General features: G+C 66.1%; 49 protein-coding genes (1 of these 49 cut by a window edge). 28 read left to right on the top strand and 21 right to left on the bottom strand.

Annotated features, from left to right (window positions below; genetic code table 11):
* The 6 genes in view from ACY34H_RS16645 to ACY34H_RS16620 are tightly spaced (at most 44 nt apart) and all read left to right on the top strand, a layout consistent with a single transcriptional unit that may run on beyond the window.
* Positions 1 to 50, top strand: the final stretch of a protein-coding gene (locus tag ACY34H_RS16645) for a hypothetical protein (protein ID WP_464978581.1). 1,360 nt of this gene lie to the left of the window's left edge; only the last 50 of its 1,410 coding nucleotides appear in the window; its start codon lies beyond the left edge, outside the window; it ends in the stop codon at positions 48 to 50.
* Between the two features lie 9 nt (positions 51 to 59).
* The gene (locus ACY34H_RS16640; protein WP_464978580.1) at positions 60 to 2,273 is read left to right on the top strand and encodes a hypothetical protein; all 2,214 of its coding nucleotides are present in this window, start codon (positions 60 to 62) and stop codon (positions 2,271 to 2,273) included.
* Complete coding sequence (locus ACY34H_RS16635; RefSeq protein WP_464978579.1) at positions 2,270 to 3,343, top strand: PLP-dependent aminotransferase family protein; 1,074 nt, start codon at positions 2,270 to 2,272, stop codon at positions 3,341 to 3,343. The genes ACY34H_RS16640 and ACY34H_RS16635 overlap by 4 nt, the downstream gene beginning before the upstream one ends.
* Entirely contained in the window at positions 3,340 to 4,197 is an 858-nt protein-coding gene (locus ACY34H_RS16630) for a hypothetical protein (protein WP_464978578.1), read from the top strand. Before ACY34H_RS16635 ends, ACY34H_RS16630 begins: the two co-directional genes overlap by 4 nt.
* A 44-nt stretch (positions 4,198 to 4,241) precedes the next feature.
* Positions 4,242 to 4,853: a hypothetical protein gene (locus ACY34H_RS16625; protein WP_464978577.1), complete on the top strand. Its 612-nt coding sequence runs from the start codon at positions 4,242 to 4,244 to the stop codon at positions 4,851 to 4,853.
* 15 nt (positions 4,854 to 4,868) lie between these two features.
* Entirely contained in the window at positions 4,869 to 5,600 is a 732-nt protein-coding gene (locus ACY34H_RS16620; protein WP_464978576.1) for an amidohydrolase family protein, read from the top strand.
* A gap of 9 nt (positions 5,601 to 5,609) precedes the next feature.
* On the opposite strand, the gene ACY34H_RS16615 is transcribed toward ACY34H_RS16620, so the two are convergent.
* The 4 genes from ACY34H_RS16615 to ACY34H_RS16600 all read right to left on the bottom strand — a co-directional run bounded on the left by ACY34H_RS16615 (position 5,610) and on the right by ACY34H_RS16600 (position 10,707).
* On the bottom strand, positions 5,610 to 7,025 hold the full coding sequence (locus tag ACY34H_RS16615; RefSeq protein WP_464978575.1) for a sigma-54-dependent transcriptional regulator: 1,416 nt from the start codon (positions 7,023 to 7,025) through the stop codon (positions 5,610 to 5,612).
* A 213-nt stretch (positions 7,026 to 7,238) separates the two neighbouring features.
* Positions 7,239 to 9,494, bottom strand: a complete 2,256-nt coding sequence (locus ACY34H_RS16610) for an Orn/Lys/Arg family decarboxylase (protein WP_464978574.1) — start codon at positions 9,492 to 9,494, stop codon at positions 7,239 to 7,241.
* 165 nt (positions 9,495 to 9,659) lie between these two features.
* Positions 9,660 to 10,145 carry a dihydrofolate reductase gene (locus tag ACY34H_RS16605; protein WP_464978573.1) on the bottom strand — a complete coding sequence of 162 codons (486 nt, stop codon included), beginning with the start codon at positions 10,143 to 10,145 and terminating at the stop codon, positions 9,660 to 9,662.
* 118 nt (positions 10,146 to 10,263) lie between these two features.
* On the bottom strand, positions 10,264 to 10,707 hold the full coding sequence (locus tag ACY34H_RS16600; RefSeq protein ID WP_464978572.1) for a MarR family winged helix-turn-helix transcriptional regulator: 444 nt from the start codon (positions 10,705 to 10,707) through the stop codon (positions 10,264 to 10,266).
* Between the two features lie 176 nt (positions 10,708 to 10,883).
* Between ACY34H_RS16600 and ACY34H_RS16595 the strand changes: the two genes are divergently transcribed.
* The 14 genes from ACY34H_RS16595 to ACY34H_RS16530 all read left to right on the top strand — a co-directional run bounded on the left by ACY34H_RS16595 (position 10,884) and on the right by ACY34H_RS16530 (position 27,801).
* Positions 10,884 to 12,662 carry a tannase/feruloyl esterase family alpha/beta hydrolase gene (locus ACY34H_RS16595; RefSeq protein ID WP_464978571.1) on the top strand — a complete coding sequence of 593 codons (1,779 nt, stop codon included), beginning with the start codon at positions 10,884 to 10,886 and terminating at the stop codon, positions 12,660 to 12,662.
* Positions 12,663 to 12,757: 95 nt separating this feature from the next.
* Positions 12,758 to 13,591, top strand: a complete 834-nt coding sequence (locus ACY34H_RS16590; protein WP_464978570.1) for a p-hydroxycinnamoyl CoA hydratase/lyase — start codon at positions 12,758 to 12,760, stop codon at positions 13,589 to 13,591.
* A 90-nt stretch (positions 13,592 to 13,681) separates the two neighbouring features.
* Complete coding sequence (locus ACY34H_RS16585; protein ID WP_464978569.1) at positions 13,682 to 15,127, top strand: aldehyde dehydrogenase; 1,446 nt, start codon at positions 13,682 to 13,684, stop codon at positions 15,125 to 15,127.
* 9 nt (positions 15,128 to 15,136) lie between these two features.
* Entirely contained in the window at positions 15,137 to 16,984 is a 1,848-nt protein-coding gene (locus ACY34H_RS16580; protein WP_464978568.1) for a feruloyl-CoA synthase, read from the top strand.
* Between the two features lie 22 nt (positions 16,985 to 17,006).
* Entirely contained in the window at positions 17,007 to 18,185 is a 1,179-nt protein-coding gene (locus ACY34H_RS16575) for an ABC transporter substrate-binding protein (protein WP_464978567.1), read from the top strand.
* 112 nt (positions 18,186 to 18,297) lie between these two features.
* Complete coding sequence (locus tag ACY34H_RS16570) at positions 18,298 to 19,881, top strand: M48 family metalloprotease (protein WP_464978566.1); 1,584 nt, start codon at positions 18,298 to 18,300, stop codon at positions 19,879 to 19,881.
* A gap of 36 nt (positions 19,882 to 19,917) precedes the next feature.
* Positions 19,918 to 20,550: a DJ-1/PfpI family protein gene (locus ACY34H_RS16565; RefSeq protein ID WP_464978565.1), complete on the top strand. Its 633-nt coding sequence runs from the start codon at positions 19,918 to 19,920 to the stop codon at positions 20,548 to 20,550.
* A gap of 129 nt (positions 20,551 to 20,679) precedes the next feature.
* Positions 20,680 to 23,556 carry a carbohydrate-binding protein gene (locus tag ACY34H_RS16560; protein ID WP_464978564.1) on the top strand — a complete coding sequence of 959 codons (2,877 nt, stop codon included), beginning with the start codon at positions 20,680 to 20,682 and terminating at the stop codon, positions 23,554 to 23,556.
* Positions 23,557 to 23,777: 221 nt separating this feature from the next.
* A complete protein-coding gene (locus ACY34H_RS16555; protein WP_464978563.1) occupies positions 23,778 to 24,605 on the top strand; it encodes a hypothetical protein in 828 nt (275 codons plus the stop codon).
* Positions 24,606 to 24,723: 118 nt separating this feature from the next.
* Positions 24,724 to 25,152: a hypothetical protein gene (locus ACY34H_RS16550; protein WP_464978562.1), complete on the top strand. Its 429-nt coding sequence runs from the start codon at positions 24,724 to 24,726 to the stop codon at positions 25,150 to 25,152.
* Between the two features lie 127 nt (positions 25,153 to 25,279).
* A complete protein-coding gene (locus tag ACY34H_RS16545; protein WP_464978561.1) occupies positions 25,280 to 26,350 on the top strand; it encodes a M4 family metallopeptidase in 1,071 nt (356 codons plus the stop codon).
* A 66-nt stretch (positions 26,351 to 26,416) separates the two neighbouring features.
* Entirely contained in the window at positions 26,417 to 26,722 is a 306-nt protein-coding gene (locus ACY34H_RS16540; RefSeq protein WP_464978560.1) for a protealysin inhibitor emfourin, read from the top strand.
* A 65-nt stretch (positions 26,723 to 26,787) separates the two neighbouring features.
* Positions 26,788 to 26,985: a hypothetical protein gene (locus ACY34H_RS16535; RefSeq protein WP_464978559.1), complete on the top strand. Its 198-nt coding sequence runs from the start codon at positions 26,788 to 26,790 to the stop codon at positions 26,983 to 26,985.
* Between the two features lie 33 nt (positions 26,986 to 27,018).
* Complete coding sequence (locus ACY34H_RS16530; RefSeq protein ID WP_464978558.1) at positions 27,019 to 27,801, top strand: MerR family transcriptional regulator; 783 nt, start codon at positions 27,019 to 27,021, stop codon at positions 27,799 to 27,801.
* A gap of 663 nt (positions 27,802 to 28,464) precedes the next feature.
* Here ACY34H_RS16530 and ACY34H_RS16525 read toward each other — a convergent pair.
* On the bottom strand, positions 28,465 to 28,668 hold the full coding sequence (locus ACY34H_RS16525; protein WP_464978557.1) for a hypothetical protein: 204 nt from the start codon (positions 28,666 to 28,668) through the stop codon (positions 28,465 to 28,467).
* 679 nt (positions 28,669 to 29,347) lie between these two features.
* On the opposite strand from ACY34H_RS16525, the gene ACY34H_RS16520 reads away from it, so the two are divergent.
* A complete protein-coding gene (locus ACY34H_RS16520) occupies positions 29,348 to 30,034 on the top strand; it encodes a PEP-CTERM sorting domain-containing protein (protein WP_464978556.1) in 687 nt (228 codons plus the stop codon).
* Positions 30,035 to 30,474: 440 nt separating this feature from the next.
* Here ACY34H_RS16520 and ACY34H_RS16515 read toward each other — a convergent pair whose 3' ends face one another.
* From ACY34H_RS16515 to wrbA, 13 genes are all read right to left on the bottom strand, one after another.
* Positions 30,475 to 30,642: a DUF6624 domain-containing protein gene (locus tag ACY34H_RS16515; RefSeq protein WP_464978555.1), complete on the bottom strand. Its 168-nt coding sequence runs from the start codon at positions 30,640 to 30,642 to the stop codon at positions 30,475 to 30,477.
* The gene (locus tag ACY34H_RS16510) at positions 30,612 to 31,097 is read right to left on the bottom strand and encodes a hypothetical protein (protein WP_464978554.1); all 486 of its coding nucleotides are present in this window, start codon (positions 31,095 to 31,097) and stop codon (positions 30,612 to 30,614) included. Before ACY34H_RS16510 ends, ACY34H_RS16515 begins: the two co-directional genes overlap by 31 nt.
* Before the next feature lie 185 nt (positions 31,098 to 31,282).
* Complete coding sequence (locus tag ACY34H_RS16505) at positions 31,283 to 32,341, bottom strand: hypothetical protein (RefSeq protein ID WP_464978553.1); 1,059 nt, start codon at positions 32,339 to 32,341, stop codon at positions 31,283 to 31,285.
* Between the two features lie 442 nt (positions 32,342 to 32,783).
* Positions 32,784 to 33,755, bottom strand: coding sequence for a thymidylate synthase (locus ACY34H_RS16500; protein WP_464978552.1), 972 nt, complete (start codon positions 33,753 to 33,755; stop codon positions 32,784 to 32,786).
* 31 nt (positions 33,756 to 33,786) lie between these two features.
* Entirely contained in the window at positions 33,787 to 35,247 is a 1,461-nt protein-coding gene (locus ACY34H_RS16495) for a DEAD/DEAH box helicase (protein ID WP_464978551.1), read from the bottom strand.
* Positions 35,244 to 36,347 (bottom strand): threonine aldolase family protein, encoded by a 1,104-nt coding sequence (locus ACY34H_RS16490; protein ID WP_464978550.1) that lies wholly within the window; start codon positions 36,345 to 36,347, stop codon positions 35,244 to 35,246. The genes ACY34H_RS16495 and ACY34H_RS16490 overlap by 4 nt, the downstream gene beginning before the upstream one ends.
* On the bottom strand, positions 36,340 to 38,199 hold the full coding sequence (locus tag ACY34H_RS16485; RefSeq protein ID WP_464978549.1) for an ABC transporter transmembrane domain-containing protein: 1,860 nt from the start codon (positions 38,197 to 38,199) through the stop codon (positions 36,340 to 36,342). The genes ACY34H_RS16490 and ACY34H_RS16485 overlap by 8 nt, the downstream gene beginning before the upstream one ends.
* A gap of 17 nt (positions 38,200 to 38,216) precedes the next feature.
* On the bottom strand, positions 38,217 to 39,296 hold the full coding sequence (locus tag ACY34H_RS16480) for a lipocalin-like domain-containing protein (RefSeq protein WP_464978548.1): 1,080 nt from the start codon (positions 39,294 to 39,296) through the stop codon (positions 38,217 to 38,219).
* Positions 39,293 to 41,887, bottom strand: a complete 2,595-nt coding sequence (locus ACY34H_RS16475) for an FtsX-like permease family protein (RefSeq protein WP_464978547.1) — start codon at positions 41,885 to 41,887, stop codon at positions 39,293 to 39,295. The genes ACY34H_RS16480 and ACY34H_RS16475 overlap by 4 nt, the downstream gene beginning before the upstream one ends.
* Positions 41,878 to 42,285, bottom strand: coding sequence for a DUF4124 domain-containing protein (locus ACY34H_RS16470; protein ID WP_464978546.1), 408 nt, complete (start codon positions 42,283 to 42,285; stop codon positions 41,878 to 41,880). The genes ACY34H_RS16475 and ACY34H_RS16470 overlap by 10 nt, the downstream gene beginning before the upstream one ends.
* Before the next feature lie 20 nt (positions 42,286 to 42,305).
* Positions 42,306 to 43,712, bottom strand: coding sequence for an FAD-binding oxidoreductase (locus tag ACY34H_RS16465; protein ID WP_464978545.1), 1,407 nt, complete (start codon positions 43,710 to 43,712; stop codon positions 42,306 to 42,308).
* 37 nt (positions 43,713 to 43,749) lie between these two features.
* Positions 43,750 to 44,157: a DUF2069 domain-containing protein gene (locus ACY34H_RS16460; protein WP_464978544.1), complete on the bottom strand. Its 408-nt coding sequence runs from the start codon at positions 44,155 to 44,157 to the stop codon at positions 43,750 to 43,752.
* Entirely contained in the window at positions 44,157 to 44,765 is a 609-nt protein-coding gene (gene wrbA, locus ACY34H_RS16455; protein WP_464978543.1) for an NAD(P)H:quinone oxidoreductase, read from the bottom strand. The genes ACY34H_RS16460 and wrbA overlap by 1 nt, the downstream gene beginning before the upstream one ends.
* A gap of 81 nt (positions 44,766 to 44,846) precedes the next feature.
* Here wrbA and ACY34H_RS16450 point away from each other — a divergent pair, with 81 nt between their 5' ends.
* Complete coding sequence (locus ACY34H_RS16450; protein ID WP_464978542.1) at positions 44,847 to 46,205, top strand: YihY family inner membrane protein; 1,359 nt, start codon at positions 44,847 to 44,849, stop codon at positions 46,203 to 46,205.
* A gap of 135 nt (positions 46,206 to 46,340) precedes the next feature.
* Positions 46,341 to 46,796, top strand: a complete 456-nt coding sequence (locus ACY34H_RS16445) for a CBS domain-containing protein (protein WP_464978541.1) — start codon at positions 46,341 to 46,343, stop codon at positions 46,794 to 46,796.
* Positions 46,797 to 46,913: 117 nt separating this feature from the next.
* Here ACY34H_RS16445 and ACY34H_RS16440 read toward each other — a convergent pair whose 3' ends face one another.
* Positions 46,914 to 49,148 (bottom strand): putative bifunctional diguanylate cyclase/phosphodiesterase, encoded by a 2,235-nt coding sequence (locus tag ACY34H_RS16440; RefSeq protein WP_464978540.1) that lies wholly within the window; start codon positions 49,146 to 49,148, stop codon positions 46,914 to 46,916.
* A 208-nt stretch (positions 49,149 to 49,356) separates the two neighbouring features.
* Here ACY34H_RS16440 and aroC point away from each other — a divergent pair, with 208 nt between their 5' ends.
* A complete protein-coding gene (aroC, locus tag ACY34H_RS16435) occupies positions 49,357 to 50,460 on the top strand; it encodes a chorismate synthase (protein WP_464978539.1) in 1,104 nt (367 codons plus the stop codon).
* Between the two features lie 115 nt (positions 50,461 to 50,575).
* Here aroC and ACY34H_RS16430 read toward each other — a convergent pair whose 3' ends face one another.
* Positions 50,576 to 52,063, bottom strand: a complete 1,488-nt coding sequence (locus tag ACY34H_RS16430) for an HDOD domain-containing protein (RefSeq protein WP_464978538.1) — start codon at positions 52,061 to 52,063, stop codon at positions 50,576 to 50,578.
* A complete protein-coding gene (locus ACY34H_RS16425; protein WP_464978537.1) occupies positions 52,060 to 53,790 on the bottom strand; it encodes a putative bifunctional diguanylate cyclase/phosphodiesterase in 1,731 nt (576 codons plus the stop codon). The genes ACY34H_RS16430 and ACY34H_RS16425 overlap by 4 nt, the downstream gene beginning before the upstream one ends.
* Before the next feature lie 323 nt (positions 53,791 to 54,113).
* Between ACY34H_RS16425 and ACY34H_RS16420 the strand changes: the two genes are divergently transcribed.
* From ACY34H_RS16420 to ACY34H_RS16405, 4 genes are all read left to right on the top strand, one after another.
* Positions 54,114 to 55,796 carry an isovaleryl-CoA dehydrogenase gene (locus tag ACY34H_RS16420; protein ID WP_464978536.1) on the top strand — a complete coding sequence of 561 codons (1,683 nt, stop codon included), beginning with the start codon at positions 54,114 to 54,116 and terminating at the stop codon, positions 55,794 to 55,796.
* Between the two features lie 90 nt (positions 55,797 to 55,886).
* Positions 55,887 to 56,537 (top strand): uracil phosphoribosyltransferase, encoded by a 651-nt coding sequence (gene upp, locus ACY34H_RS16415; RefSeq protein WP_464978535.1) that lies wholly within the window; start codon positions 55,887 to 55,889, stop codon positions 56,535 to 56,537.
* A 17-nt stretch (positions 56,538 to 56,554) separates the two neighbouring features.
* Positions 56,555 to 56,908 carry an Hpt domain-containing protein gene (locus ACY34H_RS16410; RefSeq protein WP_464978534.1) on the top strand — a complete coding sequence of 118 codons (354 nt, stop codon included), beginning with the start codon at positions 56,555 to 56,557 and terminating at the stop codon, positions 56,906 to 56,908.
* 531 nt (positions 56,909 to 57,439) lie between these two features.
* Positions 57,440 to 57,643 (top strand): cold-shock protein, encoded by a 204-nt coding sequence (locus ACY34H_RS16405; protein WP_137312785.1) that lies wholly within the window; start codon positions 57,440 to 57,442, stop codon positions 57,641 to 57,643.
* The last annotated feature ends 28 nt before the right edge of the window (positions 57,644 to 57,671 follow it).

Below are 57,671 nucleotides of genomic sequence, written 5' to 3'. Positions count from 1 at the left end.
AAATAGCGGGCAGCGCGGCGGCACTGACGACAGGTAAATCACGTTTCTAGGAGAGTGACATGAGTACGAGGAAATTGACGAAGGGTGCCCCTGCCGCAGTGGCCGCCGTGACGGTGGTGGCGCTGGTGGAGGGCAGTGGCACGATTGAAGTGAAGGTAACGGACCAGGCCACCGGCCGGCCGCTGGTGGGCGCCACGGTGCGGCTGTACCGCGCGCTGAACCTGGATGCCGGCACGTTCCGGTCCTGGACGCGCAACGACTACGACAACTGGCAGCCCCGCGACCATGAGGAAATGCTGGCCGAGCCAACGGGGCCGCAGGGCATCATCACGTTCGAGGGGCTCGAACCCGGCGTGTACTTCGCGCTGTACGATCACGTGACCCCCATCGACGGACCGGACGTCTACCGCTTCGATTGCGGCGAGGTCGGCGTGGACGAGGTGCTGAAGCTGGCGATCCGGCTGCCGATCAACCCCGTGGTGACGTTCGAGTTCGAACCGTCGGCCGGCGGCGTGCGCAGCAGGGATGCCATCGTCGGCAGCCGCGCCGTCGCCGTCGTCGGTTTCCAGGGCAGCGCCGGTACCACGGGCGACAGGGTCGGGCTGGAAGCCGACGGCCTGTGGCAGCCGCAGGACGGCACCGCCTATGCCGCCGGGCAGCTGATCCGCAAGCCGGGGCGCCATGACTTCACGGGGCGGCTGGTGTTCGCCCGGCGCGCCGGCAACGTGACCGGCACGCCGCATGTGCTGCCGGCCGGTATCGTCAACGGCGCCCGGCTGGCCGTGAACGGCGTGTTCGAGGCGGAAGAGCGGCCGGCCCAGCCGATCACCGGCAATATCGGCGTGGCGCTGTCGCGCACCGAGACGGAGGCCACGCCGGACCTGGCGCTGTGGACCCTGATCCGCAACAGCACCGAGGCGCTGTCGTTCAACAACTACATGGATTTCCTCGACCAGCTGTTCTGCGTACCGGCGGCCGACCCGGCCAGCGGGCCGTTCGAACGCACGCGCTTCGGCAAGAAGACTTCCGTGTTCCAGTCGCTGAAGCAGCGGCGCGCGCTGCCGTTCACCGATTCGGAAGCGTACCGCGTGCTGAAGGCGGCCACCGAGGCGTTCGTGATGGTCAATTGCGGCGTGCTGCGCGAACCGTTCGCGTTCGATCCCGTCAACGACAATGCCTACCTGGACCGGCGCGACATCCCGGCCGGCGGCAACCTGCAGGACACGCTGGTGCAGGACTACCTCGAATCGGTGGGCGGCGCGGAAATGCTGCCCTACCTGGCGGTGATCCGGCGCAAGCTGCCGGACGTGCCGGTGATCCCTTCCGGATCCGGCCATAGCGACGAGGCCGAACTGTGCTTCGGCATCATCCAGGACCGGCTGACGAATCCCTGCCTGATCGAACTGATCTGGAGCTACTGGCAGGAAGAAGGCATGCTGGTGCAGACCATGAACGTGATCACGCAGCGCTTCCAGAACCTGCGCTCGCCGCTGGTGTCGGACCCGCTGGCCAACACCGAGATCGACATGCTGCGTCCGCTGAACAACCTGCTGTGGGGCTACACGCAGGACGAGCAGCACCGCCTTACCGTGGTGCGCCGCAATTACGAGTACGACCATCACTACGGCGTGCGCCTCGATGGCAAGGCGGTGCGCAACATGCGCCCGGCCGACAGCCGCTCGAAGTTCCTGGAAGCGTTCCACCACCTGCTGCGGCTGCTGACCGGCTTCTATCGGCAGGACGACGACACCACCGTCAAGGCCGACGCCTTCCCGATCCTGAACGCGCTGAAGGAAGTGCACCTGATCCTGTCACAGGGGGCGCACAACCAGTATGGCGACCTGCCGTCGACGGCGCGCATCGAGATGCTGATGCAGCAATGGCTGCTGGCGCGGCCGGAGTTCCGCGAATTCCTGCCCACGCGCGTCATGGTGGCGTATCCGGAGCCGTGGATGGACCGGGTCGACGCGATGAAGAAGCTGCAGCTGTGGAGCGATACCAGCGTGATGCACTTCCGTAACCTGGCGATCTTCGGCGAGCAGCTGCTGCTGTCGATCCGCTTCGGCCACTGGAGCGACGTCTACGAAGCCACGCAGGCGTTCAACTGGGCGCGCTTCTGGCGCCCGCAGGCGCAGGGCTACATCCACGCCTACCGCGCCGCCACCGGTGTCGACCTGTCGGTCGACGCGGCCAATCCGGCCGAGGAAGCGACCTTGCCATCGGTGCTGCTGCGCCAGCGCCTCGCCCGGCAGCAACAGCGTTCGGCCGTGTGAGTGCCGGATGCGCGCAGGTCGGGGCGGCCGCGGACTTCACCAGCGCCCTGTACCTGGGCCTGCGGCATGGCCGCGCCGCGCTGGACGACTGGCCGGCGCTCACGCTGGGCAAGCCGGCGGCGCTGGCCGAAGTGCCGGGCGCGCGCGTGGTGGCGCGCGAGCTGGCGGCCTTGCAGGGTTGCGCGGCGGCGACGCTGCTGCCGTCCACGCTGCACCTGTTCTGGGACCTGTTCGGCATGCTGGGCCGTGAGCGGGAGGGCAAGCCCTACATGGTGCTGGTGGATGGCGCGGCATATCCGGTGGCACGCTGGGGAGCCGAGCGCGCCGCCTGCATGGGGCTGCCGCTGCGCGTATTCCGTAGCGGCGAGCTGCCCGAGCTCGCGGTGCTGGTATCGCAGGCACGCAAGCTGGGCCGCCGGCCGCTGATCCTGGCCGACGGCTACTACCCCGGCCACGGCGCTGCGCCGCCGCTGGCCGGCTACGCGGCGCTGGCGGCCGGGGCGGACGGCCTGCTGCTGCTGGACGATACGCAGCCGCTGGGCGTGCTGGGCCGGCACGGCGGAGGTTCGATCCTTGCCCACGGCCTGGCTGGGGCTCCGGTGCTGGTCGGGGCCTCGCTGGCCAAGGGTTTTGGCGTGCCGCTGGCGGTACTGGCCGGCAGCGCGGCGCTGGTACGGCGCTTCGAGGCGGTCAGCGACACGCGCCTGCACGCCAGCCCGCCGCCGGTGGCCACCATCGCCGCGGCCCGCCATGCACTGGCGCTGAACGCGGCCTGCGGCGGGGCCTTGCGCGCCGCGTTGCGGCAGCGGATCGGCCAGTTTCGCGCGGCGCTGGCGGAGCAGGGCATCGCCGCGGCGGGCGGTGCATTCCCGGTGCAGGCAGTGCGGCTGCCGCGCCGGATGGACCTGGCGGCGGCGCATGCGGCTTTGCTGCGCGACGGCGTCATGGCGGTACCGCAGTGCAGGGGCGGCGTGGCGCTGCTGGCGTTCCTGCTGCGCGCGGAACACACGAAGGCGGACATCGCACGGGCGGCTTGCGCCCTGCGGCATCACGTGAAGGAGCTGGCATGAACGAGGAATTCGAAACGCTGCCGTTCGCGGCAGGCGAGATGGAAGCCACGGCCGACGAGTGGAGCGGCGAGGACGAGATGGAAGATGAGCGGGGCCGCATGTCGGCGGGCGGCAGGGGCGGTGGCAGAGGCGGAATCGGGCGGGGCAGTTCCCGGCCGGTCTATCGTGCCGGCGCCCGGCCGGGGCGGAGGCCGGTGGCGCGCCCATCCAGCCCGCAGGGCAAGCCCGGGCCGTATCCGGGCCCGCGTCCCGGCCCACGTCCCGGCCCACGTCCCGGACGCGGGCCGCGCGGGCCTTACTGGGGCCCGTTCTACGGCGGCTGGCCCGGTGGCGTGATGGTCAGCGAGCCGATGGGGTACCCGCTGCCCGTGCAGGATGGCGACGAGCCGGCACCGCCGATCGAACCGATCGACCTGCCGGCCGCGGATGACGGCGACGACGCCGGATCGCAGCAGGAAATGCCGGCGACGCTGCGGGCCGTGATCCGCTCGCTGGCGACGGCGGCACCCGCGTTCGAGTACAAGGGCCGCCTCGACAACGTGCGCAACCTGGGGCTGCCGAAGAAAGCCGGTTTCTACCTGATCACCTTCAGGAAAGGCAATGCCTGGAAAGCCTACAGCGGCCAGACCGGCAACCTGCATGAGCGGCTCGTCAAGCATCGCCTCGGGGCGACGGTACTGGGCTTTCCGGTCGGCGGGCACCACGTCTACATCGCGGAGAGCGGCCGGCCGGAGCCGGCACGGCGCAACATCGAAATGGCGATCAACCGGGCGATGCTCAATAACCACCCGGGCGTGCTGACGAACCAGAACGCGGAACTGGAGCTGGAAATGGAATTGCTGGGATGGGCATAGGCCCGGCCGGCAAATGCGTAATGACAGGGACGATGGGGGCGATCATGAATGGATCACAGTGCAGTTGCGGCACGTGCGGCAAATGCCGTTCGCAAGGGGAGTTCGAAGTGTTGCCGTTCTCGGGCGGCTTCAGCGCGCAGTTCAATGGCGAATTCGAGGAGGAATCCGGTGGCTTCGGCGAGTTCGAAGGACCGTTCTCGGAGGTGGAAGAAATGGAGCTGGCGATGGAGCTGCTGTCCGTCGCCAGCGAGGAAGAGCTCGACCAGTTCCTCGGCGGCCTGTTCAAGAAGGCGTGGAAGGGCATCAAGAAAGTGGGCTCGGTGGTCGGCAAGGTGGTCAAGCCATTGGGCGGCGTGCTGAAAGGGATCGCCAAGACGGCGCTGCCCTTCGTCGGCGGCGCGCTGGGCTCGATGATCCCGATTCCCGGCGTGGGCACCATGATCGGCAAGGCGGCCGGCTCGGCGCTGGCCAGTGCGCTCGAGATGGAAGCGGAAGGCATGGACCCCGAGCAGGCGGAACTGGAAATGGCGCGCCGTTTCGTGCGCATTGCCGGCAGCGCGGCGCAGAACGCCGTCGAAGGCGATGGCAGTCCGGCCGCCGTGCGCGATGCCCTGATGACGGCGATGCGGCAGCACGTGCCGTCGGTGCGGCTGTAGCGGGCGTGGTGCGCGATGATCATCGACTGCCACTGCCACGCCGGCCCTGGCGACGGCCTCACCGGTCCGTGGGACAGCGACCTGGCCATGGCGCGCTATGGCCGCCGGGCCAGGACGGCCGGCATCGACCGCACCGTGCTGCTGGCCGCATTCCACTCGGATTACGCGCGCGCCAACGCCGCCGTCGCGGAGCTCGTGGCGGCGCAGCCGGAGCGCTACTACGGCCTGGCCTTCGTCCACGCGGCGCGCGACCGGGGCCGCATCGGCATGATGGTGCGCACGGCCGTGGAAAAGTACGGCTTCGTCGGCATCAAGGTGCACCGGCACGATGCCCCGATCAGCGGCGAGATCTGCGATGCCGCGCGCACCTTCGGCATTCCCGTGCTGTACGACCCGATGGGCGATGTGCACGTGGCCGAACTGTTGGCCACGCAGTATCCGGACGTGGATTTCATCCTGCCGCACCTGGGCAGCTTCGGCGACCAGTGGTCGGCCCAGCTGGCGCTGATCGACCACCTGGTGCGGCACCCGAACATCCATACCGACACCTCCGGCATCCGGCGCTTCGACCTGCTGTGCGACGCCGTGCGCCGCGCCGGGCCGCACAAGGTGCTGTTCGGCTCGGACGGGCCATGGCTGCACCCGGGCCTGGAGTTGCACAAGGTCCGGCTGCTGGGCCTGAAGAAAGAGGACGAGGCGCTGATCACCGGGCTGAACTTCCTGCGGCTGATCGGCAAGCGTCGCTGACAGCCTCCTTCAGTGCCGCGTTTCCGGCTCGCCATCCCGCGCCGCCTTGCGCCGGATCTGCAGCGCCCGGTCCGTGACGCCGAGCCGCTGGGCGGCGCGCTGGTTATTGTCGCCCTCCTGCTCGAGCACGAGCCGGATGGCGGTATCGGCGGCGGCTTGCCCGATGCGCGCCAGTGACATGCCGCGATCGACGGCGTGGCGGATGGCGTCGCGGAACGGTGCGTCGGGCCAGGCGGGGGCGTGTTGCAGCCGTTCGTCCGGCGGCACATCGCCGATGGTGATCGGGCCGGGGCCGGTGTGGCGGTACCAGATGCGCGCCACCGTCTGGCGCAGGTCGCGCACATTGCCCTTGTAGTCGCGTGTCAGCAGATAGTCGCGCACTGCGCCGTCGAGCTGGCAGCCGGCCCCTTTCGGGTCGAGCTGGCGCAGGAAGTGATCGACCAGCGGCAGGATGTCGGCCTGGCGCTCGCGCAGCGGTGGCGGGCGGCAGCGCCATGCCGCGATGCGGTAGTACAGGTCGGCGCGGAAAGCGCCGGTGGCGATGTCCGCCTCCAGGTCGCGGTTGGTCGCGCACACCAGGCGGAAACGGCTCGGCTGCCACTGGTTGCTGCCCACCCGCTTGTATTTTCCTTCCTGGATCACGCGCAACAGCTGTGCCTGCAGTGGCAATGGCAGTTCGCCGACCTCGTCCAGGAACAGGATGCCGCCGTCGGCCAGCGCGAAGGCGCCGTCGCGGGCATTGACGGCGCCGGTAAACGCGCCACGCTCGTGGCCGAACAGCTCGGAGCCCGCCAGTTCGGGCGACAGCGTGGTGCAGTCGAGCACGGTCAGTTCGCCGGTGGCGCCGGATAGACGGTGGATCAGCTGGGCGATCAGGTCCTTGCCGGTGCCCGTTTCGCCGGTGATCAGCACGGGCGATTGCGTGAACGCTGCCACCTCGACCACGTCCCGCACCAAGCCCCGCCACGCGGTGCTGCCGCCCACCAGGCAGCCCTGCACGGCGTGCGATGCCATCAGCTTCTGCAAGGCATCCCAGCGCTGCAGGCGCGCGGCGACCTGCTGCGCGCACAGCTCGGCGCCAGACCATGGCAGGAGGTCGGTGGCACCCGCTTCGAGCAGCGCCCACATCGTGTCCGGCGGCAGCGGTTCGGTGGCGCAGTCGATGGCCAGCACGGCGGCGTTCATCGTGAGGCCCTGGATGGTTTGCAGCAATGCGCCGTCGCAGGCACCGCACAGCACGACGCCGAAGCCGGCGGACGGTGCCGAGGCGGTTGCCGAGGTGCTTGCCGAGGTGCTTGCCGAGGTGGTAGCCGAGGTCGCGAAATCCCGCACGGTCACGCCGGCATTGCCGAGCGCAGCACGCAGCGCGGAGGCGGCTTTCGCGGCGCCCGTTCCCACTGCCTGCATCCAGATCGACAACGCCATGGCTACCTCGTGCGCGAAGACCGTAGCCGCAGGTTTTCGTTGCGGCGCATCAGTCAATATAGCAGTGCAAGGTACATGCCGGTTTAACTTAATAAAACCTTGACGGGGAACTGTCGGTCGCCGGACGACTCGACAAAAATAGTGGCGGAAAGCAAAAAAAGCGGCCCGCAGGCCGCTTCATTGCCCGGCTAGCCGGGCCGTAGCGCGTTCAAGTTACTCTCTCACGCAATCGACGAAGTAATCGCGCTTGCCGTTCACTTCGCGCTTGACCAGGCCGTGCACATCCGTTTCGAAGCCCGGGAAGCGCTCGTTGAAGTCGCGCGCGAAGCGCAGGTAGTCGACGATCGTGCGGTTGAACTGCTCGCCAGGGATCAGCAGCGGAATGCCCGGCGGGTACGGCGTCAGCAGGATCGACGTGATGCGCCCTTCCAGTTCGTCGATCGCCACGCGCTCGATCTCGCGGTGCGCCATCTTGGCGAACGCGTCGGACGGCTTCATCGCCGGCACCATGCTCGACGTGTACATCTCCGTCGTCAGGCGCGCCACGTCGTAGGCCTTGTAGAAATCGTGGATCTGCTGGCACAGGTCGCGCAGGCCCATCTTTTCATAGCGCTGGTTGTTCGCCGAGAACTCCGGCAGGATGCGCCACAGCGGGGCGTTCTTGTCGTAGTCGTCCTTGAACTGCTGCAGCGCGGTCAGCAGCGTGTTCCAGCGGCCCTTCGTGATGCCGATCGTGAACATGATGAAGAACGAGTACAGGCCGCACTTCTCGACGATCACGCCGTGCTCGGCCAGGTACTTGGTGACGATCGAGGCCGGGATGCCGGAGTCGGCGAACTGGCCGTCCAGCGACAGGCCAGGATTGACGATCGTCGCCTTGATCGGGTCGAGCATGTTGAAGCCCGGCGCCAGGTCGCCGAAGCCGTGCCATTCCTTGCTCTCGGCCTTGAAGATCCAGTCCTCGCGCGTGCCGATGCCTTCCTCGGCGAACGTGTCCGGGCCCCAAACCTTGAACCACCAGTCGCTGCCCCATTCCTCGTCGACCTTCTTCATGGCGCGGCGGAAGTCCAGCGCTTCCAGGATCGATTCCTCGACCAGCGCGGTGCCGCCCGGCGCTTCCATCATGGCGGCGGCCACGTCGCACGACGCGATGATCGAGTATTGCGGCGACGTCGACGTGTGCATCAGGTACGCCTCGTTGAACATGTCCTTGTCCAGCTTGACGGTCTCGGAATCGCGCACCAGCACCTGCGAAGCCTGCGACAGGCCGGCCAGCAGCTTGTGGGTCGACTGCGTGGAGAAGATCAGCGATTCCTTGGCGCGCGGACGGTCCTTGCCGATCGCGTGCATGTCCTTGTAGAAGTCGTGGAAGGTGGCGTGCGGCAGCCAGGCTTCGTCGAAGTGCAGCGTGTCGATCTTCCCGTCCAGCAGTTCGCGCAGCACTTCCACGTTGTACACCACGCCGTCGTAGGTCGACTGCGTGATCGTCAGGATGCGCGGCTTCTTGTTCTTCGCGTCACGCGCGAACGGGTTGTTGTCGATCTTCTTCTGGATCGACTCCATCGAGAATTCTTCCAGCGGGATCGGGCCGATGATGCCGAGGTGGTTCCGGGTCGGCATCAGGAACACGGGGATCGCGCCGCACATGATGATCGAGTGCAGGATCGACTTGTGGCAGTTGCGGTCGACGACGACGATGTCGCCCGGCGCCACGGTCGAGTGCCACACCATCTTGTTCGACGTCGAGGTGCCGTTGGTGACGAAGTAGCAGTGGTCGGCATTGTAGATGCGTGCCGCGTTGCGCTCGGAAGCGGCGACCGGGCCGGTGTGGTCCAGCAGCTGGCCCAGTTCCTCGACGGCGTTGCAGACGTCGGCGCGCAGCATGTTCTCGCCGAAGAACTGGTGGAACATCTGGCCGATCGGCGATTTCAGGAACGCCACGCCGCCCGAGTGGCCCGGGCAGTGCCACGAGTACGAACCGTCGTTCGCGTAGTGCACCAGCGCGCGGAAGAACGGCGGCGACAGGCCGTCCAGGTAGCTCTTGGCTTCGCGGATGATGTGGCGCGCCACGAATTCCGGCGTGTCCTCGAACATGTGGATGAAGCCGTGCAGTTCGCGCAGGATGTCGTTCGGGATATGGCGCGAGGTGCGCGTTTCGCCGTACAGGTAGATCGGGATGTCGGCGTTCTTGTAGCGGATCTCTTCGACGAAGGCGCGCAGCGAGCGCAGGGCGTGGTCGGTCTCTTCCTTCGAGCCGGCGCCGAATTCCTCGTCGTCGATCGACAGGATGAAGGCCGAGGCGCGCGACTGCTGCTGGGCGAACTGCGACAGGTCGCCGTAGCTGGTCACACCCAGCACTTCCATGCCTTCCTTCTCCATCGCCGCGGCGAGGGCGCGGATGCCCAGGCCGGAAGAGTTCTCGGAACGGAAGTCCTCGTCGATGATGACGATGGGGAAACGAAATTTCATGATGTCTCCAAAAAGAAGAACCGCCCGGGATCGTTCATGACCGGGGCGGGCTGGGTGCTAGTAAACAAAAGTCCGCGATTCTCGCAGAATTCGCACCGCTCAGGTAGAAAAATATTACTCAATGCGCATGGGTGGCGGCGCCACCCTGAGGGTGCAGGGAAGTGCTCACCCGGCAACGCGCCGGTACAGCACGATATCGAACGCCAGGCCGTTTGCGGACTGGTGCTGCGTGCGCTCCGCTTCGCGCCATATCGACGGGTCGATCGCAGGGAAGAACGTGTCGCATTCGAACTCGCCGTCGATCTCGGTCACGATCAGCTGGTCCGCGATGGCGAGCGCCGCGTCGAATACCTGGGCGCCGCCGATGATGAACGCCGGCGCGTCGCCCACGAGCGACACCGCTTCATCGAGCGAATGCACGGCGTCGACGCCGTCGCGCCGCCATTGCGCGTCGCGCGTGATGACGATGCTGCGGCGGTTCGGCAGCGGCCGGCCGATCGAATCGAAGGTCTTGCGGCCCATGATGATCGGATGGCCGGTCGTGAGGCGCTTGAAGTGGGCCAGGTCCTCGGGCAGGTGCCAGGGCAGCTGGTTGCGTACGCCGATGCCGCGCTGGCGGTCGATGGCCACGATGATGGATAGTTGCGTCATATTGTACGTTCTGAAAGTGCGCCATTATCGGTGATTTTTGCTTCAGCCGTGTGACGCGCGCACCCGATGCCCAGGACGCGTTTCCTGGCTCCGCCCCGGTTTTGCCCCGGTTCCTGCGTCAGCTCCCGCTCAGTGCCCGTACCGCACCGCGCAGCGCGCCGTGCAGCGCCATTTTTTCGTCCAGCTCCAGGCCGGCGAACATCTGCGCCTCCACTTTCACCACCTCGGCATCGCAGCGTTCCATCACGGCATGGCCGGCGATCGTCAGGCTGATCTGGATGATGCGGCCGTGCGAAGGGTCCGGGCGGCGCTCGATCCAGCCCTGCGCCTCCATCGTCTTGACCATCTCGTTGGCCGACTGCGGCGACACCATCGTGCGTTCGGCCAGCTGCGCGTTCGACAGCGAGCCCTGGGCGCGAAACACCGACAGGGCGGTGTACTGGGTGACGGTGAGGCCGAGCGGTGCGAGGCTCTCGCGCAGGCGGCGGCTCAGCACGTGGTCGAGGCGGCCCACGAGGTAGGCGAGGCCGGAGGGCCTGGAATGGTCGGCGTGTTTAAACATCGGCAATCTGCTTGTCAACTCAGGATGATTGAAGTTAGTATGAATTAGATATCAGGACGCCTGATATTCGAGGATACGACAGCTACCGCGAGGTAGCGTACCGCACCGCGGCCGCCATTGTAAGGCGGATCATATTGCCGGCGCCGCGCCGTCCATTCAATACGAGGAGACATGCAATGCAACAATCCGCTTCCGGTCCCGCTTTCCACCGCCCCGTGCTGACGGCCCTGGCGCTAGCCGCACTGACCGCCTGCGGCGGCAGCGGCACCCCGAACGCTGTGTCCACCCACCTCGCGCCCGCCAGCGGCGCCAGGCTTGCCAGCTGCAGCGAGCTGGCCACCGGCACGGCGTTCGCCAACACCTCGATCAGTTCGGCCACGCTGGCGCCGGCCGGCAGCGTGACGCAGATGCTGAATGGCGTGGCGACGCCGATGCCCGAACATTGCGTAGTGCTCGGCAAGATGAACGAGCGTACCGGCGTCGATGGCCGGCCCTATGCGATCGGTTTTGAAATGCGCCTGCCGCGCGACTGGAACGGCCGCTTCTTCTACCAGGCCAATGGTGGCAACGATGGCAGCATCAGCGGCGGCAATGCGGCGTTCGGCAACCTGCCGGGCGGCGGGCCGGTCAGCAACGCGCTGGTGCAGGGCTATGCGGTGATCAGCTCCGATGCCGGCCACGTGCCGGATGCCACGCAGCCCGGCGCGGTCGCCGGCCAGGTGTACGGGCTCGATCCGCAGGCGCGGCTCGATTACGGCTACAACGCCGTTGGCCAGCTGACGCCGATGGCGAAGAACCTGATCAAGGCCGCCTACGGCAAGTTGCCGGACCGCTCGTACATCGTCGGCTGTTCGAACGGCGGCCGGCACGGCCTGGTTGCCGCCAGCCGCTTCGGCGACCAGTACGACGGCGTGCTGGCCGGCGCGCCCGGCTACAACCTGCCGCAGGCGGCGGTCACGCAGATGTGGGATGCCCAGGCGCTGGCGGGCGCCGCGCCGCGTGGTGCCGATGGCCGCCCGAACATCGGCGCCGGCTTCTCCGACCTCGACCTGCGCCTGGTCGCAAACAGGATCATCGAGCGCTGCGATGCGCTCGATGGCGCTGCCGACGGCATGGTCGCGGACACCGCGCGCTGCCAGGCCACGTTCTCGCTGGCGAAGGATGTGCCCACGTGCACCGCGTCGGCGGACGGCACGTGCCTGACGGCCGCGCAGAAGTCGGCCCTGCAGAAAGTCTACGACGGCCCGAGGAATACGGCCGGTAGCGCGCTTTATACGCGCTGGTCGTGGGACCCGGGCCTGGCGGCTGGAGGCTGGCGCGTGTGGAAGCTCGGTTCCGCGACCGCGCCCGGCCTGACGGCGACGCTGGGTGCGCCGTCGATGGCGCTGATCTTTTCCACGCCGCCCGCCGACCCGGCCGCGCTGGCGGCCAGCGGCACGGCGCTGCTCGACTACGCACTGAATTTCAACTTCGACACGGATGCCGCGAAAATATACGCCACGACGGAACGGTTCAGGGAATCGTCGATGTCGTTCATGACGCCGGCCACGCCCGGCCGGCTCGACACGCTGCGTGGCCGCGGCGGCAAGGTGCTGGTGTTCCACGGCGTCAGCGACCCGGTGTTCTCGTTCGACGACACGGTGAAATGGCTCGACGCGCTGAAGGCGAACCATGCCGACACATCGTCGTTCGTCCGCGTGTTCGCCGTGCCCGGCATGAATCACTGCTCCGGCGGCCCTGCGACCGACCAGTTCGACATGCTGACGCCGCTGGTGGACTGGGTGGAGAAGGGCGTCGCACCGGAGGCCATCCGCGCCACTGCGCGCACCGCCAGCGCCAATCCGGGGCTCGGCGCGATTCCCGCCGGCCGCACGCGGCCACTATGCAGCTGGCCGAAAGTGGCGACCTACACGGGCGGCAATGTCGACGACGCCGCCAGTTTCATGTGCCGCTGAAAAATCCGCTTGTCAGGATGCCTGATATGGTCTAGTATGAACTTAATATCAGGCTGCCTGATACGAGCACAGACAATGAACCCGAGGAGACAAGCATGAGCAATTACGAAGGACGCTGGCAAACCGTGAAAGTGGACGTGGCGGACGGCATCGGCTGGATCACGCTGAACCGCCCCGAGAAGCGCAACGCCATGAGCCCCACGCTGAACCGCGAGATGATCGACGTGCTGGAAACACTGGAACTGGACGATGCCGCGCAGGTGATCGTGCTGACCGGTGCCGGCGAATCCTGGTCCGCCGGCATGGACCTGAAGGAGTACTTCCGCGAAACGGACGGCAAGCCCGAAATCACGCAGGAGCGCATTCGCCGCGATTGTTCGCAATGGCAGTGGAAGCTGCTGCGCATGTACAGCAAGGCCACGATCGCGATGGTCAACGGCTGGTGCTTCGGCGGCGCGTTCTCGCCACTGGTGGCATGCGACCTGGCCATCGCGGCCGACGACGCCGTGTTCGGCCTCTCGGAAGTGAACTGGGGCATTCCGCCGGGGAACCTGGTCAGCAAGGCCGTTGCGGACACGATGGGCCACCGCCAGGCGCTGCACTACATCATGACCGGCGAAACCTTCACCGGCAAGCAGGCGGCGGAGATGGGCCTGGTCAACCGCAGCGTGCCGAAGGAAGAACTGCGCGACGCCGTGATCGCGCTGGCGCGCAACCTGCTGGAAAAAAATCCGGTGGTGCTGCGCTACGCCAAGCAGGGCTTCAAGCGCGCCCGCGAGCTGACCTGGGAGCAGGGCGAGGACTACCTGTACGCGAAGACCGACCAGTCGAACTACCGCGACCCGGAGAAGGGCCGCAAGGAAGGCCTGAAGCAGTTCCTGGACGACAAGACGATCAAGCCGGGCCTGCAGGCCTACAAGCGCGGCTGATCCGTTCGCCCATCCTTCCTTTATAGTACGGGCCGGCGCCAGAGCGACAATAACAAAGCCGCCGGCCCCCGAGAACGCAGAGGAGACACCATGTTCGACACCGATTTGCTGGTGGACGGCTCGCCGTCCGCCGCTTCGAACGGCGCCGTATTCGAGCGCCGCAATCCCGCCACCGGCGATATCGCCACCCGCGCCGCCGCGGCATCCGTCGACGATGCGCGGCGCGCCGCCGATGCCGCGCAGCGCGCATTCCCGGCCTGGTCGGCCATGGCGCCGGCCGAGCGCCGCGGCCTGCTGCTGAAGGCGGCCGACACGATGGAAAAGTACCGCGCCGACTTCGTGGCGCGCGGCGCGGCCGAAGCAGGCGGCAGCCCGATGTGGTACGGCTTCAACGTCACGCTGGCAGCCAACATGCTGCGCGAGGCGGCCGGCATGACCACCCAGATCGCCGGCGAGGTGATTCCGTCCGACGTGCCCGGTTCGCTGGCAATGGGCGTGCGCCAGCCTTGCGGCGTGGTGCTCGGCATCGCGCCGTGGAATGCGCCGGTGATCCTGGCAACGCGCGCCGTGGCAATGCCGCTGGCCTGCGGCAATACCGTGATCCTGAAGGCGTCCGAACAGTGCCCCGCGCTGCACCGCCTGATCGGCACCGTGTTCGAGGAGGCGGGCTTCCCGGCCGGCGTCGTCAACGTTCTGACGAACGCGCCGCAGGATGCCGCCGCCGTGGTGGACGCGCTGGTCGCGCACCCGGCGGTCCGGCGCATCAACTTCACCGGTTCGACGCACGTGGGCCGCATCATCGCGCAGCAGGCGGCAAAGTACCTGAAGCCGGTGCTGCTGGAACTGGGCGGCAAGAACCCGCTGGTGGTGCTCGACGATGCGGACATCGATGCCGCCGTCGAGGCAGCGGCGTTCTCGTCGTTCTTCAACCAGGGGCAGATCTGCATGTCGGCCGACCGCATCCTGGTCGACCGCAAGATCGCCCCGGCCTTCCTGGAGAAATTCGCCGCGAAGACGGCGACGCTGAAGGCAGCCCATGCCGATGCGCCGCTGGCCGGCATGGTCGACCCGGCCGCCGCGCAGCGCGTCGAGGCACTGGTGCGCGACGCGGTGGAACGCGGTGCCACGGTTCTGCCGGCGGTGCCCAGCGCCAATGGCAACCTGCTGCAGCCGGCGATCATCGATGGCGTGACGCCGGAGATGGCCGCGTACCGTGAAGAGGCGTTTGGTCCCGTGGTGTCGATCGTGCGCTTCGATGGCGACGAGGAAGGTATCCGGCTGGCCAACGACAGCGAGTATGGCCTGTCCGCCGCGGTGTTCAGCCGCGATATCGGCCGCGCGATGGCGGTGGCGCGCCGCATCGAATCGGGGATCTGCCACATCAACGGCCCCACCGTGCACGACGAGGCGCAGATGCCGTTCGGCGGCGTGAAGGCCAGCGGCCATGGGCGCTTCGGCGGCAAGGCCGCGATCGCCGAGTTCACGGACCTGCGCTGGATCACGGTGCAGACCACGCCGCGCCACTACCCGATCTGAGGAGGGCACATGTCCCTATCGCAGATACCGGGGCGGTGCCGCCCCGTGGCCATTGGCCGCCCGCGCGTTTCGGTGCGGCGCGAAGGTGAAGCCTGGTACGTGGATGCGGAAACGCCGCTGGGCGACGTGCCGCGCCGCTTCACGGATTGCCTGGTGCGCGGCGCGCGCGCGTGGCCGGAGCGCACGCTGGTGGCGCGCCGCGGGCCGGACGGAGAATGGATCCGGATCGCGTATGCCGACATGCTAGACCGTGCGCGCCGCATCGGCCAGGCGCTGCTGGACCGCGGCCTGTCCGCCGAACGGCCGCTGGTCATCCTGTCCGGGAACGACCTGCAGCACTACCAGCTGGCGCTGGGCGCCATGTACGCTGGCGTGCCCTACGTGCCGGTGTCGCCCGCCTATTCGCTGGTGGCCACCGACTACGGCCGGCTCGACGAACTGGTGGCGCATCTGACGCCGGGAGCGGTCTACGCATCCGATGGCGGCGCGTTCGGCAAGGCAATCGCCGCCGTTCTTCCGCCGGGAACGGAACTGATCCTGGATGCGGGCGACGTGCCGGGCGTCGAGGCCACGCGCTTCGCCGCGCTGCTGGAGGCGGTGCCGTCGTCCGTCGACGCGGCGAACGCCGCGGTCGGGCCGGAGACGATCGCGAAATTCCTGTTTACCTCGGGTTCGACGAAGAAGCCGAAAGCGGTCGTCACCACGCATGGCATGTGGAGCAGCAACCAGCAGATGCTGCTGCAGACGTTCCCCTTCTTCGGCGAGGAACCGCCGGTACTGGTGGACTGGCTGCCGTGGAACCACACGTTCGGCGGCAGCCACAACGTGGGCATCGCGCTGTACAACGGCGGCACGCTGTATCTCGACGATGGCCGGCCCACCCCGGCCGATATCGGACGCACGCTGGCCAACCTGAAGGAAATCGCGCCGACCGTGTACTTCAACATCCCGAAGGGCTGGGAAATGCTGACGGATGCGCTGGAGGCCGATCCCGAGCTGCGCGATTCGTTCTTCTCGCGTGTAAAGCTGTTCTTCTGCGCGGGGGCCGGGCTGTCGCAGGCGGCCTGGGACCGGCTCGACGATATCGCGGCGCGCCATTGCGGCGAGTCGATCCGCATCATGACCGGACTGGGCATGACGGAGACCTCGCCTTCGTGCACCTTCGGCACCGGTCCGATCGTGCGTGCCGGCTACGTGGGCGTGCCGGCGCCGGGCTGCAGGGTAAAGCTTGTGCCGGTCGGCGGCAAGCTCGAAGCGCGCTTCAAGGGGCCGCACGTGATGCCGGGCTACTGGCGCATGCCGGCGCTGACCGCCGAGGCATTCGATGACGAAGGCTATTACTGCACCGGCGATGCGCTGCGCTTCGCCGATCCCGCGCAGCCCGAGCTGGGCTTCATGTTCGACGGCCGCATCGCCGAGGACTTCAAGCTGGCCACCGGCACCTTCGTCAGCGTGGGGCCGCTGCGCGCGAAGGTGATCAGCATGGGCGCGCCATATGTCCTCGACACGGTGGTGACCGGCATCGACCGCAACGCGGTGGGGCTGCTGGTGTTTCCGCGCATGGAGCACTGCCAGGTGCTGTCGGGGCTGAATTCGAATGCCAGCCCGGCGCAGGTGCTGGCCAGCGCACCGGTCGTGGAGTTCTTTGCCGGGCTGCTGCGGAGGCTGAATGCCGGTTCGACCGGTTCGTCGAATGCCGTGGCGATGCTGCGCCTGCAGGACGAGCCGCCATCGATCGATCACCGCGAACTGACAGACAAGGGCTCCGTCAACCAGGCGGCGGTGCTGGCGCGGCGCGCGGCGCAGGTGGAAGCGATGTACGAAGGCCGCGACGACGGCACCATCCGGATGCAATGACAAGATCAATGGAGGAGACACCATGAAAAAACGCTTAGTTGCCCGCGCCATCGCCGGCGCCGTTGCCATCGCCTTCCTGCCGCTGGCAGGCCACGCGCAGGCCCAGGACACGATCAAGGTCGGCGTGATCGCCGCGCTGACCGGACCGTTCGCCAATATCGGCAAGCCGTTCGAGGACGGCATCCGCACTTACCTGCACCAGCATGGCGACAAGGTAGCCGGCAAGAAGATCGAGGTGATCTACCGCGACGACGGCGGCTCGAATGCCGACCACTCGAAGCGTGCCGCGCAGGAACTGATCGCCCGCGAGAAGGTCGACTTCCTGATCGGCTTCTCGCTGACGCCGAGCGCACTGGCGGTGGCGCCGCTGGCGACCCGCGCAAAAACGCCGATGATCGTGATGAACGCCGTCACGACCGGGATCACCGACAAGTCGCCGTACATGGTGCGCACGTCGATGACGATGCACCAGATGACGGAACCGTTCGGCACCTGGACAGGCAAGAGCAAGGTCGGAAAAGTCTACACCCTGGTCAGCGACTACAGCACGGGTGCCGATGCCGAGGCCAAGTTCATCAAGGGCTTCAGCGAGGCGGGCGGCAAGGTAGTGGGTTCGGCGCGCGTGCCGCTCGCCAATCCCGACTATTCGCCATTCGTGCAGCGCGCCAAGGACCAGAAGCCCGATGCGCTGTTCTTCTTTGCTCCCGGCGCGGAAGACGGCACGGCGCTGCTGAAGGCATTCACCGACAAGGGCCTTGACAAGGCCGGCATCAAGTTCCTGGGCGTGGGCGACATGACCAGCGATACGCCGACGCTGGCGGCACTGGGCGAACGCGCGCTGGGCGCCGTGACGGTGCTGAACTATTCGACGGCGCTCGACAACGACGCCAACCGGGCATTCCTGAAAGCGTATGCGGCGGCCAATCCGCAACGGCCGGCGGCCACCTTCGTCACCGTGGCGGCCTACGACACGATGGGCATGATCGCCGAAACGGTGCGCAGGCTGGACGGCAAGGTGAGCGGCGACGCCGCGATCAAGGTCCTGGCCGGCATGAAGTGGAACAGCCCGCGCGGGCCGATCAGCATCGATCCCGCCACCCGCGACATCGTGCAGAACATGTACATCCGCGAAGTGAAGAAGGTCGACGGCAAGCTCGTCAACGCGCCGATCGGCGTGCTGGAGAACGTCCCGCCGCGGTGACCCCGCTGCTGGAATGAAAATATAGTTGTGAAATGTGAGCTTTGGAGAGTTTTCCGAAGCTCGCTTTCTCTTATCGTAACGGGCTTTGCAACGCCACGACAGGAGAGACCGGTTGGACACGCAGGACAGGATGGAAGCGCACCCCGGGAAGGACGCGCAGCTCTACACCCGCCTGGTGCGGCGCCTGGAACTCGACTCGCACGCGGATCCGGTGGCATTCCGCCGGCGCGTGAGCCTGATCGGTGCCGCGGCCATCGCCGCCATCGCCATCGTGCCGGCGCTGCTCGTGCTGCTGTCGGTGCTGGCCGCGCGCTACGCGCTTGCCGCCCACATCGGCGCGGCCGCCATCAAGCTGGCCTTGCTGGCCCTGCTGCCTCTGGCTGCGCTGCTGCTCATACTGCGCACGCTGCTGGTCCGCATTCCGCCGCCGGCAGGGCGCCGCCTGACGCGCGTCGAGGCACCGGCACTGTTCGACATGCTTGAAAAAATCCGCATGAAGCTGGGTGGTCCGCGCATCGACCATGTGCTGGTCGACGACCGCTACAACGCGGCGATCGCACAGCGCGCATGGTTCGGCCTGGCCGGGCTGCCGGGCCTGCTGGGCCTGTCCCGCGGCGGCACCAGTTACCTGATGCTGGGGCTGCCGTACATGCTGGGTGTGCCCACCAGGGAAATTGCGGCGACGGTGGCCCACGAGCTTGGCCACCTTTGCGGCAATCATGGCAGGTCCGCCGCCCGCGTCTACCGCCAGCGGCTGGTGTTCGGCGCACTGCACGGGCATGTGCGGGCGCTGGCCGCGGACAGCATGTTCCACCGCGGCGTCGCGGCCGTGCTGGACCGCCTGATGCCTTACTACAATGCGTACACCTTCGTGCTGGCCCGGCAGAACGAATACGATGCCGACCGCGCGGCCAGCGACGTGGCGGGCAGCGTGGCCAATGCCCAGGGGCTGGTGCGCGACACGCTGCAGGCACGCTGGATCGCGGACGCATTCTGGCCAACGCTGCTGCGCCAGGCGGACCATGCGGCGCGCCCGGCTTTCATGCCATTCGCGGCAATGGGGACGGCACTGAAGGCGGGCTACGCGCAGTGGGCGCAGCCGGCCGCGCTGGCCGCGGCGCTGGCCGAGCGGTCCGGCGTGCACGACACCCATCCCTGCCTGCGCGAGCGGGTCGATGCCATCGGCGAGCGGCCCGCTCTGCCGCGGCCGGTGGAGCGCAGCGCGGCCGACGTGCTGCTGCCGGCGGAGACCCTGCGCACGCTGGTGCGCGAATTCGACGACGCGTGGTGGGCGCACGCCGGGAGGCACTGGCAGGCACGGCACCGCGAAGCGAGCCGCGACCGGCTGCGGCTGGCCGAACTCGCGGCGCAGCCGCTGGCGGCACTGTCGCCGGCCAGCCTGTACGAACTGGCCTTGCTGCGCGCGGAACTGGAATCGCCCGCGGCGGCGCGCGACGTGCTGGTTCACCTTCTGGCGCAGCCCGGCGGCCCGTTCCCGCGTGCGGCCTATCACTACGGCTGCATCCTGCTGGCCGACGGCAGCGACGCGGGCCTGTTCCAGCTCGAGGCGGCGGTGGCACACGACCGCACGCTGGCCGACGCGGCGATCGCCGAAGGCTGCGCCTTCCTGCGGCGCACGAAGGGCGAGCGGGCGGCGCGGCTGTGGCGCGACGGCCTGCTGCCGCGCGCGGCCTGACGATATACTGGCATGCCCTACTGACAAGGAGAAACGATGAGCGCTTACCTGGTGGTGGTCGATACGCTGGCCGACTGGGAAATCGGCTACCTGGCGGCGGAACTGCACAGCCGCCGCTTCTTTGCCAATCCGCTGGCGGATTTCAAGTTCAGCAGGGTGGGGCTGACCACCGCGGAAGTGACCAGCATGGGCGGTACCACGCATGTGCCGGACCTGGCGCTGGCCGACCTGGCGCTGCAGCCTGGCGACGTGCTGGTCCTGCCGGGCGGCGAGCGCTGGGACCAGCCGGAGCTGCGCCCGGTGCTGGAGTTCGCGCGCGATGCGCTGGACGCGGGCCACAGCGTGGCGGCGATCTGCGGCGCGGTCGACGGCCTGGCCAGCGTCGGCGCGCTGGACCAACGGCGGCATACCAGCAACGACCTGGGCTTCCTCAAGCAGGCCTGCCCGGCGTATCGAGGCGAGAAACTGTACCGGCAGGAGCCGGCCGTGCGCGGCGACAACCTGCTGACCGCCACGGGGCTGGCGCCGCTGGAGTTTTCCGCCGAAGTGCTGAAGATGCTGAAGGTATGGCGGCCGGAGACCATTCGCGCCTGGTACCAGCTGCACAAGACGCGCAAGGAGCGGTGGTATCACGCACTGGTGGCGTCGATGACGCCGCCGCCGGCATGACCGGGACGCGTCGCCGAAACATCAAAATTCGGTCCGGCCCTTGGCGATTTTCGTAATTGCCGAGCGCTGGCGATCGTTGGAGAATCTGCGCGGTGCGCCATGCCGGCGCGCCCCTTCTCCAGGATCGTCATGAAGCCATTCACGCAGTCCGCGCGCGCTGTCGCTTTCGTTCTCGTTCTCGTCTCGTTCCCGCTTGTCTCGATTCCGCTTTCGGCCCAGGAGAACCAGCCTGCCGCCGCCGTTCCGGCATATGCCGTGAACGGCACTACCGGCGCGCCGCTGGGCGGCTTCGGCGCCGGAGCGGTGAAGTTCGATGCCAATACCGGCACCTTCGCAGCGATGCTGCGTCCGCCCGCCGATGCCTACGATTTCGAGCGCCTGAAGGGGGCCGGGTTCGCGCTGTACACGCAGCGGGCCGGCAAGGTAGCGACCGTGGCCACGCTGAAGGCCCGGCAGGTCGGCGGCCGGCCGGATGACGATGCCATCTGGCCGCTGCACCGCGTGAACTTCGGTTCGACGGGCGACATCGCGGTGGCCATGACGGCCTTCTCGCCGTTCGACCGGCGCGATCCCGGCCGCATGAGCCTTCCTTACGCTTTCTACGAGTTTACATTGACCAACCAGGGGGCCACGACCGCGGAAGCCGCGCTGGCGCTGCGCCTCGATGCCGGTGGCGCCGCGCTGCACGCCGTCGCCGGCAAGGGCTTCAGTTCCAGGGCCTGGTCGGTGTACGGCGCGGCGGATGGCAAGCCGGCACTGGTCAGCGCCGGCAACGAGGCCGGCTTCCTGGCGCGCGGGCAGGCGGGCGACATGCCGGCCAGCGGCGCGGCCGGCACGGCGGTCAAGGTGCGGCTTGCGGCAGGGGAGACCCGGCGTGTGCGCTTCGTGCTGGCGTGGTACGAGGATTCCGATCCCGAACGTTCCTGGTACCTGGGCCAGCACCGCGATTCGTCCACCGTGGCCGATGCCGGCCTGGCGCATTTCAGCGAACTGAAGGCCAATGCGGAGGAGCTTGTCGACCGGATGCGCGCCTCGAACCTGCCGGACTGGCTGAAGAACCAGACCCTGAATACGCTGGTCAACCTGGCGACCAATTCGATGTACAAGAAGGATGGCAGGGTGGCGTTCGCCGAAGGGCAATGGACCTGCTTCGGCACGATGGACCAGATGTGGCACGCACGCCAGATCGTCGGCCAGCTGCTGCCGTTCTTCGCGTGGGAGGAGCTGCGTTATTGGGCGCGCACGCAGATGATGAGCGGCCAGATCCACCACGATACCAACAAGATGGACGTCGGCGCGGACCGCGCGTTGCGTTCCGTGATGGTCGACTGGGACGATACCGAGCATGCCGATTACCGCAACATCGTCAAATGGGTGGACCTGAACGCAGGCTTCATCATTTCGGCCTACGAGACCTACGAGGCGACCGGCGACCGGGCCCGCTTCGATGCGCTCTGGCCAAACGTGAAACGGGCCGCCCAGCGCATCCTCGACCAGGTGGAGCAGTACGGGAACAAGGATTACCCGTACACGTTCGATCACTCCGAGAACTCGTACGACGCTGGCGGCGACCCGAATCCGTTCAATGCCAGCCTGTCGGCGGTGGCTTACAAGCTGATGACGCGGCTGGCGGCGGAGCGGGGCGAGGAGGCGCTGGCGGAACGCTACCGGCTTGCCTACGACACGGTCGTCGCATCGTTCCGCGCCCGCTACCTGAACGAAGCCGGTTTCAAACTGGGCAAGCACAGCGAAGGTTACTTCGGCGGCCAGTGGCTGGCGCTGAACATGAAGCTCGGCGAGATATGGACGGCAGCGGACCAGGACTTCGTGCTGGGCAAGCTGAACGACTATTACCAGCCGTACTACCGTGGCCTGGGCTATACCGACGGCACGTACGACGAATGGACGCCGTACATCGTTACCCATTACGGCGGCCTGCTGCTGAACAGCCGGCGTGCCGGCGAATGGGCGGTGCTGCAGAAGGATGCCTACGAACGCCAGTACCTGGACCGCAACCACGTGTTCAATCATCCGCTGAACATCCTGCCGCTGGTGAAGGCGCCGGTACCGGTGGCCACCGAGATCCGCAGCAAGAAGCAATACATCAGCATGCCCGCATTGTGGCGCAACTATTACGATATCGTCGGCTACCACCGCGATGCGCGTAGCAAGGCGCTGTGGCTGAAACCCGTCGTTCTGCCGGAAATGAACGGACGGATGACGGATGCGCTGTACGCCTCGCCGGACGGCTACGGCACTGTCAGCGTCGTGACCAGCGGCCGACACGGCCAGCACAAGGAGCTGCTGTTCAAGCCCGATGCGCCGCTGGAAGTCGGCACGCTGCACCTGGCGGACGATTTCGGCGGCGACGTCGCCGTGACCGTGAACGGCCGCAGGCAGGACTACCGGCGCGCCGGCAGCGGCTATGCGAAAGAACTGCTGGTGGACTGGAACGGCACCGTGGGCAGCGAGGGCCTGAGGATCACGGTATCCGGCGCACCGGGCGATGCACCGCCGCCATTGCCGGCCAGGTCCAGCCGGCCGGCGCCGGTCGATTCGAAGAGCCTTGCGAAGATCGATCCCTACAGGTCGGTGCAGGCCTCGAAGGCCGGCAAGTCGGCCGGTACTTCCGTCGAAGTCGACACGACCGGCCGTTCCTACGTCGCCTCGATCAACAACTTCGACTGGCTGCAGTTCTCGCGCGTCGATTTCGGCAAAGGCGGCGCCACGAGCTTTTCCGCGACGGTGTCGGGCGCCGTGCCCGGTGCAAGCATCGAGATCGTGCTCGACGACGTGGCCGGCGACGCGGTCGGCTCGCTGGTCGTGCCTGCCGGCGCGGAGGGCAAGGACTGGACCACGGTCACCGCGGCGGTCAGGAAGGTCACCGGCGTGCACAACGTGTTCCTGCGCTTTTACGGCAGTTCGCAGGACAGCCTGATGAGCCTGGACCGCGTGACGTTCGGCGCGGCAGCGACCGCCGCCGGTGCTGGCGCCGCGCCCCGGTAGCGCATTCCGATACCGGCGGCCGCGCGCCGCGTGCCGGTCGGCGACGCCGCCGGACGGATGATGACGACCAGGTTGAGGTGACGGCCGGAATGGTGCTATCGTGTCGAATAACTAATAGTAATTCGACAGGTATCGGCCAGGCCGCCAGCACGCCCGTCTTTCGGATGCTGCGTCCGGCGCCGGCCTCGTCGTCTCAATCCAACGATCGGGGAGAGCTGAACGTGAAGAACCTCTGCCGCACCTCGCTGTCGACGTTCATCCGCCTGGGCTCCGGCATCGCGATTGCCGCGATCCTTGCCGGCTGCGCGGATTTTTCGGCTGTCAGGACGTACGCCGATGACACCCGAAAACTGGGAACCTCCTTTGCCGCGATAGCCGATACCCCGCTCCGCCTGTGCGAGGCGCAGTTCATGATGCAGGAACAGACCCGCGACGCCCCTGTGGCGTTCAGGATCGCGGATGTGCAGGCGCGCGCGGCATCGGACTGCGCGCCGCTTGCCAAAGACAGCACCCATATCCTCAGCCTGGTGACATTGCTGGACAGTTATTCGGAAACGCTCGCCGCGCTGGCGGACGAGAAATTGCCCAGCTATACCGCGGAACTGAAGGGGCTGGGCGAGGCGGTCGACGAACTCAAGACCCGCTCCGGCGAGCCGGTCGTGCCACCGGACAAGGCGAAGGCCGTGATCACGCTCGGCAGGCTGGTGTCCCGGCTCGCCACCGAGCGCGTCGCACGTGGCGAGATCCGGGAACTGCTCGAACAGAGCGAGGCCGTGAATGCCACGACGGGTGCGCTGGCATGGTACGCCACGTCGATCACACGTCCGCAGATCGACACCTACCTGCAGAGGGCCAGTATCGCCATGGACGCGGCGCTGCCGCGTTTCGAGAAGGCCGAACCGCTGGCCGTGCGCATGTACGCGGTCACGCTGCTTGGCGAGCAGGAGCGCGTGAAGAAGCTTGGGACGGCAAACGAAGCGTTGATCGCCGCGCTGGCCAGGCACCGCGAAGCCACCCTGGCCCTGCAGGCAAAAATGGATCAGCGTTAGTGATGGCTGGCTGTAGCCCCACAGTCTGTAGTCCGACAGTCTGTAGGCCGACAGTCTGTAGGCCGACATTCTGTAGTCCGACAGTCTGTAGTCCCAATTATGTGCGGAGGAGACCGGCATGAGCACGAAGGAACTGACCGCGGATGAGCTGGCCGAACTGGCCAACCGCTACACGAGACTGTCGACGCAGCTGTTCGAATTTCGCGTGACCCATACGCTGACAGCGGAGGAGGAGCACCTGCTGCGCGTGGATTGCGAACAGAAGCTCGATGCGCTGGCCAATGTGCTGCGCGGCCAGGCCATCGCGCTGGTCGTCACGGATGCCGGGCTGAAGGCCGGCGCCTTGCAGGCGGCGCTCGCGTCGGCCGCGCAAACGCTGGAAAAGCTGGACAAGGTGCGTGACGTGATCGGCCTCGTCACCAACGTCATCGCCCTTGGCGGCGCTGTGTTGTCCGGCAATGCCAAGGCCATCGTCAAGGCGCTGAAGGCGTTCCGGCACGACGACGAGGACGACGAAGACCAGGACGAAGCAGACGCTTCCGCGTGAGCGCCGTCGCGCCGCCATGCACGGCCGGTTGTCTTTCGATAACACCAGGCTCGGCCGGGCTGCGACGAACCGCGCGCCGGCTGCCCCGAACCCGCTGTGTTCTACCCATTTGATCATGGAGTCCATCATGTGCACCACACCGCACCGCCATTCCATCCATTGCATCCTGCCGCCCCACATGCTGGCGGAGATCGCCAAGAACGGTACCGAGCCGCAGCGCAGGTTCGCGATCGATACGCTGTCGGTCGATAACTCCTTCCGTAACTTCCGTGCCACCAATGTCGTCAGCGGCACGCAAAAGGCCATGCTCGCCGCGATGCCCGGCACGACCACGGCATTGAAACGCACCATCTACGATGCCAACAACGAGCAGGCGCTGCCCGGCAAGGTCGTGCGAACGGAAGACTCCGCCGCCAGTGGCGACGCCAGCGTGGACGAAGCCTACGACGGCCTCGGCGCCACGTACGAGCTGTTCTTCGAGGAGTTCAAGCGCAACTCGATCGACGATGCCGGCATGCCGCTCGATGCGACGGTGCACTACGACGAAGACTACGACAATGCTTTCTGGAACGGCAGCCAGATGGTGTTCGGCGATGGCGACGGCACCTTGTTTACCCGGTTTACCGCGTCGATCGACGTGATCGGCCATGAGCTGAGCCACGGTGTCACGGAAGTCGAAGCGGGCCTGGTTTATGAGGGCCAGTCCGGCGCGCTGAACGAATCGATTTCGGATGTGTTCGGCTCGCTGGTCAAGCAATACGGCCTGAAGCAGAAGGCCGACGAGGCGGACTGGCTGATCGGGGCCCAGCTGTTCATCGCCCCCGGCCCGAACCGGCAGGCGATCCGTTCGATGAAGGCGCCCGGCACGGCGTACGACGATAACGTGCTGGGCAAGGACCCTCAGCCGGGACACATGGACGATTATGTCGTGACGGTATCGGACAACGGCGGCGTGCATATCAACTCCGGCATTCCGAACCGCGCGTTCTACCTGGCCGCCGTGGCGATCGGCGGCCATGCCTGGGAACGCGCCGGCCGGATCTGGTACGACAGCCTGCTCGATGCGCGCCTTAAGCCGAAGTCGACGTTCCGGGCGTTCGCGAAACTGACGGTGTCGAACGCGGACAAGCTGTTCGGTGCCGGCGGCGCCGAGTCGAAAGCGGTGAGCCAGGCCTGGAAAGATGTCGGCGTACTGTAGCCACGGCCCGGCACGAAGCGGCCGCCCGTGTACCCTGCGCTGTGGGGCGCTGTAAAGGGGGGAGCCATGCGCATAGAAGTATCGATGGAAGGCGGCTTCGTCGCGGCGCCAGGCCTGGCGAAGCCGATCGTGCTGGATACCGCGAGCCTGCCGCCCGGCGAAACCGAAGCCTGCGAACGGCTTGTGCGCGAAGCCGTCGCGGACGCGGGCGATGCGGCCGCGCGCCCGCAGCCGCTGATGCGGGACGGCCGCAGCTACCGGATGAAGATCGATCTCGACGGCCGCACCGTTTCACTGGACACTGCCGATGGCGCCATGTCGCCGGCCTGCCGCCAGCTGCTGAAGCTGGTGCGCACGCACGGTTCGCGCTAGCGGCGAACCGGTAGCGTATTCCGATACCGCCGGTGGCGCGCGGCGCGGCTCCGCCACGAGCGCGTTTGATTCTTCGCAAGCTTGAACGCGCGCCTGTCACGCTGGCGCTGGCCGTCTTGTGCCTGCTGCTGTGCGGGACCGGCGAGCCCATGGCAGCGTGGCTCGCCTGGGACCGCACCGCCATCCTGCAATTGCCGCGCTTGCTGCTGAAGCCGATCGACGGTCCAGATTCGGTCAGCCATATAAATCTTATTACCGCTTGACGTTGACGTTACGTCAGGCAATACAATGAAATTATGGCTGATCTACTTGACATCACTGAAGTCACCCGAATGACAGGGCTGACAGCGCGGGCGCTCAGATTCTATGAAGCCAGGGGGCTTCTGCAACCTGTGCGAGATTTCTCCGGACGCCGACAGTACGGGACAGCGCAGCTCGAAGCGCTACACCGCATCATGGCGATGAAACGTGCCGGGTTAACGCTGGCGCAAATTCAATCCATGACTGCAGGCCCGCGCCCCGACCTGCATTCGATCGTGGCTGCCCAAATCCAGGTACTCGAGGCGCGCGAGCGCGAAGTCGCCGCTGCGAGAGGGTTGCTTGCATCCATTTTGTCCCGCATCGAGCGTAGCGAGCCAATCGATGTCGCGACATTCTGCTCGGTGATACGACAAGGAGAAAACGCGATGTCTCAAGTAAAACTCGATGCACTGGCTTCCCAATACATGAGCCCCGAGCAAAACCTGGCGTTCAAGGAAGCAGTGCAAGCGCTGCCGGCCGACTTCGATGCCGAAGCCCATGACAAGAAGTGGCAGGCGCTCAGTGCGCGGATCAACGCAGCGCTTCCACTCGATCCAGCGAGCCCCGCTGCCCAGGCCTTCCTTGATGAATGGAATGAACTGGCTGCGCCATACATCGCCGCGTGTTCGGCAGAGGCGTTAGAGGGCGTCAGCAACATGCATGAGCACATCGAGGAATGGGATCGCGAAGTCGACGGGCCATTCGATGCGGAAGTGTTCAGGTTTCATCAGGCGGCGCAGAGGGCACGTGACACCATGCACGGACCAGCAGATCGATAGGGCGCGAAATGCTTAATACATCGAGCAGCCTTGTAGCAGGCCTGATAGCCTGGATAGCCCTTGCGGCTATTGGTAACCTGGCACTGCGCCTCGGTATGCCAGGTTACGCGCTAGTCGAACCGACCATGCAGTTCTCGTCAATGATGCTCTGCATGCGCTTGTTGGTGGGCGTGGCCGCAACGCTGACGGCGGGAATGCTCGCGGGATACCTCGACCGATCAGTAAATGCTGGCCTCCTGCTGGGAGCATTGTTCGTGCTGTTGTTCGGCGCAAATCATGTACACCTTTGGAACAAATTCCCTGTTTGGTTCCACCTAACTTTCCTCGCTACACTGCTGCCCGCTACAGTAGCCGGAGCCAACGTGGGCAAGCAAATGCGCAGACAGCGACTTGCATGTCGGCAGCCTTCGCAGCGAATATAGGCCATTGTCGATCGGTTAAGCTACCTGCTCGTCGAGAGCAGGTAGCAATCGCTCGATAACCATTTCCTCAGCAGCGAACGTCGCTTGCAGATCATTGCCCCGTTCTTGGCCGAATCGGCCGTTCGTCGCAGCATAGCAGGTCGAAGAACGGTAAAGTCCACAGACGGTCACCACAGGGAGCTGTCGCCCCATAGCGCACTCTTGGTGCCGATTGATGGCTTCTATGATTCTCGACTGCTTGTTACTTTCGTGCACGGCTTTTCGATAGCACGGCCGATACTAAGGCGCCGATAGCGGCTCCCATTGCTACTCCTGGGCCAATTCCCAAAGCAATATTGCCTAAAACAAGACCAAAGAGAACGCCAAATACCACTCCCCACATCATCCCAAAGCTTATGCCAAAGGCTATATATTTACCCTTCTCTTGATCCTTAGCAGCTGACATCAATTCTCCTCCATCGTCCAGAAATCATAATTTGAATCAGCGCTGACCTACGCCAAAATGCCTGCTCTTGGTCGAACCGCCTCTCGCAGCAGGATAGCAGGTTGCTAGAACGAAAACTCACGAACTGTCACTACCGGCAGGAATCGCCCCGGAGTGGCCGTTCAGTGACAGATCAACGGAGCATCGGTTAGGCGACGACTTCCTCAAACTGGCCTGGGAACTGCTCCCGCAGCGCTCGAGCCAGCGCCTGTACGCTACCTCCTGAAAGAGTGCGGTATCCCGCGATCGACCGTTTCTCCATCTGCGACAACGGAAAAAGGGAATAAAGACCGCCAAAAATACGGGCGTCTCGACAAGCGGATGCCCGAGGTCAGGTTTCGCTGGAATGACCGTCTCTGTGCCTGGGCATTGACAAAGAGGTCAGAGTGGTCTCATCGATGCGGACTAGCCGTGTCTTCGATGACAGTCTTAAGCTTAGCTACATGGCACCCATATCATATTATAAACAACCCCCCGAGTATTAAAACGGCGATAACCTGTATCTAAATGTTCCGGCACATCAATGCTTGCCGCAGCTTCCATTTTGAAAGTGTGTGATTTTTTCCAAAACCATTTTCAGTTGCATAAAAAGCCAACTTCCTTTATTATTTTTTATTTCCCCACTAAAGGATCCTAACCCATGAAACGATCCATTCGCTCCGCTGTCCTGCTTTGTTGCGCCACTGTAGCAGCGCATGCGCAATCCACGCCTTACGAATTCGTATCCCGTGTTACTGGCAGCACTGATCACTTCGCGTTAAACTATTTACCCGGGGATGGCGAATTGCCTTATTATCCGAATGGCGCCACATTCGACATTACTACACGGGCACTGATTGATTATTCAGCAGGCTCATATATATTTGTGCCCGAGGTCAATATCGAACTGACGATCTCGGCGAATGGGGGGCCGGCGCTCACGAAAACATTGACCGGGTCACTGAAGCTTAGTAGCAGGGCCAACGAATCCGGCACCGTCTCGGTATGGCAATCGGTCACGGGCGGTGGCTTCAACTTTTTTTCGTTAGACCAGTATTTCGAGACCTACTTACCGGCGGGAGCCGCTTACACAGGCCTGCCTACGAACGTGCCTTTCGGTCCCACTGCGGGCTCCCTGGACTATAGAGTCACTGCCGATCATCAACAAATCCTCCTCAACTTGATTTATGCGGATTTCGAAAACAGTTCTTTCACGCTTTCCCCGGTACCCGAGCCAACTACTTGGGCGATGCTGGCGGCAGGTATGCTGGTCACTGGATCGGCACTGCGCCGGCGCCGTTCCGGCCAAGACAGCGGTGGACGCGGCGTCGTTCATGAGCAGGCGTGAGTCATGGACCTGAGCGCCTGTGATTTGAACTACCAGGGGCAGGCCCGCTGATCGACTAGCAGCTAGTATTTGCAGCCGAGCTTGCCGCGATCGGTCGGGTTCTGGCCGGTATGTTCACCCCAGCCGGGAGCGGTACGCTCGCTGCATGAATGCAGGTTCGATCCCACATGATCTGGTCATACTCTCTAAGGTGCCGCAGGACCGGCTCGTGGACGCGCTGCTAAACACCGGCTTGCATCCCTTGGTAATAGCGGGCACGTCCCATCGATAGGGCCAGCCGATGTACCTTGACGTTATAAAACCTTGGGGACCACCCAACCATTCATGTGTGAAAGACCGCTTCTGGCCGATTTCGGCCGGTCGGCCCAGCATGACATGTTGCCACGCCGAAAACTATGGCCTGGCACGACAGGAAGGTGTCGCCCCAAAGCGGACACTGGTCAGCGCGGGAAGTCCTTTAACGGTGGCAGCCCGATTTCTTTTCGTCTCATGTTCACGTTTTTGCTGTCGTGGATTGGAAAGATCTTATTACTGCCATGCTGGAATTCGGTACCGTATCTTTGCTCTTTGCCCTGCCTTACGAGAATACGATCTTCCAGGGAAGCCATTTTTTCGTTCGAATTTCGCCGCGTTTGTTTGCTCCACGAACAACGGGACGATACCTCAACTGATAAGGGAGAGGAGCGTGCTGGATAATGAAATAAGCTGAACGCACAGCTTTCCCATCGTCGATACTCTTCGGCCAGCCGTATAGTTTGATCAATCGGTCGAGCTCCTCCTGATTCCTCAAGTCACCAGCCAGAATCAAATCTTCGATTTTCGCCTTCTCAGCCGCGTCAACGCTGACCTTGGCGTTTTCGCGTTCCAGAATCTCGATATAACGGCCGCGCAATGCCTGGTCATCGCTCAACATGCGACTATACTTTGCCGCAAGTACCGAGCCTTCGCATTCAGCCTGCGTACCGCCAGGTACATTCAGCCAATCCTGTCCATCATGTTGAGCAGGTGCTGCCTGGGACAACGCAAATGCGAAGCCTGTGGCAACAAGCGAAATTATCTTCATCTACATGGAATTGATGAGTATTGGTCGCATCGAATTGAAAAGCCATCTCGCAGGCAGCCAATAACATTCGATAGCGGAATGATGGTACGGATCACGACCGTCTCTTACGTAAAACGCGTCCAACGGGGCTGCGTGACTGGGGCAGACGTCGTTGAACAGCACATGGACCTTGCTGGCGGCGCTCTTCAAGCTCGTGCCAATTCGCGCTGCACCCGGTCATGCACAAAACCCAGATGGATGCTCTCGCGCTTTCCCTCTACAATCCAGGCCCAGGGTACCGGCATGATTTTGCGCTCCAGCGCCGCGACCAGTGCCTTGGCCTCCTTGCTTGCCCCGCACAGGTAGCACGCCACGGCAAAGTGGTTCAAGGCCACAGCGCGGAACCCGTCGCCAGGCTGATTCAGTTTCTCCTTGAGCGTGGCAGGAGTAGCGTCGAGCCAGGCATACAGCGCGGTACTAACGCGGGCGGCATGCGAGGCGTTGCGTAGCTGGCTGACGGTATTCGCCTCCAACGCCAGAGCATGTTCGCAATATGCCAGGGCCACCAGGAAGTGGATCGCACTGCCGCGCGGCGCCCGCTCCGAGCTTTCCTGGGCAAAGCGGAACATCCTCTCGTGGCTGCCGCCCCATTTCTCGGTGGTGACCATGAAATACCGGTAATACGTCGGCCAGTGCATGGGAACGCGTGCAGTGGCCTGTGCGAAGTATTGATCGATCAGGTCGCGATCACCGCTCCTTCGCACTTCCGCCAGGATCAGCCAGGCGAACGGGTCGGCCGCCACTGCGTCCAGGCGTGCCGCCTCGAGCAGCGGCTGCGGGGCGCCGTTGATCAGGTCAAAGAATCGCTGTACGGCCGCTGGGTCGACGTTCTTGCCATAGGCGCTGCCGCGGATCTTCCATGCCTTGCCGATCATGCTGGCGCCCAGCACCGTGTGCGCTATTGACGAGCCGCTGCGGCTACGCACCCATTGCTGCGCCAGATCGACCGCATCCTCGCGCTGGGAGAATGTGTGGAGCAGGCGCTCGCGCTCCTCCTCGCTTGTGGAGAGCAGCAGCTGTTCGGCCTCCTGGTAGCTGCCGCCGATGACATGTTTGAGCAACTGGCTCATGGATGGCGCCGGTACGTCTTCGATGACGGCTGCCTTGGGAGTTAGCCCGAAGATGGAAAGGATGGACATCCGACGATTTTCTCCTGACAAATGTTTTACGATCGAAGGCGGCAGACCGACCTTCTTGCGCTCCATGAACCTTGCAAACCTCTAGCGGAGTGGACAGCCTCATTGAGACGGACACCATACTGCCGTGAAAGGATAGCAGTCCACGTTGAGAAAAAATTCACAGATTGTCACAATCCCAAAATTTGGGGTTGTTCCGCACGCAGCCAGGCACTATGCCTCACGGTTGCATCAGCTTGATTCTGGGGGCGGGATGGCTAATTTCGGTCAAGGAATGCTGGTATGCCCAGCAGGGCCGTAGAAAGGATGTCATGGAACTCGACTTTGTGTTCGAGGAGCGCATTCATGCCATCCGGATCGGCGCGGTCATCAGGCTTGCCAGCAGGCGTTGTCGGCTGCCATGGCGCCGGTTTCCAGCGCTCCGCTGCCGGGGCAGCGGATGTGGCGCGGGCCAGTGCCGCGATGACCAGCGCGGCAGCGACGAGAGTGCGGGTAATTGTCAGGCCGGTACTTACACCGCCATCGGCGCGGTCAGCGGCGGATGGTGCCGGTAGCCTTCCAGGCTGAAGTCGGAAGGCTCGATCTTTTCCAGCCACTCCGGTTCGTACTTGCCGGTCTCGGCAAACGACGGCACGCGGTCCGAAATGATGAAGCGCGGCGCTTCGTACGGCTCGCGCTTGAGCTGTTCCTGCACCATCTCCATGTGGTTCTCGTAGATGTGCGCATCGCCGATGAAGTACGTGAACCAGCGCGGCGTGTAGCCGGTCAGGCGGCCGACCAGGTGCAGCAGCGCGGCGCCTTCGGCGATGTTGAACGGCGTGCCCAGGCCGATGTCGTTGCTGCGCACGTACAGGCACAGCGAGATTTCCCGGGTCGTCGCGTTTGGAATGAACTGGTACAGCAGGTGGCAGGCGGGCAGCGCGACCTGGTCCAGCACGGCCGGGTTCCAGCCGTGGAACAGGATTCGGCGGCTGCCGGGGTTATGGACGATCGTGTCGAGGCATTCGCGCAACTGATCGATCGCCTTGTACAGCAGTACTTTCTCGACGCCGTTTTCCACGAGCGGTGCCACTTCGGTGAACCCGTTGCGGCGGGCATCGTCGCGCTGCGCGATGTTCGCGGCGTCGATCAGTTTATAGCCGGGCCACTGGCGCCACTGCACGCCGTAGACCGGGCCCAGGTCGTCGACGCCGTCGCGGTAGGGATTGGCCAGCCACTGCGCGTTTTCATTGGCGTTCTGGTCCCACACCTTGCAGCCCAGCGCGCGGAAGTCCGCCGCGCTGCGCGAGGCGCGCAGGAAGGCGCACAGTTCGCCCACCACGGACTTGAACGCCAGCCGCTTCGTCGTCACTGCCGGGAAACCCTGCGCCAGATCGAAGCGCATCATCGCGCCCGGCACAGACAGGGTGCGGATGCCCGTGCGGTTGTCCTGCCAGGTACCCTGGGCCAGGACGGTTTCGATCAGTTGCTGGTACTGCTGCATGCGATTCTCCGGCTGAAAACCCGTGATTTTATCAGGTACGCTTTTTTGACGTGCCGAAGGCAGGCCTGCCCGCGCTCTTGGCCGCAGCCTTCGCGGCCGACCTGGCACCCCGGCCCGCGGCGACCACGACGGCGCCTTGCGGAATGCGTTTGGCAGTCTTCGATCGCGGCGGTGCTGGCCGCTCCGGTGTGGTCGGAGCAAAGCCGCCGGCAGGGCGTGGCGCCGCCGGCGCAGCAGGTTTCGGCTTCGGGGCAGGCTTTGTAGCGGGCTTTGTATCGGGCCTGGCACCATGCTTGGCCGCCGGCTTGCGCCCTGCAGGCTGCGCGGATGTCGCCGGCGTTCCGGTCGACGGCACCCGGTGATCGGCTTCGAAGCCCGGGACTTCCTCGCGCGGCAGCACCTGTTTGATCAGCGTCTCGATGGCCTTGAGCAGGTCAACTTCATCGGCGCAGACCAGCGAGATCGCCTCGCCCGTGGCGCCGGCACGGCCGGTGCGGCCGATCCGGTGCACGTAGTCTTCCGCCACCGTGGGCAGGTCGTGGTTGACGACCAGCGGCAGGCCGGCGATGTCGAGGCCGCGCGCGGCCACGTCGGTGGCGACCAGCACGTCCACGTCGCGAGCCTTGAAGCGGGCCAGGGCGCGCAGGCGTGCGGGCTGCGGCTTGTCGCCGTGGATCGCGTCGGCGCGCACCCCTTCCTGCAGCAGCAGGCCGACCAGCTGGTCGACGCCCTTGCGGGTCTTGGCGAAGACCAGTACCTGCTGCCAGCCGCGCTCGCGAAGCAGATGCAGGAACAGTTCCGGCTTCGATTTCTTGTCGGTGGTGATCACCTGCTGGCGGACGGTCCGGGCCGCGGCGTTGGCGGGGCTGGCCTGCACGGACAGCGGGTCGCGCAGCAGGCGCCCGGCCAGCGCGCGGATCGCATCGGGGAATGTGGCCGAGAACAGCAGCGTCTGGCGTTCGGGCGGCAGCGCGGCAAACACCGCGTCCAGGTCGGCGGCGAAGCCGAGGTCCAGCATGCGGTCCGCTTCATCCAGCACCAGTGTCTGCAGTTGCGCGAAGGTGAGGGCGCCCTGGCGCTGCAGGTCGAGCAGGCGGCCGGGCGTGGCCACCAGCACATCCAGGCCCTTTTTCAGCTTGCCGATCTGCGGCTCGATCGGCACGCCGCCGTAGGCCACGCCGAAACGCAGCGGCACATGGGCGCCGTACTTGCGGAAGCTGTTGAATACCTGTTCGGCCAGTTCGCGCGTGGGTGCCAGCACCAGGCAGCGCACGCCGAGCGGGCCCACGGCGCCTTCCAGCGTCAGCCGGTTCAGCAGCGGCAGCGCGAAGCCGGCGGTCTTCCCGGTGCCGGTCTGCGCCGCGGCCATCAGGTCGCGGCCGGCCAGCACGGCGGGAATCGCCTGCTTCTGCACAGGTGTCGGCTCGCCGTAGCCGAGATCGTCGAGCGCGCGCAGCAGCGGATCGATCAGTTTCAGGGAAGCGAAGGTCACAGTGCCGCCTCCAGCGCCGCGTTCCAGTGCGCCAGTGCCGCATGGACCTGCGCGTCGGGGAGATCGAGCAGCTGGTCGCCGACGTACCATTCGGTGTAGCAGGTGCCGTCGAGCTGCCCGTCATGCACGGCATTGTGCAGCCAGATGCGGTGTTCGCGGGCGATTCCGTTGCGGATCTCCAGCGCCCGTTCACGATCGACCGGAAGATGCAGGTGGAACAGGTTCGCCTGAGGCTTCAACGGGTTGGCGCGCAGCATCGGATAGGCCGGCAGCGTTTCGTACAGCCACTGCGTACGGTGGAACAGCGCCGGCATGGCGGCCAGGCGGGCATCGAGCTGCATCGCGGCGGCCACCACGTAGGGCGTGCGGTGGATGATGCTGCCGCCCTGGCGGCGATACCATTCCTGCGCCCGCGCCACGAATGCCGCGCTGCCGGCAAGCAGCGCGCCGCCGATGCCGCCGATGCCCTTGTACAGCGACACGTAGACGGTATCGAAGCCGGCGGCGACGTCGGCCAGCGGACGGCCGATGCCGGCGGCGGCTTCCCAGAGCCGGGCGCCATCCATGTGCAGGTGCGTGCCGCGTTCGCGGCACCAGGCCTTGATCGCTTCCAGCTCGGCCCATGCCGGAGCCTGGCCGCCGATCTCGCGGGCCGGCAGCTCCAGCGACACGGCGCCCAGGTGGTCGGGAATCGCCGCCAGGTCGTCTGCCGTGAACGGCCGGTGCGGGCTGCCCACCTGCAGCGCATGGAAATGGTCCAGCAACTGGTGGTTGCCCCGTTCATGCTTGAGGATGTGCGCGGTCGGGTGCAGGGCGACGAGGCGGCTGCCACGGTCGGCGCACGCCAGGCGCAGGGCAGTCGCCTGCGCCATCGTGCCGGTGATGCAGAACGTGGCGGCTTCCTTGCCCAGCAGCGCGGCGACCTTGCGTTCCAGTGCCCCGATCAGTTCACCCTCGCCGTAGACATCGTGGGCAATGCCGTTCTCCTCGCACCACGCGGCCATGGCCCCAAAGGTTTGCGCGGGTGTCTGCTGCCGGTGTCCCGGCAGCACGGTGGCGCATTGCTGGCGCAGTTGCGCCTCGCCGACAGCTTTATTCATGAGAATGCTCGACATGGACATTGTGGAATTGCAGGGCCGCCAGGTTGGCGTAGATGCCGCCGAGCGCCACCAGCGACTTGTGTGTGCCGGTTTCGACGATGCGGCCGTCTTCCATCACGATGATGCGGTCGGCGCGCTGCACGGTGGCCAGGCGGTGGGCAATGATCACGGTGGTGCGTCCCACCATGGCAGCCTCCAGCGCCGACTGCACCAGGCGCTCGGATTCGGCATCGAGCGCGCTGGTCGCTTCGTCGAGCAGCAGCAGCGGCGGATTCTTCAGCAGTGCGCGGGCGATGGCGATGCGCTGGCGCTGGCCGCCGGAAAGCCGCACGCCGCGTTCGCCCAGGAAGGATTTGTAGCCGTTCGGCAGCCGCTCGATGAATTCGTGGGCGGCGGCCAGCTTCGCGGCGCGGATCACTTCTTCGTCCGTGGCATCGGCGCGGCCGTAGCGGATGTTCTCCATCGCGTCGGCCGAGAAGATCACCGTGTCCTGCGGCACGATGCCGATCGCGCCGCGCAGGTCGTGCAGCGCCAGGTGGCGGATATCCACGCCGTCGAGGCGAATGGTGCCCTGCTGCGGGTCGTAGAAGCGCAGGAACAGCTGGAACAATGTCGTCTTGCCGGCGCCGGACGGGCCGACCACGGCCACCGTTTCGCCGGGCCGGATGTCGAGGTTCAGGTGCCCCAGCGCCGCGGACTCGGGCCGCGACGGATAGGAGAACGTGACATCGGCCAGCGTGAGCGCGGCGCCGTTGGCGGCGCGCGGCGGCAGTGCCAGAGGCTGCGCCGGCTCGCGGATGTCCGATTCGGTGGCCAGCAGTTCGAGCAGGCGTTCGGTGGCGCCGGCCGCGCGCTGCGCCTCGCCCATCACTTCGGACAGCGCGCCGACCGCGCCGGCCACGATCGACGCATACAGGATGAACTGGCCCAGTTCGCCACCGGACATGGTACCGGCCAGCACGGCGTGCGCGCCCAGCCACAGCACGAACACGATGGTGCCGAACACCAGCACGATGGCCAGCATCGTCAGCAGCGCGCGGGCGCGGATGCGGCGCATCGCCGTGCCGAACGCGCCTTCGACCGACCCGCCGAAGCGCCGCGTTTCGATCTCCTCGTGCGTAAACGCCTGCACGGTGGGCATCGCGTTCAGGATCTCGCCGGCCACCGCCGAGGCATCGGCGATGCGGTCCTGCGAATCGCGCGACAGCTTGCGCACGCGCCGGCCGAACATCACGATCGGCAGCACCGTCAGTATCAGCAGGGCGATGATGATGCCGGTCAGTTTCGGGCTCGTCACGAACAGCATGACGAGGCCGCCGGCGAACAGCAGCGCATTGCGCAGCGCCATCGAGATACTGGTGCCGACGACTGCCTGGATCAGCGTGGTGTCCGTCGTGATGCGCGACAGGACTTCACCGGTCTGGGTGGTCTCGAAAAACGCGGGGCTCTGCCGCACCACATGGCGGTACACCGCGCTGCGGATATCGGCCACCACCCGTTCGCCGAGCCACGACACGGTGTAGAAGCGCGCCGCCGTCGCCAGCGCGAGCACCGCGGACACGGCGAACAGGGCGAGGAACACGGCATTCACATGCTCGGCGCTGTGCACGCCGGCCCTGGCGCCGAAGCCCAGGTCGATCATCTGCTTGAACGCGTAGGGGATCGCCAGCGTCGCGCCGGCCGCGACGACGAGCGCCACGCCCGCCATCGCAAAGCGCGAGCGGTACGGTTTCAGGAACGGCACCAGGCCCCGTAACGCGGCCAGGCTGCCTTTCTTCATGTCGCGGGGTTCGTGGGGTTTCCTGGTATCGGACACGGATTCGCGGGAACTGCTGGTAGTGCTGTTGCTCATGCTTTGACGGGTAGTTTTTATAGTTTCATCGGCCGGACATAGCCGGTCAGCTCGAGGTAGGCACGGCCGACCTGCCGGCCGCCGCGCTTCACGGTCACCGCGCCTTCCCAGTACACGGCGCCTGTCGAGCGGCGCGAATCGAGTTCCTGGTCGGGCTGCAGCGGGTCGAGCTGCCAGCTGGTGCCGCCGGTCTCGATCGTGACGGCCACCGGGTATTCGGCGCCCGTGCGGGGCGAACGCCAGCGGGTACGCGGCGTGAATGTCACATCGTCGGGGCCGAAATGCGTGATCTTACCGGATGCGTCGCGCCACGTCGCGTGGGCCCATAGTTTACCACCGCGCTTGTCGCGGATGCGGAAGGCCATCAGCGCGCCACCGTCGTCGAGATTGGCGCCGACCCAGTCCCAGCCGGCCGCGCCGGGATCGAGCACCTGGCTGGACCATTCATGGTCGAGCCACGTCACGCCGGTGACGGCGCTGCGCTTGCCGTCCGCGCCGACGATGGTGCCCGAGGTCTTCAAGTGCGGCTTGCTGTAGTAATAGCTGGCCTGTTCGGGGCGCGGGCCTTTCTGCGAGTAGCCGCCGCGGCCCTGCAGCAGCACCGGCTGGGTGGGTTCCAGCGCCAGTTCCAGCGCGAAGCCGGCGGCGGGAATGGTCATCCGGTAGCGGCCATCGGGGTTGCGCGTCATGCGCCAGTCGTCGAGCTTGACGTCGGTATCGGTTTCGCTGGTGAAGGCCAGGCCGAACCCGGCGCGGGCGCTGCGCTCGTCGTGCAGCAGCTTGCCCTGGGCCGGGTCGGACAGCGCGGCATGGCCGATGACCAGCTGCTTCGGCGCGAACTTGCTGGGGTTGGCGTCGTCCGTGTCGGTGCGGCTCCTGAAGAAGGTGACCTGGTAGCCAAGCTGCCTGCCGTCGGCAGTGGTCAGCCAGCCGGTCGCGTACCACCACTCGGTGCGGAACGCCGGGTGCGCGCCGAAGTCGCGCGGGAAGGCCAGTTGCCGGCCGCCCTCCAGCGGCACCACCGGAGAAAACAGGGGCGGTGCCGCCAGCAGGGGAGCGCTCAACGCCAGCAGCAGTATCAGTAAGAGCCGAATCACCAGTCCTCCCGCACGGCGCGGATCGGCCCGCCGGACAGGGCCTGCCGGCCGGCCGCCAGCGCCGTCAGCATGCTCGCCGCCAGCAGCGCCGCGGCCACGGTGCCCAGCAAGGGCCAGGGGTAGTGCATCTGCATGGTCCAGTGGAACGATTGCGGATTGACGACGTGGACCAGGATCAGGCTGATCGCCCAGCCCAGCGCGAAGCCGGTGGCGATGCCCAGGCCGGTGAGCGCGCCGCCTTCGAGCGCCAGGATGCCGAGGACCTGGCCGCGCGTGACGCCGATGTGGCGCAGCATGCCGAATTCGCGGGCGCGCGCCAGCGTCTGCGCCGAGAACGTGGCAGCCACGCCGAACAGGCCGATGACGATGGCGATCGCTTCGAGCAGATAGGTCACCGCGAAGCTGCGGTCGAAGATGCGCAGCGACAGCGCGCGGATCGCCGACGGTTGCTCGATGTCCAGCGTGGCGCCGAACGGCAGCCGCTTCAGCGCTTCGGTCGCATCGGCGGCGCTGGCATCCCGGTCGAGCCACAGCGCCGCATCGCTGGCATCGGCATCGCCGGTGAGCCGCATGTAATCGGCGCGTTCAATCATCGCCGCGCCGGACACCCGCGCATAGTCGCGCCAGACGCCGGCCACGAAGAACGGTACGGCGGACCCGGCCAGCGGCAGCGGCAGCGTGTCGCCCGTCCGGATGCTATACAAGTCGGCCATCGCTTCCGATACCCAGGCGCGCGGTAGCCTGCCATTGGCCTGCGCGACCTGGTCGCCGACCAGTACCATCGATTTTTCAGGCTGCGCCGGATCGATGTCGCGCGCCAGCAGCGCCACGTTGGGGCGGTCGGGCGCGAGCGAAACGGAGCGCAGCCGCAGGAATTCGGCGCGTGCGATGCCCGGCGTGGCGAGGATGGCCTGCTGCTCGCGCGGCGTCAGGCCGGCCGTGGAGCCCGCGCTGGCAATGCGCGCATACAGGTCGGCGGGCAATACCTGCAGGATCCAGTTGTCGACCGACACACGGAAGCTGGCCACCATGATCGCCATCGCCACCATCAGCGAAAAGCTGGACAGCACGCCGCCCAGCGCGATGCCGGCCTGGCCGGAAGCGTTGGCGAGGCGTGCAAGCGTCAGCGTGGGAACCGGCGCAATCGCGGCGCGGCCCCGTGTGGCCGCCGTCCACCTGCCATGGGCAAAGCGGAACGTGGCCGCCGCGATGCGCGGCATCAGCGCGATGCCGCCGACCAGCAGCAGCGCGATCGACAGGTAGCCGAACACGGGCAGGCCGGCGACGGGCGGCATGCGCGACAACACGGCGGCCGCGGCCAGGCAGGCGATGGCCGGCCATGGGCCGGCCAGCCGGGCCAGTGCGATTTCGTCGGCACCGGATTTCAGCGCCACGGCGGGCGCCGCGCGCGCCGCTTCCCAGGCCGGCGCCGCGCAGCCGAGCAGCGCGACGCCGACGCCGAGGATGAAATAAACGATGGCGGCGACCGGCGTGAACTGCGCCTGCGGCTGGACGCCGGCGAAATAGCCGGCACCGAGGTCGCCGCCGAAGAAACGCAGGGCGAGCGCCGCGATCGCGTAGCCGCCGGCGATGCCGAGCAGCGCGCCGGCCACGCCCAGCGTCGCGCCTTCGACCAGGACCTGCCGGAGCAGGTGGCGCCGTTCGACACCCAGCACGCGCAGCAGCGCGAACTGGCTGCGGCGCCGCATCACCGACAGCGCCTGCGTCGAGAACACCAGGAACGCACCTGTAAACAGCGCGACCAGGGCCAGTACGCTGAGGTTGACGCGGTAGGCGCGGCTCATGTTGCTGGTGCGGCTTTCCTGATCGGCGTCGTTCGGCTGGCCGACGCGGAAGCGGCCCGGGAAGTCGCGCGCCAGCTCGCGCGCCAGCGCGGCCTGGAAGGCATTGCGGTCGACGCCGTCGCGCAGCTTCAGGTCGACCCGCGACAGCTTGCCGAGCCGCGCGAAGCGCCACTGGGCCGCGCCGATATCCATCACAGCCAGCCGCTGGCCGACACGGGCCCGCTGCAGCGAGCCGGCGACACGCAAGGCGATCGTTTCGGTGCCGTTCATGAATGCGATGCTGTCGCCGGCCCGCGCCCCGAGCCATTGCTGCGCGGCCGGCGACAGGAACAGCGCATCGCTGCCCAGTGTATCGCCGGCCACGCCGCTGGCCGGTGCGCCGATCAGGTCCGGTGCGATGTAGCCGACGCGGAAGACGTCCAGTCCCAGCACCTTCAATGGCTCTTTGCCGCCCGGCAGCGATGCGTTGATTTCCAGGACCGGCGAGGCCACCGCCACGTCGGGGCGCTGCGCCAGCCTGCCATATATGTCTTCGTCGAACAGCGGTTCCGTGCCCGATACCTGCAGGTCGGCCTGGCCGGAGAGGCTCTTCACGGCGGCCGAGAATTCGTTGAAAGCGGCGGCGTTGATCAGGTGGATGGCGAAGCCGAGCGCCACGCCGACCGCGATCGCTGCGATGGCGGTGATCGCCCGCACCGGGTGCGCGCGCCATTCGCCCAGCAGCAGCCAGCGCATGAGCGTGCGCGCGGCCCGCGCACGCGCGGTGGCGGATGGCGTCACCTGCATGAAGCGGCGTGGCGCTCGGCGGCGCGCCGGGCCTTGAGTCGGGCGGCATCGACGGCGCGGTGGCTGGCGCGGCGCACGTCGTCCTCGGCCCATTTGCGGGCCATGTCGAGTTTGGCGCATTGCTCGCGGCGCTGCGCGGCCCGCCGGTCGTGCAGGGCATCGGCGTGGTCCTCGTGTGCTTCGCGCGCGAGCCGCTCCTTCTGCAGTTGCTCGGAGAGCTTCTGCTGCCGTTTCAGTTCCGCCGGCCGGTGCGCCGGGGCAGCGGGCGCCGGCATCACGGTCTGCATGCCGCGCTGGCACGGCGCTTCGCTGTAGGCGACGCTGTCGCCATCGGTGCACTTGTACATCTGCGCCTGGGCGGGCAGGCCGATCGCCAGCAGGATCAACAGTGGACTCACCAGTGCGTGCGGCAGGGGCTTCACAGGATCTTCCCCGGGTTCATGATGTTCAGCGGATCGAGCGCGGCCTTGATGGCGCGCATCAGGTTCAGCTCCACCGGCGACTTGTAGCGCGCCAGTTCTTCCCGCTTCAGGGCGCCGATGCCGTGTTCGGCCGAGATCGAGCCGCCGAAGCCGACGACCGTGTCGTGCACGACGCGGTTGACCGCTGCCTGGTTGAGGAGGAATGCCTCGTTGTCGATGCCGGGCGGCGGCGCCACGTTGAAGTGCAGGTTGCCGTCGCCCAGGTGGCCGAAGCACACCAGCCGGCAGCCGGGAAACGCCCGCTGCAGCAGCGGCTCCGTGCGCGCGATGAAGTCTGGGATCGAGGACACCGGCAGGGAGATGTCGTGCTTGATGTTCTTGCCGTCCGCCGCCTGGGCCAGCGGAATGTGTTCGCGCAGGTGCCACAGGCCGCGCGATTGCGCCACCGATGTGGCAACCACCGCGTCGAGCACGATGCCGGCGTCGAACGCTGCGCCGGTGGCGGCTTCCAGCAGTTGCACGGCGTGCGCTTCCGATTCGCTGCTGGAGATTTCAAGCAGGGCGTATTGAGGGAAGATCGACGGGAACGGGCGGGGCAGGGCGGGGAAATGCCTGGCCACCAGCTCGAGGCAGAAGGCCGACATCAGCTCGAACCCGGTCAGGCTCGCACCGGCGCGGTCCTGCAGCAGCGACAGCAGCCGCAGCGCGTGTTCCGGCGACGGCAATGCGGCGAGCGCGGTGATCGACGCTTTCGGTGCCGGATACAGCTTCATCACGGCGCCGGTGATGATGCCCAGCGTGCCTTCGGCACCGATGTACAGGTCGCGCAGGTCGTAGCCGGTATTGTCCTTGCGCAGGCCGCGCAGGCCGGACCAGAGTTCGCCGGCCGGCGTCACGACTTCCAGGCCCAGGCACAGCTCGCGCGTGTTGCCGTAACGGAGCACGCCGGTGCCGCCGGCATTGGTGGACAGGTTGCCGCCGATCGTGCAGCTGCCTTCGGCCGCCAGCGACAGCGGGAACAGGCAATCGGCGGCGGCAGCGGCTTCCTGCACGTGCTGGAGGATGGTGCCCGCATCGACGGTGACGGTGCGGTTGACGGGGTCGAGGCCGCGGATGCGGTTCAGGCGTGCCACCGACAGCACGACGGCGCTGCCGCTGGCATCGGGCACGCTGCCCAGTACCAGGCCGGTGTTGCCGCCCTGCGGCACGACCGGCACGCGTTCGTCGGCGCACAGGCGCACCAGCCGTGCCACGTCGTCGACGCAGCCGGGGCGCAGCACGGCGCGTGCGCTGCCGGTAAAGCGGCCGCGCCAGTCGCGCAGGAAGGGGGCCATGGCGGCCGGCGTGTCGAGCACGAAGTCGGCGCCGGCGATGGCGCGGCAGCGGTCCAGGAATGCCGTCATGGTCAAGAACGCTCGGTTGTCACGCTGGTCCGGTTGCCTACTGGTGTCCGTTGCGGCTGCGCGCAACCTTGTCCAGCAGTTCCCGCGCGGCCTTCTTCGCGGCGCGCTTGTAAGGATGCACATACAGCAGCGCGCAGCAGAAGAACACGGACACCAGCACCGCTTCGCCCCAGCCCAGCCAGGGCATGGTGGCGTCGCTGTAGCCGCGCACCACGCCTTCGGCAAGGTAGGCGAGGATCATCATCGACGACCATTGCAGCGTATACAGGTCGCGTTTCAGGACGCCGATCAGCGGGAACAGCAGCGGCACCGCCTTCAGCGCGAGCCAGGAGCCGCCGGGCTTGAGCGGCGCCAGCACGGTTTCCCACAGCAGGCACCAGGCGATCAGCGCGGCCACGCTGACCAGCGCCCCCCACCACAACACAGTCTGGCGCGCGCCGTACATTACCGGCCCCGCAGCTTGACGGCCGTTTCGGCCAGCCGCTTGCCGAGCGCCACGGCAATGCGCTTTTCCTCGTCCGTGACGGGCTTGCGGCCATCGACGCCGGCCCAGTGGCTGGCGCCATACGGGGTGCCGCCCGACGACGTGGTCATCAGGTCGGGGTGCGTGTAGGGCAGGCCGATGACCATCAGGCCATGGTGCAGCAGCGGGATCATCATCGACAGCAGCGTGGATTCCTGGCCGCCATGCAGGCTGCCGGTGGAGGTGAAGACGCAGGCCGGCTTGCCGGCCAGGCTGCCGGACAGCCACTGGCTCGACGTGCCGTCCCAGAAGTATTTCATGCTGGAAGCCATGTTGCCGAAACGGGTGGGCGAACCGACGGCGATGCCGGCGCATTCGTCCAGGTCCGCCAGTTCCACGTACGGCGCGCCGTCGACCGGTACTTCCGGCTCGGTGGCTTCGGTGACGGTGGATACCGCGGGCACGGTGCGCAGCCGCGCGTCGCAGCCCGGTACGCTTTCGATGCCCTGGGCGATCAGCTCGGCCAGCCTGCGGGTGGCGCCATGCCGGGAATAGAACAAAACTAGGATAATCAGATTGGGCGCGTTCATCGTTGGTATTATAGAACGCTTTACCGCGTGAACAGGGACAGGGACCATTTGAAGCAACGTATATCCTCCATATACCGTTACGTGGCGAACCGCTGCGGCGACGGGGTAGCCGAGCTGCGCTCGCTGTCCTGGGCCGAAGCGCGGGACCTGGTCCTGTTCGCGCGCCGCCGGCTGCGCGAGGAAAGCCTGCCGCAGGTTGCCGGCGGGCTCACGTTCACCACCGTGTTCGCCCTGGTGCCGGTGCTGACGATCGCGCTGGCCGTCTTCACCACCTTTCCGATGTTCGCGACGTTCCGCACCGCGCTGGAGGCGTATTTCATCCAGAGCGTGATGCCGAGGGCGATCTCGGAGACGATCCTGTCGTATCTCACGACGTTCGCGTCGCAGGCCACGCGGCTGTCGGCGGTGGGGGCGGTGACGCTGCTCGTCACGTCGGCGGCGATGATGGGCATGATCGAGCGCGTGTTCAATCGCATCTGGCGCGTGAAGGCGGAGCGCCGCTGGACCCGCCGGCTGCTGGTGTACTGGGCCCTGATCACGTTCGGGCCGCTGCTGGTGGGCGTGTCGATCTCGCTGTCGACGGATTTTTTCTCGGCCACGTCCAGCCTGGTCGGCAATGTGTTCGGCGCGCTGGCCTACTCGGTCCTGTCGCTGCTGCTGACCACGGCCGGCTTCACCTTCCTGTACATCGCGGTACCGAACAAGGTGGTGGACTGGCGCGACGCCCTGGCCGGCGGCGTGCTGGCCGGACTGGCATTCGAGGTGGCCAAGCGCGGCTTTGCCGTGTTCATCACGCAATTCCCGACGTATTCGAAGATCTATGGCGCGCTGGCGGCGCTGCCCCTGTTCCTGCTGTGGGTCTACCTGTCGTGGCTGATCGCCCTGCTGGGCGCGCTGCTGGCGGCGGCGCTGCCGGTGATCAAGTACGAACGCTGGTGGTACGAGCCGGTGCCGGGCGGCGCGTTCGTCGATGCGCTGGCGGTGCTGAAGGTGCTGCACGGGGCCAGCCGCTATGGCGATACGGCGCTGGTGTCGTCGGGCGCGATCCGGGCACGCACGCGGCTCGGCTTCGACGAACTGGATACGCTGCTGGAACAGATGCAGGACAAGGGCTGGGTGGGCCGCGTGCGCGTCGACCCGGCGCCGCGCGTGCAATACGGCAAGCATGTGACCGATACGGGCGACAACTGGGTGCTGCTGGCCAACCCCGACACGCTGACGCTGGCCGAGATCTACCGGCTGTTCGTGTTCGGCGGCATGCCTGTCAACGTCGGCGTCGCGCAGGAATCGGACGATCCGCGCGACGTGATCGCGCGGCACGATGCGGCCCGGCTGGCACGCAGTGTCGAGGACGCCGTCGAAGCCGGGCTCGGCTTGTCGCTGGCCGATCATTTCGGGCCTGCCGTGGGCCGCGCCGGCGTACCGTCCGGCAGCGAATAGTGTGGCCGCGTGCCGGCCCGGGACTGCCGGACAAGCACTATTACCGTGCCACTCTGGATTTTTTCCCGGGCATACGCTACATTGCGCGAGAAGGCATAGAATGAAAATCACCCATTCACGGACAGGACGGCCACCATGAAAGTCTCAGAAATCCTCCAAGTCAAGGGCAACATCCTTTACACGATCACGCCGGACCAGCCGCTGTCGGAAGCTGCCGCCACGATGGCCGAGAAGGACATCGGGTCGCTCGTCGTGATGGAGTATGGCGACCTGGTGGGCATGCTGACGTTCCGCGAAGTGCTCAAGGCGCTGCATGCCAACGAAGGATCGGTGGGCGGCGGCACCGTGCGCAAGCACATGGACGACCATCCGATCACCGTGACGCCCGATACCGAAGTGAACGAAGTACGCCGCATCATGCTGGAAAAGCATGCGCGCTACCTGCCGGTGATGAATGCCAAGACCTTGCTGGGCGTGATCTCGTTCTACGACGTGGCGCGCGCCGTGCTGGAAGCGCAGAGCTTCGAGAACCGCATGCTGAAGGCATATATCCGCGACTGGCCGGCCGAGCAGGACGAGACGACGAACTGAGCAGGACGGCGAACTGAGCCGTACACCGCCTTCGATGAAAGAACGCTGCCTCGGCAGCGTTTTTTATTGCCTGGAAAACAGGGTACGTCCCCATCTTCCGGGAAATTTTTCTGGAGCTTATGCGCGCAGGCGGGCCTGGCCGGCAAGCCAGTCGGACAGTTCGCCGGCGCCCATCGGCCGCGCGAACAGGAAGCCTTGCGCCAGCGGGCAGCCCAGCTGTTCCAGCACGCGGGCCTGCAGCTCGTCCTCGACACCCTCGGCGACCACGGACAGGCCGAGATTGCGGCCCAGCTGTATCACCATTTCGGCGATGCTGCTGCCGCGCGAGGCGTCGCTGATCTCGGTCACGAAGGCGCGGTCGATCTTCAGCCGGTCGAGCCGCAGCCGCTGCAGGTGCGACAGCGACGAGAAGCCGGTGCCGAAGTCGTCGATCGCGATATGGACGCCGGTTTCCTTGACCTCGGCCAGCATCTCGATGAAGGTGTCGGGCTCTTCCATCGCCATCGATTCGGTGATTTCCAGCTCCACATGGCGCGGCGGTGCGCCCGTGTCGGCCAGGGCACGGCGCAGCACCTGCAGGAACTGCGGATGGCGGAACTGCACCTGCGACACATTGATGGACATCGTGAAATCGCGGTGGCCGGCCGCATGCAGCCGTACCAGCTCGGCGCAGGCGGTACGCAGGACCCATTCGCCGATGTCGATGATCAGCCCGGAGTACTCGGCGATCGGAATGAAGCGGTCCGGCGGCACGAAGCGGCCGTCCGCCGTGCGCCAGCGCAGCAGTGCCTCGGCGCCGACCGGCTGGCGGGTGGCCAGGTCGATCTGCGGCTGGTAGGCCAGGAACAGCTCGTGCTTGCTGAACGCGCTGCGCAGCGCATGCATCATGCGTACCCGTTCGCGGATCTCGACGCCCATGTTGCGGGTGAAATAAAAGTGCCCCGCGCGCTGCTGCGACTTGGCGCGCTTGAGGGCGATGTCGGCATCCTTCAGCGCATCGGTACCGCTGCCGTCGTGTTCGGCAAGCCGCACCAGGCCCAGCGTGGCGGAGACCTGCACGGTCTGTTCTTCGATCTCGAACGGCTGCTGGAACAGCGCCAGGATGGCTTCCGGATGCACGAGATCCGCAGGGCCCAGTACACAGAAGATGTCGCCGCCGATGCGTGCGACGGTCAGGTGCCGGGCCAGGCTGTCGCGCAGGCGCGCGGCCACGGCGGCGAGCAGGCCGTCGCCGAACGCATGGCCGAGCGCATCGTTGGTCTCGGCGAAATGGTCTAGGTCCACCAGGCACAGCGTGGCGTCGTCGAGCGCCGGCCCGGCCAGCGCCGCATCGAGGATCTCGATCAGGCGCGTGCGGTTCGGCAATTTCGACAGCGTGTCGTAGAACGCCGCGTCATGCAGGTGCGACATCAGTTCAACGTTGTCGAGGCCGACGGCCACGTTCGCGGCGAAAACGTCCAGCAGCCCGCGATCCAGTTCCGCGGGAGCGCGCGCCACGTCGAGCAGGGCGGCAAACGTGCGGCAGGTCTTGCCGGCCAGGTGCAGCGCGACGGCATCGTCGCCATACACATTGCACCGCCCGGCCAGCGCCTGCGCCAGCGCTGGTGGCAGCGGCGGGTCGGTATCGTGCCCCAGCACGCGGCCCTCGCAAGCCTGCCACGCGCCGCAGGCCGCCACTACCTGCGCGGTGCCGCCGTCGCCGCGCACGCACAGCAGCCCGCTGGCGGGCTGGCCGAGCAGTGCGGCGGCCTGGGCAAGGGCCCCGGCGGCAAAGCTGCGTACGCCATGCAGCGCCATCAGCGCATTGCCGGCCTCGACGATGCGATTCAGGCCGCGCCGGTTCTCGTCGATGCGGCGGATCTGCTCGTAGGAGCGGACCGCTGCCGTCACTGTCGTGTACAGCTTGATGCGGGTAAGTTCGGACTTGGTCTTGTAGTCGTTGATGTCGAAGTCGCGGATGGCATCGATCTCCGGCGCGTAGCCGGGCTGGCCGGTGCGCAGGATGATCCGTACGTCCGCCAGTTTCAGCGTTTCGCGGATGTGGCGCACCAGGTGCAGGCCGGCATGTTCCTGCTCCATCACGACGTCGAGCAGGATGACGGCGATATCGCGCTCGCGCGCCAGCAGTTCGCGTGCTTCCGCGGCAGAGTAGGCATGGAGGAATTCGAGCGGACGGCCGCCCATGTCGAGGTTGCCGAGTGCGAAGGTGGTGGTGGAGTGCACGTCCGCGTCGTCGTCGACGATCATCACCCGCCAGGCGGTGCGCGGGGCCGCGGCCGGCTGCCGGGGCGGCTCGTCCAGGAAGACAAGTTCGTCCTGTCCGGAGCCGATGGGAGTGCTCGTTGGGGGCATGCGTCCTTCTCCAGATGGTCTCGTCCGGTCCCTTTATAGCGGATTGGGCGGGATGCCGGCGCAACTTCCATATTATATGCGGCGAACGAAGTTGCCGCGTAGAAATTATTGCATTTGTCGCGTGGCCGCCGCGGATGCCGTTTGGCTGGCTCGCGCGATGCTAAAGCGGTAAAATTGCCAGTTCCTTCCGCTCTTTCAGATTGATCTCATGTCCGGCAATTCCTTTGGCAAGCTGTTTACGGTAACGACTTTTGGCGAATCTCACGGGCCGGCGATTGGCTGCGTCATCGACGGCTGCCCGCCGGGCCTGGCATTGACCGAAGCCGATATCCAGCCCGAACTGGACCGGCGCAAGCCCGGAACGTCGCGCCACGTCACCCAGCGGCAGGAGCCTGACGCGGTGCAGATCCTGTCCGGCGTGTACGAAGGCGTCACCACCGGCACGCCGATCGCGCTGCTGATCCGCAACGAGGACCAGCGCAGCAAGGACTACGGCAATATCGTCGAGAGCTTCCGCCCTGGCCACGCCGACTACACCTATTGGCACAAGTACGGCGTGCGCGACCCGCGCGGCGGCGGCCGTTCGTCGGCGCGGCTGACGGCGCCCGTGGTGGGCGCCGCGGCGATCGCCAAGAAATGGCTGAAGGAGCAGTACGGCACCGAGTTCGCCGGCTGCATGCGCCAGCTGGGCGATATCGACGTGCCGTTCCAGGATTTCGCGCACGTTCCCGGCAATCCGTTTTTCGCGGCAACGGCCGACGCGGCCCTGATCGCGCGGATGGAAACCTACATGGATGAATTGCGCAAGTCCGGCGATTCGATCGGCGCCCGCATCGACGTGGTGGCGAAGAACGTGCCGGTGGGCCTGGGCCAGCCGATCTACGACAAGCTCGATGCCGACATCGCCTACGCGATGATGGGCATCAACGCGGTGAAGGGCGTGGAAATCGGCGCCGGCTTCGCGTCGGTGGCGCAGCGCGGCTCCGAGCATGGCGACGAGCTGACCCCGCAGGGCTTTGTCGGCAACCATGCCGGCGGCGTGCTGGGCGGCATCTCGACGGGACAGGACATCACGGTCTCCATCGCGATCAAGCCCACGTCGTCGATCCGTACGCCGCGCCGCTCGATCGACAAGGCCGGCAATCCGGTCATGGTGGAAACGTTCGGGCGCCACGACCCGTGCGTGGGTATCCGTGCCACGCCGATCGCCGAAGCGATGCTGGCGCTGGTGCTGATCGACCACGCGCTGATGCACCGCGCCCAGTGCGGCGACGTGCGCGTGGCCACGCCGGATATCGGCCGCCAGGGCTGAGGTTTCGGGGACTTCCGCCGGCATGGCGCCGGCGGTATCGCAGGGCGGCGACATCGGCAGTAGAGCGACGCCGGCAGGACAGCGACGTTCGCTTGCGGATGCGCGTGGCTTGCCGTCAGGCGGCGCGGCTGCTCATCATTTCAAGCTGGTGCCGCCGTTCGATCGCCTTCACCACCAGCGCGCGCAAATCGTTCAGCAGCGCGAACTCGGTTTGCGACAGGTGGATGGCCGGGAACGTCTCGTCCCAGTCGCCATACAGGAAGCCGGCCGGCTGGCCGTTCGCCGACAGCGGGAGGATGACGAAGCTGCGCGCTTCGGCCAGGCCGGCTTTCCACCATTGCGGCAGCTTGGCCGCGAATTTCGGATCGCGGGCGTTTTCGATGAAGATCACGCGGTCGCTGTTCAGCGCGGCGTGGAAAACGTTGGGCTCGTAGGCGTCGTCGAACGACATCGCCGCCAGTTGCTCCTTGGGCAGTGCGCCGAAGCACATCCGCGCCGCATAGCGGCTCTCGCGGCGATTGCGCACGAACGCCACGGCGCGCGAGAAGTCGAGACCCTTGTACACGGTTTCCAGCGCCGCCGAGACCATCTGGCCGGGGCTGGCACTGTCCACCATGTCGCGCATGTCCGCCAGGCCGCTTTGCAGGATGCGGTTGCCGGCGGCGCGCTGGCGCGTCTGGGCCAGTGCCCTGGCGCGGCGCTCCAGCGGCTTCGACAGCGGAGCGATCGTCAATTCCTCGGCGGCGGATTCGCGGGCCTGGGAGATGGCCACGCTTACCTGAGCGATCTCCAGGCCCAGCATCGGAGCAAACGCGGCGCTGATCCGGGCAATCTCGGCGGCGCCCGCTTCGTCGTCGTGCCACAGCGAAGCTGCGCAGTGCCGCGCCAGCGTGGCGATGCCGGCGACCCAGTCGGCGGCCGGCAGTGCCGCGCCATCGTCCGCGTCCATGGTGCGCATGCCGGCGACCAGGTTGCGCGGCAGGTTCCAGCGCTGGGCGGCGGCCATGCCGATGTCCGCCAGCGTAATGCCCAGCAGTTCGGGAGCCGCCGCGTCTTCGTTGCCCGGGCCGCCGCGCTGCTGCAGCTTCAGCCACAGCTCGGGCAGGTAGAACGTGACCATCATGCGGCCCAGCGTGTGCAGCATCGAGCACACCACCGCGAGTTCGGTCTGCGGGCTGCGCACCGTGGCGGCGATCTCGCGCGCCACCAGGCCGGCCAGCACCGCCTTTTCCATCTCGATATGCGCCTGCGTGGAGTCGCTCGCACTCGAACTCAGCTCTTCAACCAGCTTCAGGCCCAGCGCCAGGTGGCCGATGGCTTCCGTGCCCAGCACCAGCACGGCCTTGCTGACCGTGTTGACGTGCTGGCCGAACGCCGAGTACATGCTGCTGTTCGCCAGGCGCAGCACCTTGTTGGTGAGCACGGGGTCGGACAGCACCGTTTCGGTCATCGAGAAGTCGCCGTCGTCCTCGCCGCGCATGGCGCCGAGCACGGCACCGATGGCTTTTGCAAAGGCCGGCATGTCGCCCTGGCGGCGCGTGCGCTCCCACAGCAGGGCGAGGGTCTGCTCCCCGAGCGGGCTGACCGTCGTGCCGCCGTTCATTGCACCGCCTTTGGCGGGTCGGCGCGCATGACCTCTTCATAATGGCGTTCGGTGAGCGCGGCGATCGCCACGTTCGCGGCCATCGGCTTGCCGGTCAGATAGCCCTGCACGTACTGGCAGCCCCGCTCGCGCATATACGCCATCTGTTCCTCGGTCTCGACGCCTTCGGCGACCACCGACAGCGACAGGTGGCGTGCCAGGTCCAGCACGGCGTTGCAGATCGCGCCATCCTTCTGCGACCCGGGCAGGTCGCGGATGAAGGCGCGGTCGATCTTCAGCACCGAGATCGGGAAGCGTTTCAGGTAGGCCAGCGATGAGTAGCCGGTACCGAAATCGTCGATGGCGATGCGGGCGCGCCGTTCGGCCATCTTGCCGAGAATGGTTTCGGCGTGGGCCGGGTCGATCATCAGCGTGCCTTCGGTAATTTCAAGCACGAGCTGTTCGCCCGACAGGCCGGAGAAGGAAATGGCGTCGTCTAGCACTTCTAGAAACTTGTCGCTACGAAATTGACGGGGGCTGATATTAACAGAGATATACAAGGGCCGTTTTGCCGCCTCCTGGAATTGCCGGAGCTGCACGCAGGCGGCTTTCAGCGCCCATGCGCCAAGCAGGTTGATCAGGCCATTGGTCTCTGCGATCGGGATGAAGCGCGCCGGCGATACCATGCCCAGGGTGGGGTGCTTCCAGCGCATCAGCGTTTCGAACCCTTCGATTTCGCGTGTGCGGGCGTCGACGATCGGCTGGTAATGCAGCACGAACTCGCCTTCGCGCACCGCCTGGAACATTGCCGCCTCGAGCGAAATGTCGTCCTCGGTGGGGCTGGAATGGCGCGGGCTGTACACCACGCAGCGGGCCTTGCCTGTTTCCTTGGCGCGCGACAGCGCGGCATCGGCCAGCGCGACCAGCCGCACGTCGTCTTCGGCATGCTGCGGGTAGACCGCCACGCCCAGCGACGCGCCGACATAGATCGTGTGCGCGCCGATCTCGAACGGCGCCTGCAGCGTTGCCAGCAGGCGGCCGGTGACGAGGCGGATCTGCTGCTCGTTGAAGGTGCCGGGCAGCACGGCCACGAATTCGTCGCCGCCCACGCGCGCCAGTGTATCGCTGTCGCGCAAGGTCTTGCGCAGCCGTGCCGCGGCCATCTTCAATACGGCATCGCCTACCGGGTGGCCGAGCCCGTCGTTGACTTTGCGGAAGCTGTCGAGCCCGATGGCGGCGACGGAAAAGCCCTGGCCCGAGCGGCGCGCCTGGGCGACAGTCATGCGGATGCGGTCGGACAGCAGGAGACGGTTCGGCAGTTCGGTCAGCGTATCGTGGGTGGCCATGTGCCGAAGGCGTTCCTCGGTGGCTTGCTGGGCCGACAGGTCGCGGCCAACCGCCAGTACCTCCGTGGCCCCGTCCGGTCCGGCAAAGGTGGAGCAACGCAGGTCGAACCAGATGTCGCTGTCGGTCGACCGCATGCGCAGTTCCAGGCTGGCCACGCCGCTTGTCGCCAGGCCGGCGAGGGCCGAGCGCAGGGCTGCCTCGTCGAGGTCGGAAACGAAGGCTTCCAGCGGCCGGTCCGCCACCGGCCGTCCGTCGCCCAGCAGTGCCATGGCGCGGCGGCTGGCAAACAGCACTGTTCCGCACGGATCGAGCCGGAACACGATGTCGCCGGCTTCTTCGAGCATGCTGTCGAAAGCGTGCCGTGCGTTATCCGGGAATGGCGTGGTGGAACTGGAAAGCATGGCAATACGGCGGTCTTATCTGGTGTCTCGTACTGTGAGGCTCTTACGGTACGCGGGCCGGGCGAGACGGACGGTCACGTTGCGTGAATGTATCACTTCAGGCCGACATTTACATGAAACGGAGCAACATTAGCCACGGTTTCGAAAAATGTGTTGCTCCAGTGACTGAAAATCGCGGCCATTCTAACGCACGGCATCACTCCGCAGGGCGGTAACCGTAGTTCTTGCCGGGATAATGCCTTTCGGCTAGCCTGAGTGATAGCAGAATGAGCACAATCAGCACACTCAGCATAATGGCGGCTGCCAAGCCGGCGGAGGCGACAATGGACCGATTCGAGACGCACGAGGTATTCAATGGCGTGCCGCCATTCGGGAACGTCAACCTGTTCGGCTGCGACCCGGCGCTGCGCGAGGCTGTGGCACGGGAGGGCGGCGCGGCTGCGGTGGCGGCGTTGATGGAACTGGGCGCGGAACTGGGCCGCGCGGAAACCCTCGACCTGGCCCGGCTGGCCAACCGCAATCCTCCGCAACTCCATGCCTTCGACCGCAACGGCCGCAGGATCGATGACGTGGAATTCCACCCGGCCTGGCATGCGCTGATGGCGTTGCTGGTCGGAGCCGGTACCCACGCCTCGCCGTGGGACGGCAGCGAACCGGCCGGGCAGGTGGTGCGCGCGGCGCGCTACATCCTGTTCGGGCAGGTGGAAAACGGTTCTCAATGCCCGGTCACGATGACGTACGCGAGCGTTCCGGCGCTGCGGCAGTCGCCGCGCCTGGCAGCGCGCTGGCTGCCGAAGATCCTGTCGCGCGAGTACGATCCGCGGCCGCTGCCGCTGGAACGCAAGACCGGCGCGCTGATCGGCATGGGCATGACGGAAAAGCAGGGCGGTTCCGACGTGCGCAGCAATACCACCCGCGCCGAGCCGCTGGACCTGGCCGAGGCGCGCGGGATGTTCGGCGACGACGGCGAGGGAATCTACCGGCTGGTGGGCCACAAATGGTTTTTCTCCGCGCCGCAGGCGGATGCCCACCTGGTACTGGCGCAAACGGACGAGCCGGGCGGCGCCGCGCTATCGTGCTTTCTCGTGCCGCGCTTCCTGCCCGACGGCACGCACAACCGCGTGCGGGTGCAGCGCCTGAAAGACAAACTGGGGAACCGGTCCAATGCGTCGTCGGAGGTGGAGTTTACTGGGGCATGCGGGCATCTGCTGGGCGCGCCCGGGCGCGGCATCGCCACGATTCTGGAAATGGGCAGCCACACCCGCCTCGATTGCGTGCTCGGCTCGGCCGGCATCATGCGCGCCGCGCTCACGCGTGCGCTGCACCATGCGCGCCACCGGCATGCATTCGGCAGACCGCTGGCACAACAGCCGTTGATGCAGAACGTGCTGGCCGACCTGGCGCTCGAATCCGAAGCGGCCACCGTCTTCGCGTTGCGGCTGGCGCGCTGCTTCGATCAACCGGGCGATCCGGCTGAAACGCTGTTGGCGCGCATACTGACGCCGGCGGGCAAGTACTGGGTGTGCAAGCGGGGGCCCGGCTTCGGTGCCGAGGCGATGGAAGTGCTGGGTGGTGGCGGGTACGTCGAGGATGGCGAACTGGCGCGGCTGTACCGTGAGCTGCCCGTCAATTCGATCTGGGAGGGCTCGGGCAACGTGATGTGCCTGGACCTGCTGCGCGCGCTCGGCAAGTCGCCGGCGGCGGCCGAGGCGCTGGCAGGGGAACTGGCCACCGCCGGCACTGCCAATGCCGACTATGCCCGCTTCATCGCGCAGTTGAACCGCGACCTGGCCAGTGCCGATGGCGGCGAGTTCGGTGCGCGCGTGCTGGCCGAACGCATCGTGCTTGCCGTCCAGGCCGGGCTGCTGCTGCGGCATGCTCCGGGGTTCGTGGCTTCCGCGTTCGTGGCTTCGCGGCTGGCGCGGGAGCCGGGCGGTGCCTACGGCCGCCTGCCCGTCGGCACCGATTGCGCGGCGATCCTGGAGCGCGCCATGATGACGGGCTGAGCTTTGCCCGGGTTTTTTCCGCCGCGGCATGGACAGCGCGCACGGCGGGCTGGGATAATGCGGGACACAAACCGTCTGCACTTTATCAACATGAAACAAGATCCGCGCTTCCCAAACCTTTTCATCACTGATCACCCGTTGATCCAGCACAAGCTGAGCCATATGCGCGACAAGGCAACGTCGACGCGCACGTTCCGCGAGCTGCTCAAGGAGATCACGCTGCTGATGGGTTATGAAATCACCCGCGACCTGCCGCTGACGACGCGCGAGATCGAAACCCCGCTGATGACGGTCGACGCTCCCGTCATCGCTGGCAAGAAGCTGGCCGTGGTGCCGATCCTGCGCGCCGGCATCGGCATGAGCGATGGCCTGCTGAACCTGGTGCCATCGGCCCGCGTCGGGCACATCGGTGTGTTCCGCGACCCGGAAACGCACCAGCCGGTGGAATACCTGGTGCGCCTGCCGGACCTGGTCGACCGGACGTTCATCCTGTGCGACCCGATGGTCGCGACCGGCAATTCGGCCGTCCACGCCATCGAAGTGCTGAAAAATCGCGGCGTGAACGACGAGCAGATCATCTTCCTGGCACTGGTGGCCGCTCCCGAAGGCATCGAGGTGGTGCAGAACGCGCACCCGGGCGTGAAGATCTATTGCGCCTCGCTCGATTCGCACCTGAACGATCATGCCTACATCGTGCCGGGCCTCGGCGATGCCGGCGACCGCATCTTCGGCACCAAGTAAGCGGCGGATTGGCAGACGTGGCAACCCCGCTCGACCCCGACTACCGCGCTCGCCTGCAGGCCTTGTCGGACATGTTTGGCGCCAGCGTTCCGGCGCGCATGGAAGAGATCGCTGGGGCACTTGCCGCAGCGGGGGATGCCCCCGACGCGCAGCAGCTCGAACGCGTGCATCACGCGCTGCATACCGTGGCCGGCTCGGCGGGCTCATTCGGCTTTACCGTGCTGGGCGAACAGGCGCGGCGGCTGGAACAGGCGGTGCGCGGCCAACTGGCGGGAGAGCCGGGCTGGGCGGACATCGTGCGGCAAATCCACGCCTATCTCGACTGGGCGGCGCGCGATCCCCGAAGTGCTGCCTATCCTGCGCACGATTGATATTAATCAAACGGTCGCGGCCTATATTGTCTATAGTTACACATATGCCGAACGACGCGAGGGCATCCTTGCGAGGCGGGCATTTTGATGGTGGCGCGAATTGACGTGAAGTTGGTCTGAAGTCGGCCGGAAGTTGGTCCGAAGTTGGTCCGAAGTTGGTCCGAAGTTGGCCAGAAATTGGCACTCCGATTGTCCCAATCCGTTTTTCAAGCCCATTTGTTCCATTTGTTCCCATCGATTTGTCGTCTCTCGAGCTCCGAAAGTGGCAAGAATCATTGTTTGAGAGCATTTTCGATCCGATTTCATTGGATTCTGGCTCCCAATTATGTGATTCCCATCACTTTTCGCTCGACAGTAGCAAATATTTTCGAATATTTTCGCGAAATCGTGCCTCACGACGTGCTTTTGGCGCTGCATTCGGTATAATGCGGGATCGTTTAGATTCAAGAGTAGTGCAGTTTGTCTGCCATTGCATACTTGCTTCAAACGATATCACGGGCGCAAGCTCATTTAACTGTAATAGGAATTGTAATGGCAACTGGTATCGTAAAATGGTTCAATGATTCGAAGGGTTTTGGCTTCATCACCCCTGACGAAGGCGGCGAAGATCTGTTCGCTCACTTCTCGGCGATCCAAACCAATGGCTTCAAGTCGCTGCAAGAGAACCAACGCGTATCTTTCGATGTAACCGCTGGCCCGAAAGGCAAGCAAGCATCGAACATTCAGCCGCTGTAATACGCTGGATCTAACGACACAAAAAATC

It is taken from the genome of Pseudoduganella sp. jia 9, from assembly GCF_055502615.1.
Note: the sequence above shows the minus strand (reverse complement) of the source record. Positions and strands in the feature narration are given on the sequence as shown.

What these genes read in the sequence shown, in the direction of transcription:
- ACY34H_RS16640 (WP_464978580.1), top strand. Translation starts at nt 60, where the DNA reads ATGAGTACGAGGAAATTGACGAAGGGTGCCCCTGCCGCAGTGGCCGCC.
- ACY34H_RS16630 (WP_464978578.1), top strand. Translation starts at nt 3,340, where the DNA reads ATGAACGAGGAATTCGAAACGCTGCCGTTCGCGGCAGGCGAGATGGAA.
- ACY34H_RS16625 (WP_464978577.1), top strand. Translation starts at nt 4,242, where the DNA reads ATGAATGGATCACAGTGCAGTTGCGGCACGTGCGGCAAATGCCGTTCG.
- ACY34H_RS16620 (WP_464978576.1), top strand. Translation starts at nt 4,869, where the DNA reads ATGATCATCGACTGCCACTGCCACGCCGGCCCTGGCGACGGCCTCACC.
- ACY34H_RS16615 (WP_464978575.1), bottom strand. Translation starts at nt 7,025, where the DNA reads ATGGCGTTGTCGATCTGGATGCAGGCAGTGGGAACGGGCGCCGCGAAA.
- ACY34H_RS16610 (WP_464978574.1), bottom strand. Translation starts at nt 9,494, where the DNA reads ATGAAATTTCGTTTCCCCATCGTCATCATCGACGAGGACTTCCGTTCC.
- ACY34H_RS16605 (WP_464978573.1), bottom strand. Translation starts at nt 10,145, where the DNA reads ATGACGCAACTATCCATCATCGTGGCCATCGACCGCCAGCGCGGCATC.
- ACY34H_RS16600 (WP_464978572.1), bottom strand. Translation starts at nt 10,707, where the DNA reads ATGTTTAAACACGCCGACCATTCCAGGCCCTCCGGCCTCGCCTACCTC.
- ACY34H_RS16595 (WP_464978571.1), top strand. Translation starts at nt 10,884, where the DNA reads ATGCAACAATCCGCTTCCGGTCCCGCTTTCCACCGCCCCGTGCTGACG.
- ACY34H_RS16590 (WP_464978570.1), top strand. Translation starts at nt 12,758, where the DNA reads ATGAGCAATTACGAAGGACGCTGGCAAACCGTGAAAGTGGACGTGGCG.
- ACY34H_RS16585 (WP_464978569.1), top strand. Translation starts at nt 13,682, where the DNA reads ATGTTCGACACCGATTTGCTGGTGGACGGCTCGCCGTCCGCCGCTTCG.
- ACY34H_RS16580 (WP_464978568.1), top strand. Translation starts at nt 15,137, where the DNA reads ATGTCCCTATCGCAGATACCGGGGCGGTGCCGCCCCGTGGCCATTGGC.
- ACY34H_RS16575 (WP_464978567.1), top strand. Translation starts at nt 17,007, where the DNA reads ATGAAAAAACGCTTAGTTGCCCGCGCCATCGCCGGCGCCGTTGCCATC.
- ACY34H_RS16565 (WP_464978565.1), top strand. Translation starts at nt 19,918, where the DNA reads ATGAGCGCTTACCTGGTGGTGGTCGATACGCTGGCCGACTGGGAAATC.
- ACY34H_RS16560 (WP_464978564.1), top strand. Translation starts at nt 20,680, where the DNA reads ATGAAGCCATTCACGCAGTCCGCGCGCGCTGTCGCTTTCGTTCTCGTT.
- ACY34H_RS16550 (WP_464978562.1), top strand. Translation starts at nt 24,724, where the DNA reads ATGAGCACGAAGGAACTGACCGCGGATGAGCTGGCCGAACTGGCCAAC.
- ACY34H_RS16545 (WP_464978561.1), top strand. Translation starts at nt 25,280, where the DNA reads ATGTGCACCACACCGCACCGCCATTCCATCCATTGCATCCTGCCGCCC.
- ACY34H_RS16540 (WP_464978560.1), top strand. Translation starts at nt 26,417, where the DNA reads ATGCGCATAGAAGTATCGATGGAAGGCGGCTTCGTCGCGGCGCCAGGC.
- ACY34H_RS16530 (WP_464978558.1), top strand. Translation starts at nt 27,019, where the DNA reads ATGGCTGATCTACTTGACATCACTGAAGTCACCCGAATGACAGGGCTG.
- ACY34H_RS16525 (WP_464978557.1), bottom strand. Translation starts at nt 28,668, where the DNA reads ATGTCAGCTGCTAAGGATCAAGAGAAGGGTAAATATATAGCCTTTGGC.
- ACY34H_RS16520 (WP_464978556.1), top strand. Translation starts at nt 29,348, where the DNA reads ATGAAACGATCCATTCGCTCCGCTGTCCTGCTTTGTTGCGCCACTGTA.
- ACY34H_RS16515 (WP_464978555.1), bottom strand. Translation starts at nt 30,642, where the DNA reads ATGGCTTCCCTGGAAGATCGTATTCTCGTAAGGCAGGGCAAAGAGCAA.
- ACY34H_RS16510 (WP_464978554.1), bottom strand. Translation starts at nt 31,097, where the DNA reads ATGAAGATAATTTCGCTTGTTGCCACAGGCTTCGCATTTGCGTTGTCC.
- ACY34H_RS16505 (WP_464978553.1), bottom strand. Translation starts at nt 32,341, where the DNA reads ATGGAGCGCAAGAAGGTCGGTCTGCCGCCTTCGATCGTAAAACATTTG.
- ACY34H_RS16500 (WP_464978552.1), bottom strand. Translation starts at nt 33,755, where the DNA reads ATGCAGCAGTACCAGCAACTGATCGAAACCGTCCTGGCCCAGGGTACC.
- ACY34H_RS16490 (WP_464978550.1), bottom strand. Translation starts at nt 36,347, where the DNA reads ATGAATAAAGCTGTCGGCGAGGCGCAACTGCGCCAGCAATGCGCCACC.
- ACY34H_RS16485 (WP_464978549.1), bottom strand. Translation starts at nt 38,199, where the DNA reads ATGAGCAACAGCACTACCAGCAGTTCCCGCGAATCCGTGTCCGATACC.
- ACY34H_RS16475 (WP_464978547.1), bottom strand. Translation starts at nt 41,887, where the DNA reads ATGCAGGTGACGCCATCCGCCACCGCGCGTGCGCGGGCCGCGCGCACG.
- ACY34H_RS16465 (WP_464978545.1), bottom strand. Translation starts at nt 43,712, where the DNA reads ATGACGGCATTCCTGGACCGCTGCCGCGCCATCGCCGGCGCCGACTTC.
- ACY34H_RS16460 (WP_464978544.1), bottom strand. Translation starts at nt 44,157, where the DNA reads ATGTACGGCGCGCGCCAGACTGTGTTGTGGTGGGGGGCGCTGGTCAGC.
- wrbA (WP_464978543.1), bottom strand. Translation starts at nt 44,765, where the DNA reads ATGAACGCGCCCAATCTGATTATCCTAGTTTTGTTCTATTCCCGGCAT.
- ACY34H_RS16445 (WP_464978541.1), top strand. Translation starts at nt 46,341, where the DNA reads ATGAAAGTCTCAGAAATCCTCCAAGTCAAGGGCAACATCCTTTACACG.
- ACY34H_RS16440 (WP_464978540.1), bottom strand. Translation starts at nt 49,148, where the DNA reads ATGCCCCCAACGAGCACTCCCATCGGCTCCGGACAGGACGAACTTGTC.
- aroC (WP_464978539.1), top strand. Translation starts at nt 49,357, where the DNA reads ATGTCCGGCAATTCCTTTGGCAAGCTGTTTACGGTAACGACTTTTGGC.
- ACY34H_RS16430 (WP_464978538.1), bottom strand. Translation starts at nt 52,063, where the DNA reads ATGAACGGCGGCACGACGGTCAGCCCGCTCGGGGAGCAGACCCTCGCC.
- ACY34H_RS16425 (WP_464978537.1), bottom strand. Translation starts at nt 53,790, where the DNA reads ATGCTTTCCAGTTCCACCACGCCATTCCCGGATAACGCACGGCACGCT.
- ACY34H_RS16420 (WP_464978536.1), top strand. Translation starts at nt 54,114, where the DNA reads ATGGACCGATTCGAGACGCACGAGGTATTCAATGGCGTGCCGCCATTC.
- upp (WP_464978535.1), top strand. Translation starts at nt 55,887, where the DNA reads ATGAAACAAGATCCGCGCTTCCCAAACCTTTTCATCACTGATCACCCG.
- ACY34H_RS16405 (WP_137312785.1), top strand. Translation starts at nt 57,440, where the DNA reads ATGGCAACTGGTATCGTAAAATGGTTCAATGATTCGAAGGGTTTTGGC.